60 protein-coding genes (1 of these 60 cut by a window edge) are annotated in these 52,507 nt (G+C 68.7%); 14 read left to right on the plus strand and 46 right to left on the minus strand.

The features are described from left to right. The 12 genes from I7X39_RS20985 to I7X39_RS21040 form a co-directional block, all read right to left on the minus strand. On the minus strand, positions 1-2,411 hold a 2,411-nt coding region (locus I7X39_RS20985; protein WP_198113243.1), incomplete at its 3' end, for a winged helix-turn-helix domain-containing protein. Positions 2,412-2,452: 41 nt separating this feature from the next. After that, positions 2,453-3,055, minus strand: coding sequence for a redoxin domain-containing protein (locus I7X39_RS20990; protein WP_198113244.1), 603 nt, complete (start codon positions 3,053-3,055; stop codon positions 2,453-2,455). Positions 3,056-3,188: 133 nt separating this feature from the next. After that, complete coding sequence (locus I7X39_RS20995; protein WP_232352105.1) at positions 3,189-5,306, minus strand: protein-disulfide reductase DsbD family protein; 2,118 nt, start codon at positions 5,304-5,306, stop codon at positions 3,189-3,191. Between the two features lie 62 nt (positions 5,307-5,368). Then, complete coding sequence (locus I7X39_RS21000; RefSeq protein WP_198113246.1) at positions 5,369-5,686, minus strand: MmcQ/YjbR family DNA-binding protein; 318 nt, start codon at positions 5,684-5,686, stop codon at positions 5,369-5,371. After that, a complete protein-coding gene (locus tag I7X39_RS21005) occupies positions 5,683-6,237 on the minus strand; it encodes a GNAT family N-acetyltransferase (RefSeq protein WP_198113248.1) in 555 nt (184 codons plus the stop codon). Before I7X39_RS21005 ends, I7X39_RS21000 begins: the two co-directional genes overlap by 4 nt. 513 nt (positions 6,238-6,750) lie before the next feature. Further along, the gene (locus tag I7X39_RS21010; protein WP_198113249.1) at positions 6,751-7,335 is read right to left on the minus strand and encodes a DUF7010 family protein; all 585 of its coding nucleotides are present in this window, start codon (positions 7,333-7,335) and stop codon (positions 6,751-6,753) included. Between the two features lie 546 nt (positions 7,336-7,881). After that, positions 7,882-8,442 (minus strand): hypothetical protein, encoded by a 561-nt coding sequence (locus I7X39_RS21015; protein ID WP_198113251.1) that lies wholly within the window; start codon positions 8,440-8,442, stop codon positions 7,882-7,884. A 285-nt stretch (positions 8,443-8,727) separates the two neighbouring features. After that, a complete protein-coding gene (locus I7X39_RS21020) occupies positions 8,728-9,114 on the minus strand; it encodes a VOC family protein (RefSeq protein WP_198113253.1) in 387 nt (128 codons plus the stop codon). 94 nt (positions 9,115-9,208) lie between these two features. Next, positions 9,209-10,462, minus strand: coding sequence for a DUF4382 domain-containing protein (locus I7X39_RS21025; protein WP_198113254.1), 1,254 nt, complete (start codon positions 10,460-10,462; stop codon positions 9,209-9,211). 207 nt (positions 10,463-10,669) lie between these two features. Continuing rightward, positions 10,670-11,650 carry a hypothetical protein gene (locus tag I7X39_RS21030; RefSeq protein ID WP_198113256.1) on the minus strand — a complete coding sequence of 327 codons (981 nt, stop codon included), beginning with the start codon at positions 11,648-11,650 and terminating at the stop codon, positions 10,670-10,672. Continuing rightward, positions 11,647-11,919, minus strand: coding sequence for a hypothetical protein (locus tag I7X39_RS21035; protein ID WP_198113258.1), 273 nt, complete (start codon positions 11,917-11,919; stop codon positions 11,647-11,649). Before I7X39_RS21035 ends, I7X39_RS21030 begins: the two co-directional genes overlap by 4 nt. A 136-nt stretch (positions 11,920-12,055) precedes the next feature. Further along, positions 12,056-12,286 carry an RNA-binding S4 domain-containing protein gene (locus I7X39_RS21040; RefSeq protein WP_198113260.1) on the minus strand — a complete coding sequence of 77 codons (231 nt, stop codon included), beginning with the start codon at positions 12,284-12,286 and terminating at the stop codon, positions 12,056-12,058. A gap of 48 nt (positions 12,287-12,334) precedes the next feature. Here I7X39_RS21040 and trhO point away from each other — a divergent pair, with 48 nt between their 5' ends. Genes trhO through I7X39_RS21060 form a run of 4 tightly spaced genes read left to right on the plus strand, consistent with a single transcriptional unit; the run spans position 12,335 to position 14,855 of the window. After that, positions 12,335-13,180, plus strand: a complete 846-nt coding sequence (gene trhO, locus I7X39_RS21045; protein ID WP_198113262.1) for an oxygen-dependent tRNA uridine(34) hydroxylase TrhO — start codon at positions 12,335-12,337, stop codon at positions 13,178-13,180. Further along, the gene (locus I7X39_RS21050; protein ID WP_198113264.1) at positions 13,170-14,120 is read left to right on the plus strand and encodes a pseudouridine synthase; all 951 of its coding nucleotides are present in this window, start codon (positions 13,170-13,172) and stop codon (positions 14,118-14,120) included. Before trhO ends, I7X39_RS21050 begins: the two co-directional genes overlap by 11 nt. 54 nt (positions 14,121-14,174) lie before the next feature. Continuing rightward, positions 14,175-14,429: a type II toxin-antitoxin system Phd/YefM family antitoxin gene (locus I7X39_RS21055; RefSeq protein WP_198113266.1), complete on the plus strand. Its 255-nt coding sequence runs from the start codon at positions 14,175-14,177 to the stop codon at positions 14,427-14,429. A 15-nt stretch (positions 14,430-14,444) separates the two neighbouring features. Further along, the gene (locus I7X39_RS21060) at positions 14,445-14,855 is read left to right on the plus strand and encodes a type II toxin-antitoxin system VapC family toxin (protein WP_198113268.1); all 411 of its coding nucleotides are present in this window, start codon (positions 14,445-14,447) and stop codon (positions 14,853-14,855) included. Between the two features lie 25 nt (positions 14,856-14,880). Here the strand turns inward: I7X39_RS21060 and I7X39_RS23755 are convergent, their stop codons facing one another. From I7X39_RS23755 to I7X39_RS21130, 14 genes are all read right to left on the minus strand, one after another. Continuing rightward, positions 14,881-15,606 (minus strand): DUF4214 domain-containing protein, encoded by a 726-nt coding sequence (locus I7X39_RS23755; protein WP_198113270.1) that lies wholly within the window; start codon positions 15,604-15,606, stop codon positions 14,881-14,883. A gap of 218 nt (positions 15,607-15,824) precedes the next feature. Next, the gene (locus tag I7X39_RS21070; protein ID WP_198113272.1) at positions 15,825-17,501 is read right to left on the minus strand and encodes a hypothetical protein; all 1,677 of its coding nucleotides are present in this window, start codon (positions 17,499-17,501) and stop codon (positions 15,825-15,827) included. A 5-nt stretch (positions 17,502-17,506) separates the two neighbouring features. Beyond that, a complete protein-coding gene (gene paaZ / locus I7X39_RS21075; protein WP_198113275.1) occupies positions 17,507-19,558 on the minus strand; it encodes a phenylacetic acid degradation bifunctional protein PaaZ in 2,052 nt (683 codons plus the stop codon). Positions 19,559-19,816: 258 nt separating this feature from the next. Further along, positions 19,817-20,341, minus strand: coding sequence for a GNAT family N-acetyltransferase (locus I7X39_RS21080; protein ID WP_198113277.1), 525 nt, complete (start codon positions 20,339-20,341; stop codon positions 19,817-19,819). Next, on the minus strand, positions 20,338-20,733 hold the full coding sequence (locus tag I7X39_RS21085) for a VOC family protein (protein WP_198113279.1): 396 nt from the start codon (positions 20,731-20,733) through the stop codon (positions 20,338-20,340). The genes I7X39_RS21080 and I7X39_RS21085 overlap by 4 nt, the downstream gene beginning before the upstream one ends. 32 nt (positions 20,734-20,765) lie before the next feature. Beyond that, positions 20,766-21,347, minus strand: a complete 582-nt coding sequence (locus tag I7X39_RS21090; RefSeq protein WP_198113281.1) for a TetR/AcrR family transcriptional regulator — start codon at positions 21,345-21,347, stop codon at positions 20,766-20,768. Continuing rightward, on the minus strand, positions 21,344-21,727 hold the full coding sequence (locus tag I7X39_RS21095; RefSeq protein WP_198113283.1) for an SH3 domain-containing protein: 384 nt from the start codon (positions 21,725-21,727) through the stop codon (positions 21,344-21,346). The genes I7X39_RS21090 and I7X39_RS21095 overlap by 4 nt, the downstream gene beginning before the upstream one ends. Before the next feature lie 3 nt (positions 21,728-21,730). Continuing rightward, entirely contained in the window at positions 21,731-22,813 is a 1,083-nt protein-coding gene (gene paaE / locus I7X39_RS21100; protein WP_198113285.1) for a 1,2-phenylacetyl-CoA epoxidase subunit PaaE, read from the minus strand. Between the two features lie 109 nt (positions 22,814-22,922). Further along, the gene (gene paaD / locus I7X39_RS21105) at positions 22,923-23,414 is read right to left on the minus strand and encodes a 1,2-phenylacetyl-CoA epoxidase subunit PaaD (RefSeq protein ID WP_198113287.1); all 492 of its coding nucleotides are present in this window, start codon (positions 23,412-23,414) and stop codon (positions 22,923-22,925) included. Next, complete coding sequence (paaC, locus tag I7X39_RS21110) at positions 23,414-24,199, minus strand: 1,2-phenylacetyl-CoA epoxidase subunit PaaC (RefSeq protein WP_198113289.1); 786 nt, start codon at positions 24,197-24,199, stop codon at positions 23,414-23,416. The genes paaD and paaC overlap by 1 nt, the downstream gene beginning before the upstream one ends. After that, entirely contained in the window at positions 24,199-24,492 is a 294-nt protein-coding gene (gene paaB, locus I7X39_RS21115) for a 1,2-phenylacetyl-CoA epoxidase subunit PaaB (RefSeq protein ID WP_198113291.1), read from the minus strand. Before paaB ends, paaC begins: the two co-directional genes overlap by 1 nt. Next, complete coding sequence (paaA, locus tag I7X39_RS21120; protein ID WP_198113293.1) at positions 24,489-25,487, minus strand: 1,2-phenylacetyl-CoA epoxidase subunit PaaA; 999 nt, start codon at positions 25,485-25,487, stop codon at positions 24,489-24,491. Before paaA ends, paaB begins: the two co-directional genes overlap by 4 nt. A 3-nt stretch (positions 25,488-25,490) precedes the next feature. Next, a complete protein-coding gene (gene paaI, locus I7X39_RS21125) occupies positions 25,491-25,937 on the minus strand; it encodes a hydroxyphenylacetyl-CoA thioesterase PaaI (RefSeq protein ID WP_198113295.1) in 447 nt (148 codons plus the stop codon). Beyond that, entirely contained in the window at positions 25,927-26,724 is a 798-nt protein-coding gene (locus tag I7X39_RS21130) for an enoyl-CoA hydratase-related protein (RefSeq protein ID WP_198113297.1), read from the minus strand. Before I7X39_RS21130 ends, paaI begins: the two co-directional genes overlap by 11 nt. A gap of 183 nt (positions 26,725-26,907) precedes the next feature. Here I7X39_RS21130 and I7X39_RS21135 point away from each other — a divergent pair, with 183 nt between their 5' ends. The 4 genes from I7X39_RS21135 (at position 26,908) to I7X39_RS21150 (ending at position 29,066) form a co-directional block, all read left to right on the plus strand. Next, on the plus strand, positions 26,908-27,528 hold the full coding sequence (locus I7X39_RS21135) for a phenylacetic acid degradation protein PaaY (RefSeq protein WP_198113299.1): 621 nt from the start codon (positions 26,908-26,910) through the stop codon (positions 27,526-27,528). A gap of 265 nt (positions 27,529-27,793) precedes the next feature. After that, complete coding sequence (locus I7X39_RS21140; RefSeq protein ID WP_198113300.1) at positions 27,794-28,108, plus strand: nucleotide pyrophosphohydrolase; 315 nt, start codon at positions 27,794-27,796, stop codon at positions 28,106-28,108. Beyond that, positions 28,105-28,773: a 3'-5' exonuclease gene (locus tag I7X39_RS21145; RefSeq protein ID WP_310739954.1), complete on the plus strand. Its 669-nt coding sequence runs from the start codon at positions 28,105-28,107 to the stop codon at positions 28,771-28,773. Before I7X39_RS21140 ends, I7X39_RS21145 begins: the two co-directional genes overlap by 4 nt. A gap of 107 nt (positions 28,774-28,880) precedes the next feature. Next, a complete protein-coding gene (locus I7X39_RS21150) occupies positions 28,881-29,066 on the plus strand; it encodes a hypothetical protein (protein WP_198113302.1) in 186 nt (61 codons plus the stop codon). Between the two features lie 55 nt (positions 29,067-29,121). Here I7X39_RS21150 and I7X39_RS21155 read toward each other — a convergent pair whose 3' ends face one another. After that, complete coding sequence (locus I7X39_RS21155) at positions 29,122-30,180, minus strand: hypothetical protein (protein ID WP_198113304.1); 1,059 nt, start codon at positions 30,178-30,180, stop codon at positions 29,122-29,124. 109 nt (positions 30,181-30,289) lie between these two features. Here I7X39_RS21155 and I7X39_RS21160 point away from each other — a divergent pair, with 109 nt between their 5' ends. Further along, the gene (locus I7X39_RS21160) at positions 30,290-31,273 is read left to right on the plus strand and encodes a helix-turn-helix transcriptional regulator (protein WP_198113306.1); all 984 of its coding nucleotides are present in this window, start codon (positions 30,290-30,292) and stop codon (positions 31,271-31,273) included. On the opposite strand, the gene I7X39_RS21165 is transcribed toward I7X39_RS21160, so the two are convergent. Further along, positions 31,270-32,496, minus strand: coding sequence for a DEAD/DEAH box helicase (locus I7X39_RS21165; protein WP_198113308.1), 1,227 nt, complete (start codon positions 32,494-32,496; stop codon positions 31,270-31,272). The genes I7X39_RS21160 and I7X39_RS21165 overlap by 4 nt on opposite strands. Continuing rightward, a complete protein-coding gene (locus tag I7X39_RS21170; RefSeq protein ID WP_198113309.1) occupies positions 32,493-33,080 on the minus strand; it encodes a cob(I)yrinic acid a,c-diamide adenosyltransferase in 588 nt (195 codons plus the stop codon). The genes I7X39_RS21165 and I7X39_RS21170 overlap by 4 nt, the downstream gene beginning before the upstream one ends. 74 nt (positions 33,081-33,154) lie before the next feature. Between I7X39_RS21170 and I7X39_RS21175 the strand changes: the two genes are divergently transcribed. Next, complete coding sequence (locus tag I7X39_RS21175) at positions 33,155-33,754, plus strand: lysophospholipid acyltransferase family protein (protein ID WP_310739955.1); 600 nt, start codon at positions 33,155-33,157, stop codon at positions 33,752-33,754. Here the strand turns inward: I7X39_RS21175 and I7X39_RS21180 are convergent, their stop codons facing one another. Next, entirely contained in the window at positions 33,755-34,030 is a 276-nt protein-coding gene (locus I7X39_RS21180) for a hypothetical protein (protein ID WP_198113311.1), read from the minus strand. Between the two features lie 102 nt (positions 34,031-34,132). Here I7X39_RS21180 and I7X39_RS21185 point away from each other — a divergent pair, with 102 nt between their 5' ends. Then, complete coding sequence (locus I7X39_RS21185; RefSeq protein ID WP_198113313.1) at positions 34,133-34,285, plus strand: hypothetical protein; 153 nt, start codon at positions 34,133-34,135, stop codon at positions 34,283-34,285. 46 nt (positions 34,286-34,331) lie between these two features. Here the strand turns inward: I7X39_RS21185 and I7X39_RS21190 are convergent, their stop codons facing one another. Beyond that, the gene (locus I7X39_RS21190; protein ID WP_198113315.1) at positions 34,332-34,736 is read right to left on the minus strand and encodes a nuclear transport factor 2 family protein; all 405 of its coding nucleotides are present in this window, start codon (positions 34,734-34,736) and stop codon (positions 34,332-34,334) included. A gap of 84 nt (positions 34,737-34,820) precedes the next feature. On the opposite strand from I7X39_RS21190, the gene I7X39_RS21195 reads away from it, so the two are divergent. After that, the gene (locus I7X39_RS21195; RefSeq protein WP_232352107.1) at positions 34,821-36,206 is read left to right on the plus strand and encodes an FAD-binding oxidoreductase; all 1,386 of its coding nucleotides are present in this window, start codon (positions 34,821-34,823) and stop codon (positions 36,204-36,206) included. Between the two features lie 27 nt (positions 36,207-36,233). On the opposite strand, the gene I7X39_RS21200 is transcribed toward I7X39_RS21195, so the two are convergent. The 6 genes from I7X39_RS21200 to I7X39_RS21225 all read right to left on the minus strand — a co-directional run bounded on the left by I7X39_RS21200 (position 36,234) and on the right by I7X39_RS21225 (position 43,323). Beyond that, positions 36,234-37,739 (minus strand): SpoVR family protein, encoded by a 1,506-nt coding sequence (locus tag I7X39_RS21200; RefSeq protein ID WP_232352110.1) that lies wholly within the window; start codon positions 37,737-37,739, stop codon positions 36,234-36,236. A 107-nt stretch (positions 37,740-37,846) separates the two neighbouring features. Continuing rightward, complete coding sequence (locus tag I7X39_RS21205; RefSeq protein ID WP_198113381.1) at positions 37,847-39,100, minus strand: YeaH/YhbH family protein; 1,254 nt, start codon at positions 39,098-39,100, stop codon at positions 37,847-37,849. Between the two features lie 13 nt (positions 39,101-39,113). After that, entirely contained in the window at positions 39,114-41,036 is a 1,923-nt protein-coding gene (locus I7X39_RS21210; RefSeq protein ID WP_198113319.1) for a PrkA family serine protein kinase, read from the minus strand. Between the two features lie 252 nt (positions 41,037-41,288). Beyond that, positions 41,289-42,176 carry a ParB/RepB/Spo0J family partition protein gene (locus I7X39_RS21215; RefSeq protein WP_198113321.1) on the minus strand — a complete coding sequence of 296 codons (888 nt, stop codon included), beginning with the start codon at positions 42,174-42,176 and terminating at the stop codon, positions 41,289-41,291. A 14-nt stretch (positions 42,177-42,190) separates the two neighbouring features. Next, positions 42,191-42,736: a hypothetical protein gene (locus tag I7X39_RS21220; protein ID WP_198113323.1), complete on the minus strand. Its 546-nt coding sequence runs from the start codon at positions 42,734-42,736 to the stop codon at positions 42,191-42,193. After that, positions 42,736-43,323, minus strand: coding sequence for an RBBP9/YdeN family alpha/beta hydrolase (locus tag I7X39_RS21225; RefSeq protein ID WP_198113325.1), 588 nt, complete (start codon positions 43,321-43,323; stop codon positions 42,736-42,738). Before I7X39_RS21225 ends, I7X39_RS21220 begins: the two co-directional genes overlap by 1 nt. Here I7X39_RS21225 and argC point away from each other — a divergent pair. Continuing rightward, positions 43,322-44,263, plus strand: coding sequence for an N-acetyl-gamma-glutamyl-phosphate reductase (gene argC, locus I7X39_RS21230; RefSeq protein WP_198113327.1), 942 nt, complete (start codon positions 43,322-43,324; stop codon positions 44,261-44,263). The two genes, I7X39_RS21225 and argC, sit on opposite strands and share 2 nt — an antisense overlap. A 37-nt stretch (positions 44,264-44,300) precedes the next feature. On the opposite strand, the gene I7X39_RS21235 is transcribed toward argC, so the two are convergent. Beyond that, entirely contained in the window at positions 44,301-45,143 is an 843-nt protein-coding gene (locus I7X39_RS21235) for an SDR family oxidoreductase (RefSeq protein ID WP_198113329.1), read from the minus strand. Positions 45,144-45,257: 114 nt separating this feature from the next. Between I7X39_RS21235 and I7X39_RS21240 the strand changes: the two genes are divergently transcribed. After that, on the plus strand, positions 45,258-46,196 hold the full coding sequence (locus I7X39_RS21240) for an AraC family transcriptional regulator (protein ID WP_198113331.1): 939 nt from the start codon (positions 45,258-45,260) through the stop codon (positions 46,194-46,196). Positions 46,197-46,237: 41 nt separating this feature from the next. On the opposite strand, the gene I7X39_RS21245 is transcribed toward I7X39_RS21240, so the two are convergent. From I7X39_RS21245 to I7X39_RS21280, 8 genes are all read right to left on the minus strand, one after another. Further along, positions 46,238-46,621: a hypothetical protein gene (locus I7X39_RS21245; RefSeq protein ID WP_198113333.1), complete on the minus strand. Its 384-nt coding sequence runs from the start codon at positions 46,619-46,621 to the stop codon at positions 46,238-46,240. A 61-nt stretch (positions 46,622-46,682) separates the two neighbouring features. After that, positions 46,683-47,525, minus strand: a complete 843-nt coding sequence (locus I7X39_RS21250; RefSeq protein WP_198113335.1) for a dienelactone hydrolase family protein — start codon at positions 47,523-47,525, stop codon at positions 46,683-46,685. After that, on the minus strand, positions 47,515-48,306 hold the full coding sequence (locus I7X39_RS21255) for a GNAT family N-acetyltransferase (RefSeq protein WP_198113337.1): 792 nt from the start codon (positions 48,304-48,306) through the stop codon (positions 47,515-47,517). Before I7X39_RS21255 ends, I7X39_RS21250 begins: the two co-directional genes overlap by 11 nt. Continuing rightward, positions 48,306-49,076 carry a ParA family protein gene (locus tag I7X39_RS21260; protein WP_198113340.1) on the minus strand — a complete coding sequence of 257 codons (771 nt, stop codon included), beginning with the start codon at positions 49,074-49,076 and terminating at the stop codon, positions 48,306-48,308. The genes I7X39_RS21255 and I7X39_RS21260 overlap by 1 nt, the downstream gene beginning before the upstream one ends. Positions 49,077-49,105: 29 nt before the next feature. Continuing rightward, a complete protein-coding gene (gene rsmG / locus I7X39_RS21265) occupies positions 49,106-49,750 on the minus strand; it encodes a 16S rRNA (guanine(527)-N(7))-methyltransferase RsmG (protein WP_198113342.1) in 645 nt (214 codons plus the stop codon). Next, complete coding sequence (locus tag I7X39_RS21270; protein ID WP_198113344.1) at positions 49,747-50,280, minus strand: cysteine hydrolase family protein; 534 nt, start codon at positions 50,278-50,280, stop codon at positions 49,747-49,749. The genes rsmG and I7X39_RS21270 overlap by 4 nt, the downstream gene beginning before the upstream one ends. Continuing rightward, on the minus strand, positions 50,277-52,253 hold the full coding sequence (mnmG, locus tag I7X39_RS21275; RefSeq protein ID WP_198113346.1) for a tRNA uridine-5-carboxymethylaminomethyl(34) synthesis enzyme MnmG: 1,977 nt from the start codon (positions 52,251-52,253) through the stop codon (positions 50,277-50,279). The genes I7X39_RS21270 and mnmG overlap by 4 nt, the downstream gene beginning before the upstream one ends. A 2-nt stretch (positions 52,254-52,255) precedes the next feature. Continuing rightward, positions 52,256-52,507, minus strand: the 3' portion of a protein-coding gene (locus tag I7X39_RS21280; protein ID WP_198113348.1) for a type II toxin-antitoxin system VapC family toxin. The gene runs 168 nt beyond the window's last position; only the last 252 of its 420 coding nucleotides appear in the window; its start codon lies beyond the right edge, outside the window — the gene reads right to left on this strand; its stop codon occupies positions 52,256-52,258.

The raw sequence follows: 52,507 nt of genomic DNA on the forward strand, positions 1-52,507 counted from the left end.
GTCAGCACCGCCTGCTGCCACGCGCGCAGGGCCGCGGCGTCGGCGTCGGCCAGTGCAGGGCCCCAGTCCAGCCCGGCCAGGCCGGCCAGGGCCGTGCCCGCCAGCAGGGCGCCGCCCGGCCCGTCGCGGCGCGCCGCCTCGAACAGCGGCTGCAGGGTGCGGGCCGCCGGCTCCTGCTGCCCCAGCGAGCACAGGGCCCAGGCCAGGCGCAGCCGGGTCTCGCCCGCCAGGCCGTAGAGGTCGATGGCCGGCCCCAGGGCCAGGGCGTCCTGCCAGGCCTGCACGGCCGCCTGCGCACGCCCCTCCAGCCATGCCAGCTGGGCCTGCAGCGGCAGCTCGCGCGCCGCCAGCGTGGCCGTGCCACCCGGCAGCTGCAGCGGCCGGCAGGCCGCCAGCTCGGCCAGCGCCTCGCGCAGGGCGGGCCCTTGCTCGGCACTGGCCGCCACGCGCGCGCGAAACAGCGGCAGCAGGTAGGCGTACCAGGGGTTGCCCAGGTGGTTGAACTCGCGCTGGCGCTCGGTGGCGGCTTGCAGCGCCGCCGCGGCGTCCCCGCGCACCAGGGCCAGCAGGGCGTCCAGGCAGAGCTGGTAGGAGCGCACGGCGCCGAGCTGGCTGCCCCAGTGCGCGTCTTCGCGGGCCTGCAGGGCGCGCTGCTCGGCCTCCAGCGTGCGGCCACGCCACAGCGCGCACCAGGCCTGGATCTGCAGCGCGATGGTGCGCAGCGGAATCGGCTGCTCGCCGGCCACGCGCAGCAGCTGGTCGGCATGGCGTTCCAGCGTGTCCGTCATGCCCGGCAGGCCCGGCATGCGCAGCGGCGGCGTGGTCTGGTACCAGAGCTCGGGGCGGTCCAGCTGCACTAGCAGCGCCAGCATGCGCTGGGCGTGCGGCGCCACCGCTTCGTAGCGGCAGGTGTCGATGGCGGCCCAGACCTCGGCCGTGAGCCGCATCAACTGCGCAGCCGGTGCCAGCTCGGCCTGCTGCAGCTGCTTCAACAGCGCTTCGCCCGCGCCATAGCGGCCCAGGGCCATCAGGGCGATGGCGTCGTAGGCGCAGGCCAGCAGGCGTTCGGCCTCGGCGCCGCGCCGCGCATAGCCCAGCGCCGCGCGCTCCATCTCGCGGTGCATGCGCTCGAAGTCCCAGGCAGGCGTCCAGGCCGCCAGCCCGCGCACGAAGGCCAGTTCGGGCAGGTGCTCGCGCTCTGCCGGCGGGAACTGCTGCATCAGGTGCAGGGCCGGCGTGGCGCCGGCGCTGACGATCAGGGCCGGCAGCTGCTCGGCCGCCAGCGTGGCGGCGGCGCCCAGCTCCCCCAGCTCCAGGTGCTGCTGCAGGCGGCGCAGCGGGTCGGGCTCGGTCTGCAGCATGCGCTGGCACAACAGGCGCCAGCGCTCCGGCTGGGCCTGGCGCAGCCGCTGCTGCAGGGCCTCGCGGAACAGATCGTGCAAGCGCAGGCTGAGCCCGCCACCGGCCGGGTCGTCCAGGGCATCGACGAACAGGCCCAGGCGCTCGATCTCGGCCAGGCGTTCCGCGGCCAGGGCGTCGCCGGTCAGCGCGGCACAGCGCGCGGGCTGCAGCTCGGGCAGCACGCTCACGGCCTGCAGGAAGTCGGCCAGGGGCGCGGGCAGCTGTTCAAGCACCTCGGTGAGCAGGAAGTCGAACCAGGAGCGCTCGCTGGCGCGCTGCAGGCGTTCGGCACCGCCCTGCTCACCCTGCAGCACGCCCAGGGCCATGCGCAGGCCGGCCGGCCAGCCCTGGGTGCGCTCGAACAGCCGCGCCACAGCGGCCTCGTCCAGGCCGGTGCCGGCCAGCAGCGCGCGCGCCTCGGGCTCGCTGAACTGCAGCTGGGGCTGGCGGAACTCGGCCAGCTCGCCGGCGGCGCGCCGGCGCGCCAGCGCCAGCGGCGGCTCGGTGCGCGTGGCAAGGGCCAGCGTCCATTTGGGGCTCAGGCGCTCCAGCAGCTCGTCCAGGAAGGCGAAGAAGGCGGGGTCGCTGACGCGGTGCAGGTCGTCGAACACGATCAGGCCCTGCGCGGTCTCGCACAGCTCCAGCGCATTGAGCAGCTCGGCCAGCTTGGCACGCCGCAGGGCGGGGTCGGGCTGCACGATGCCGCGCAGGATGGATTCGGGGGCGCTGCGCCAGGGCGGGTCGAAGGGTTCCAGCGCGGCCAGCAGGCATTCGAGCAGGTGGTGCAGGTCGTCGCCACTGTCGGCGGAGATCCAGGCCAGCGCTTGGCCCGGGCCCCGCGCCGCGGCGGCCTGCGCCAGCAGCGCCGTCTTGCCAAAGCCGGCGGGCGCGCACAGCAGCACCAGGCGCTGCTGCTGCAGGGCCTGAAGCAGGCGCGCCTGCAGCGGCCCCCGGTCCACGAGGGCCGCGCGCAGGCGCGGGGCTTGGATCTTGGTGCGGGCGAAGCTCACGGCGGGCGGCAGTATCCCGCCGCACACCCGCCTCAAGCCCCTCAGCTGTACTTCACCGAGCAGCCGTAAGGCGTGGTGGCGGGCTTGCTGATCGGTTGGCCGGCCTTCAGCTCGCCCAGCGCCTGGGTGACGAAGTTGGTGGCCTTGGGGATGTCGGCCGGGTTGGCGCTGGGAATGGAGTCGATGGCGCCGGCGTACACCAGCACACCGGCCGGGTTGACGATGTACATATGCGGCGTGGTCTTGGCGCCCCAGGCCTTGCCGGCCGTGCCCTCGTCGTCCATCAGCAAGGCACTGGGCGTGGCGCCTTGGCCCTGCAGCCAGGCGCTCAGCTCGGCGGGCTTTTTGTAGTCGCCGCTGCTCGGGGCGGTGGAGCTGATGCTCAGCCACACCGCGCCCTGCGCCAGCGCGGCCTTTTGGGTGCCCTGCATGTTCTGCGCGCCGTAGTGCTTGCGCACGAAGGGGCAGCCGGGGTTCACCCATTCCAGCACCACCGTCTTGCCCTTGAAGTCCGCCAGGCTGACGGTCTCGCCCTGCGCATCCTTGACCTGCAAGGCCGGCGCGGGCTTGCCCACCTGCACTTGGGCCTGGGCGCCCGCCACGGCGGCGAGCAGGGCGGTGAGCAGAAAACTTCGCTTCAACATCTCTGGGCTCCTGCGTGGAAGGGGAAGAACATGACGCATGCCGCTCCTTCCCCCAAGGGGCACCGCGGAAGCGGCTTTGCCGGGCCGCTGGTGGCGCCCCCTGGGGGGAGGCGCCGCAGGCGCTTCGGGGGGGTCACTTCTGTAGGGCTTGCAGGCGCGCGCGCAGCGCGTCCACCGAAAGAATCTCGGCCATCAGCTCGGGCTCGGTGCGGCCCGGCGTGTAGAGCGCATACACGGGCACGCCGCTGCGGCCCAGGCGGCGCAGCTCGGCAGTGATGGCGGCGTCGCGCAGCGTCCAGTCGGCGCGCAGGCGTTGCACGCCGGCGGCGGCGAAGTCCGCCTGCACGCCGGCATCGGCCAGCGCGTTGCGCTTGTTGTACTGGCAGGTGATGCACCAGGCGGCGGTGAAGTCCACGAACAGGGGCTTGCCGCTGGCGATGGCGGCCTGCTGGGCCTCGGGGCTCCAGGCGCTCCAGCCAGCGGCCGGCGCAGCCGCCGCGGCCGGCGCGCCGGCGGGCTGGTGCAGCGAGGGCGCCGCCCACAGCCAGCCCAGCGCCAGCACCACGGCGGCACTGAGGCGCCAGCCCCAGCCGCGCAGCGCCCAGGCCCACAGCGCATAGGCCAGCGCCAGCAGCAGCACCAGCAGGGCCACGGCGGCGTCCAGCCCGGCCTGCTGGCCCAGCACCCACACCAGCCACAGCACGGTGGCCAGCATCGGGAAGCCGAGCAGATGGCGCAGGCGCTCCATCCAGGCACCCGGGCGCGGCAGGCGTGCAGCCAGGCCAGGCACCAGCGCGAAGCTCACGTACGGCGCGGCCATGCCCAGGCCCAGTGCGGCAAACACCGCCAGCGCCTGCGCCGGCGGCAGGGTCAGCGCCGCACCCAGCGCGGCCCCCATGAAGGGCGCAGTGCAGGGTGAGGCCACCGCCACCGAGAGCACGCCGGTGGCGGCCTGGTCCAGCCAGGGGCGCTGCGCGCGCCAGCCCGCCACGCCCGAGGGCAGCCAGTTGCCGAACTCGAACAGGCCGAACAGATTCATCGCGATCAGCGTGAACAAGCCGGCCAGAGCCGCCACCACGGTGGGCGATTGCAGCTGGAAGCCCCAGCCGATCTGATCGCCCGCGGCGCGCAGGCCCAGCAGCAGGGCGGCCAGCAGCACGAAGCTCAGCACCACGCCGGCCGTGTAGGCAGCCGCGCCCACATGGCGCTCGTGCGGGGCCTCGCGCACCAGCGCCAGGGCCTTCAGCGAAAGCACCGGGAACACGCAGGGCATCAGGTTCAAGATCAGCCCGCCCACGAAGGCCAGGGCCAGCGCGGCCAGCAGGCCCACATCGCCCCCCGCGGGTTGCGCCGGGGGGCTGGCGGGTGCGCCGCCGCCCAAGTGCTGCACCGGCGCGGCCGCGGCCTCGGGCGCGTTCGCCTGCCAACCGCCCTGCAGCGCAAAGCGCAGGCTGCCGGTCTGCTCGCCCGCGCGCAGCACCACTTCCAGCTCGGCCGGCGATTCACCGCGCTGCGGCGAGAGCGGCAGCGCCAGGCTCAGGCGCTCGCCCTGCCAGTTCGCCTGCTCGGGGCGGGCGTGGTCGTACACGCCGGCATCGGCGCCAAAGGCCTCGATGCCCTGGCCGCGCCAGCCCGCGGGCAGGCCGTCGATCTCCAGCTGCAGGGCCTCGGCCGCCTGGCGCGCCTGCACCTTCACGCCCGGCAGGGGCTGCGGCTCGGCCGCCAGCGCGGCCTTGAAGGCGGCGGCGTGGTCGTTCAGTGGCTGGCCCTGCGGCAGCTCCACGCTGAACTCGCCGCGCTCGGGGATGCAGACTTCCTTGCACACCAGCCACTCGGCCAGCAGGCCCAGCTTCAGCGGGCCGGCAGGCAGTTCGGCCGGCAGCTTCAGCGCCACCGGCAGCAGCAGCTCGCCCTCGAAGCCGTAATTCATCAAGGGGCCCAGCGGCATCTTGTGCGGCGCCGGCCAGTGGATGGCGCCGGCCTGCGCGCCGGCCGGCAGCGTCCAGTTCAGGCGCGTGGGCAGGCCGGAATCACCGGGGTTGCGCCAGTAGGTGTGCCAGCCCGGCTCGTGCTGCATCTGCACGCCGGCCCAGATCGTCTTGCCCGCGCCCACGCCGTCGGGGGCATGCACCAGCAAGCGCGCAGTGGCCTGTTCGCTGCGCACGCTCGCACTGGCCTGCTGGGCCTGCACCGCGCCCATGCCCAGCACCCCGAACAGCAGCCCGATCCCGATTTCTCGCCAGCCCCGCATGCGCGCTCTCCGCCCTCGCCAAAACCCGCCACTGTAGAAGCCCGCGCAGGGCTTTCCGCTGGTCAGGGTCTTGCAACGCCGCTCTTTGCCGCCCAGGCTTCACGCAGCAGGGGCAGCAGCCAGCTGGCGCGCGCACCGGCCAGGCGCACCCGCAGCCCGACGATCTTGCGGCCCCAGGGCAGGGGCTCGATGTGCGCGGGCTGCAGCGCACACCAGCGCTCGCGCGCCTCGGCGCCCACGAACACGCGCAACTCGCTGCCATCGGGCGTCAACGTGGCGTAGATCTTTCCCTTCACCCGGAACGAGGCCAGCTCGAAATGCGGCTGCTCCGCCGTGGCGGGCAGGCCCAGAGCCAGCTCGCGCAGCGCGGCCGGCTTCATGCGGCCAGCCAGTCTCGGCGCGCCAGCCGGTACAGCACATGGCGGCGCAGCGGCGAGCCTTCGGGCACACGCGGGTGTTCGAAGTCCTGGCCCGTGTTCTGCATGCCGATGCGCTCCATCACCGCGCGCGAGCGCTGGTTGCCCACCGCGGTGAAGGAGACGATGGCCTCCAGGCCCAGCTCCGTAAAACCAAAACCCAGCGCGGCGCGCGCCGCCTCGCTGGCGTAACCCTGGCCCCAGGCCGAACGCGCCAGGCGCCAGCCGATCTCGGTGGCGGGCATGAAGGGCGCCTCAAAGCCCGGCACCGCCAGGCCCACGAAGCCGATGAAGGCGGGGCCGCCCTTGACCTCCACCGCCCACAGGCCCCAACCCTGTGCGTCCAGCTTCGCGCGGATGCGCGCGGCCTGGGCATCGCTTTCCTCGCGGCTCAGCAGGGCGGGGAAGTGGCGCATCACCTCGGGGTCGGCGTTCAGGGCGGCGTAGGGGGCGAGGTCGTCGTCGCGCCAGGGGCGCAGCAGCAGGCGGGGGGTTTGGAGGGAGTGGTTCAGCAAAGCTCAAACCTCCGGGTTATTGAATGGGGCTGCACAGCGCATGCGCTGAAGTCTGGCTCTGGTCGAAACGCAAATCCCTTGAACACAGCATTAAGAGCAGGCAACCAGAACCGCTTTGAATGAAATACCCAACTAGCGCTTGGCCAGATGGAAATTCCCTGCAGAAGGGTGGGATGACATCGCCGGCAATCTACTTAGCCTCGGGATTCCTGTAGTACTGACACTTCTTGCAGTAGTAGAGCCCAGGCCCGTGCAATTTTCGCTGATTGAACCGGTGGCCCGCCTTATAAACCAGTAGAGCACCAGCAACTGCAAGCCCTACCACCAAATAACTGTGCTCCGAAAAGCTCAAGACCGCGATAGCGGTCAATCCAACTACAGCCCAGTGCGTAAGCTCTCGGCTCAGCCATCCCAATAGTGGTGTGTGTTTAATAGGAGGCTGAAATTCCATATCGCCCGCGCACTTCGGGCAGATTGGCGAGGGCGAAACCACTATGCCGTGCAACACCTGAACTAAGCCGAGCCACGAAGCGGGTTCGGCTTGAATGAATTGTTAGGGCGCACACCGCGGCGGTTGGCAAGCAGGATAAAGATGGCGAACGCCACCTCAATGGACGCTCCAACAAAGGCGCCGACAGTTGGTGAAGCTAGCGACTTGCCCAGCAGGTAGCCTGCAGCGGCAAGTGAGAGTCCGAGAAGCCAATAGACCCGCATGCCGAAAAGCATGCTGAAAGTCAGATACCGGCCACCGATCACCAGCAGCATGGCCGGGAAAAACCACTCAATACGATAAAGCGACACGACATAGGCAAGAGGCAGGCTGAAAATTAGCCAAAGGGTACTGGCCCAGGCCAATGCCCCGAGGGGATTGCCCTTGTTGTGCTTGCCGGCGCTGCCGAGTAGCTTGCAGATCACGGTTGCAACAGGGTGGATGGCCATCCCGCCAATGAAAAGAACCCATACGGCCTGCTGTGGCGCAGCTTGAAGCGTTGATATTGCCGCAGATAGCCAAGCCAGCGCTGAAGCAAGAACGCCTGCGCCGCCGCTGCAATAGCTGGAGCGCATGTCCGATTGAGCCTGAGTCAAATCGCTGATCATCTTGTCTCCGTCGCGTAGAACTTGCCGTGCGCCCAACGCTGAAGCTAAGCCGCGAGCGGCGGCTTGCCGACGCGAGTCGGCTCGAGTGAATGGTTGGGCATCATGCTACTTGCAGCACAAATCTTCATCGACATGCGACCCCACTAAGTAAATAGAACCCGGCCAGTTTCGCCAACTCGGCAGTGCCCATTGAAGCAGCCTGCTACTCACCGGATAGCCTGCCATTTGCAATGCGTTCACCACGGCTAGGCGCTTTCTACGAATGCGGGGATGCAGCCTTTCATGCCACGGTGGATCGACTAAGAATCGGCCTTTCCTGGGTCTGCATTGGCACTCCCGCGTAAGCAGTCGCCTCAGATAAGCCGAGAGAGTGGCCCGCGAAAGCCCACGCAATTGCACTTGTAGCAGTTGCTCGGGTGACCGGGCACCGCCAGTATGAAACTTCCAAGGTAGTGGCGGACCTCTACGGTTCTTCATGAGGCCCAACGTTGGACATAAGGGGCGGACCAAAAGCGCAGCTTTTGGGACGTCCGCTTGATGGACGGGTTAGGCCGCACTTTCTTCTTCCGGTGGCAACTGCAACGCTGCTGCAAACTGGGCTTGCAGCTCTTTCAGTCGCTGATCGACGCGCGACCATGGTCGTATATTGAACTCGGAGGAGATCAAATTCAGCAGCGACCGTTCCCTTTGGCTCATCTCCTGATCGAAATTTGGGAGCTCAAGCTCCTGCATTGTGTTATGCCTGTCGTACACAAGTTGTTCCAGCCCGAAATAGCCGAAACGAATTCCCAGTGCTAAGAACTCCTTGAGGTTTGCACCAACGATGGTGTTGGACGTGTCGCTCATGGGTACGGTCATCACCACTGGTGAGAAGTCCGTAAATTGACCGTCTAGAGCCAATAAGCCGTAGTGAACTCCGTCGCCGCCAGTTGTGGCGAAGGTAAGTGAATTGAGAGGCGTGCACCAGTACCCGTAGTTGCGCGGGGGAGCCAGCAAGATGAGGCCGATCGGATCGAAGAAATCGTTCCAATCTGCACTGGCGCATTCCGGATCACTACCCGTGAGGCCCCAGAGTTTGCGCAGCGTCGAATTGCAGAGGTCGTTCATGTGAGGCCAAACTTGGTTTTAGAGCGCAACCGCTCCCGATAACACCCGCACCGCGGCGTAACACCCGCCGAGCGCCATACAAATTCTCTTGACCCATCAACAGCTTGGCTCCAATGGTCAGCTCGTACCAGGCAATTAAAAGTTTGCGAACTACCGTGGCACGTCGCTCTGCTCGCAAATCCTGCGCTTGAAACGGGGCCAAACCCGTATCCCGTCGACTCGTATCGCTGGAGTCCGCCCGGAAGAGGATGCGGCCAAGGCCCGGGGCCCCACGCCCTGCGCCGCTCACTGCCCCTCCGGCGGCTCCCACAGCTCCACCTTGTTGCCCTCCGGGTCGATCACCCAGCCGAACTTGCCGTACTCGGATTCATCGACCTTGTCCTGCACCTGCACCCCTTCGGCGCGCAGCGCCGCCAACAGGGCGTGCAGGTCCGCCACGCGGTAATTGACCATGAAGGGGGCGGTGCTGGGGGCGAAGTAGGCGGTGTCGGCCGCGAAGGGGCTCCACACGGTGCTGCCCGCGCCCTGCGGGTTGTCGGGGCCGTTCCAGCGGAAAGACGCGCCGCCCCAGGGCTGCACGTCGATGCCCAGATGCTTTTGGTACCAGGCGGCCAGGGCTTTGGGGTCCTGGGCCTTGAAGAAGATGCCGCCAATGCCGGTGACGCGTTTCATGGGTGGGCTCGCTTGCGGGCGGCTTGCGCCGGGGCAAGGAGCTTAGGGCAGCGACCCGACCGGCGGGGCCGGGCTCGCCCGGCCCCCGGGGCACTCAGAAGCTGAAGTTGACGACGGTGTGGCCGGTCAGCAGCAGGCCTTGCGTCTTGGCCGTGGCCACGCCGGTGGCGCTGGCCTCCAGGCGCAGCTTGCCGGCGTCCAGCGGCTGGCCGGCCCAGCTGAAGGAGGTGGCGGTGGGGCTGTAGGCCGTTTGCACCGGCGCGCCCAGGGGCAGGGCGCCGAGGAGGTACTGGCCGCTGACGGCATCGGCCGTGGCGTAGCCGATCTCCACCGTCGGACCGGCCGTGAGGCTTTGCAGCGCGCGCACGGCGCCGCCGGTGTTGGCGGTGCTGCCGGCCAGGCTGACGGTGCCGCTGATGTCGGCGCTGAGCAGTGAGACCGGCGTGTTGATGCGCACCGTCTCGCTGCCCACCAGGGTGTGGGCGGTCGTCACCACCGGCACGCCGGTCATGACCGCGGCCACGCGGCCCGGGGCGGTGATGACGAGCTCGTAGCTGCCGGCCGGCACGGGGTAGAGCACGAAGCGGCCGCTGGCATCCGGCGGCGTGGCGCGCACCGGCAGGCCACCCTGCTGCACCGAGACAGTGGCGCCCACCATCGCCGGGTTGACGTAGCCGACCACGCGCAGGCCGGCATCGCCCAGCATGGGCAGGGCGCTGAGCACGGGCTTGAGCAGCAGCTTGCCGGAGTTGCCGGCCTTGACGATGGATTTGCAGGCGTCGAAGTCGATCGCCAGATCGGCCACCTGATTGGCGGCAACGTCGAGGTTCAGGTTGATCTTCAGGCCGGACTGGGTACCGCTCGGGGTGTCGAGCGCGCGCTCGCCGCCGCCGCCCACGGGCTGGGCGGCATTGGCCAGGGGGTTGGCGCTGCTGTTGGGCTCCAGCACCAGGCGCAGCTGCTGGTAGCGCCCGGCCGGCAGGGCCACCTGGCCCAGCTCGGCCAGGGCGCCATTGGTGAGCGCCAGCAGGTCCAGCCGGCGCGGGGTGGGCAGGTTCAGGTCCACCCAGCCCGTGGCGCTTTCATCGGCCGTGCTGCTCGCGTGCACGCGCACCTTGCTGACGGTGACAAAGACCTTCTCGTAGCCGCAGGACGGCGCGTCGGTCAGGTACACGCGCAGGCTGCCCATGCTGGCCCCGGGCCCCGGTGGCGCGGGCGGGGTGGGCAGCGAGGCCGAGACCCCGCCGCCGCCACAGGCAACCAATGTGAGCACTGCGACCAGCGCGGCCGTGGTGGACGGCAGAGCCAGGCGGGCGGCTGCCGGAGCGGGTGCGGGCAGATGGGGCATGGCGGGTCGGTGGACAGTCGAACACGCAGGCAGGTTAGGCAGGGCCCGCGAGCGGGTCTGTCAGCGGCAGCCCTGAAGCCTTGTAGGACGAGCGCGCAAGGCCGGGCTACTGACGAAAGCGCAACAGCCGCCAGCGGCAGGGCACCCAGCGCTTCAGGCGCTGAAGGCGCACGCTCAAGCCAAGTTCACGCCAAGTTGGGGGGCGTATCAGGCCAGCTTCAAGCCCGGCTGCAGCGCACGGCTTTCGCGGTCGTGCAGTTCCACCACGGCGCACAAGCTGGGGTGCACTTCGCCGGAGCCCAAGGTCTCGATCCAGCGGCAAGCGGCGTAGCCGGCGGCAGCTTGTTCGTACCGGGCCACCCATTGCGCACGCAGGGGCAGGCGCGAAGGATGCACGGGCCAGACCCCGGGCCGCGGGCGCAAATGCTCGGTCATGCCGATGCGCCAGGGCTTGGCGCTCAGGCGGGCGCGGAAGCAGCGCTGGTTCTGGCACATGCGCACGTACAGCGGGTCCGCGCCCACGCTGTCGAAGAAGGCCTTCACCTCAGGTGCCAAGGGGTCAAAGCCCTGATGGGTGGCCAGCAGACGCCATCCATTCGGCGTGGCGTACACACGCACAGCCCAGGCCGGGTGCCGGGCCAGGAAGTCCAGCAGGCGCGCCCGTGTCCATTGGGCCGGGCCGCCCCTTGCGGCACTCAGCAAGCGGCGAAGCCAGCGGGTCAGTGGCGCTGCCAGGAGCAGGGCGAGGGCCGCGAGGCCCGCCGCCAGCACCTTGTGTTGCAGGTACCAGCCCATTGCCACAGCCAGGGTGGTCAGCACCAACCACACCACAAGCCCATCGCGAATGGGGTGTCGCGGCTCGAAGTCGATGTCGGCGAACAGGGCATGAGGTGAATTGAGGCAGCGCGCCCCGTAGGAGTTGCGGGTAACAACCTCCTCACCCTGCCGGCTCACCACCTCCTCGCGGATGGGGACGCCAACCGCCCCGTTGTAGGCCAGCTTGCGCTCGCGGCGCTCCAGCGTTTCACCGGCCAGGCTGCGCGCCAAGGCCGCGGCAACCCGCGCGTCGGCCATGGCCTGCGCGTCCTCCACGCTCTGCATGGACCAGCCGAAGCGACGCAGGGTCAACTGGCGCTTGCCTGTGCGGTGAATGACGCGGGCCTCGGCCCAGTGGTCAGGAACGATCATGTGGGTGGGGCTTGTGCGCCGCCCTTCGGTTCCTGGCCCACAGCGACCGCGAGCAGACCCAGGCCCGCCACAAAGAGCAGCGCGCTCCAGGCCAGATCCACAAGTCTGAGCGTGAGCTTGAACCAGACCGATCCGCCAAACATCAGCGCCAGCCCCAGGCAGGCCAAGACTTTGCGCAGGAGTGGCAAATCCTCGAACTGCCGCGAGAGATCTGCCCAGTTGGCCCGCGCAATCGCCGGCTCAGCCGGCCGAGGCACACGCTGCCGCACCAGCAGGTCTTGGACTTCCGCACCTCGCGGTCGGGCCGGAAAGCCGCAGGCCCCGCAAGCCATGGCCGCACCGGGGTTGGCTTCATCGCAGGACAGGCAGCGCCAGCGATAGGGCAGGCCCCGGCTGTTCACTCTCTCACTGCTCCGGATCCCCATCCACCACCCGCAGCGCCGCCGCGCCCAGCTGCACCACATCCCCGCTGCGCAGCTTGCGCCCGCGCCGGGTTTCCACTTCGCCATTGACCTGCACCAGGCCATCGGCAATGACGGCCCGCGCCAGTTCGCGCTGGCCGTTCAGGTCGGCGGCCTTGATCAGGGCTTCGAGGGTGATGTGGTCGCCGCGCAGGGGAAAGGTGTCGGGGTTCATGGGCGCAGTATCCGGGTGTGGCGGCGGCGGGCTCGGACAATCCCCGTCATGCCCAGCCCCGAAGCCCCCGCCCTGCTGCACAGCAGCTTCTACCGCTTCCACCCGCTGGCCGACCCGGCCGCCGCGGCCGAGCAGGTGCGCGCGCTGGCGCAGGGCCTGCGCGGCCCCATCGTGCTGGCGGCTGAGGGCATCAGTGGCGCGGTGGCCGGCACGCCCGCGGCCGTGGCCGCCTTCGAGGCGGCGCTGCAGGCCTGCGGCCTGTTCGGGCCGCGGCCCCTGGTGTTCAAGCACAGCCCCTGCCGCACGCCACCCTTTGGCCGGCTCAAGGTCAGCGTGAAGCCGGAGATCGTGGCCCTGGGCCTGCCGCAGGCGCAGGCGCTGCCGGTGCCCGATGAGCACGATGACTCGCATCTATCGCCCCAGGCCTGGCGCGAGCTGCTGGCACGCGGCGACGCGGTGCTGCTGGACAACCGCAACAACTTCGAATGGCGCCTGGGCCGCTTCCGGGGTGCCACCGACCCCAGCGTGCACCACTTCCGCGACTTCGTGGCCTACGTGGAAGCGCACGCGCCGCAATGGCGCGCCGAGAACCGCCCGGTGGCCATGTACTGCACCGGCGGCGTGCGCTGCGACAAGACCGCGCCCTGGATGCGCAGCCTGGGCCTGCAGGTGTTCCAGCTGGACGGCGGCATCATGAATTTCTTCCAGGCCTTGCAGGACGAGGAAGGGGCGGCCCAGCGCGACTGGGAGGGCGAGTGCTTCGTGTTCGACAAGCGCATTGCCCTCGACCCCCGGCTGCAGGAAACCGGCACCCCGCCCGAGGCGGTGTTCGACCCCACGCACCCCGACGAAGCCTGGCGCCTGGCGCGCGCCCGCCGCCTGGATGACGCCTGAAGCCTTCCGCCCCGCCCCACGCGCCGGCCTGAACGCCAGCCAGGTGCGCGCCGGCGGCGGGCCTTACCGGGATGTGCTGGCCTTCTTGCAGGCGCGCTTTCCGCAGGCCCTCGATTGGCCGCAGCGCCTGCTGGCCGGCGAGGTGCTGGACGCCGCCGGCCGGCCGGTGCACGCCCAGAGCCCCTGCCCGCCCGGCACCCTGCTCTGGTACTGGCGCCAGCCGCCGCAGCCGGAAGCACGCGTCCCCTTCGAGCTGACGCTGCTGCACCAGTGTGAGCGCCTGCTGGTGGTGGACAAGCCGCCCTTCCTCGCCGTCAGCCCCGCCGGCCGGCATGTGCAGGAAACGGTGCTGGTGCGCCTGCAGCAGCAGCTGGGCCTGCACGACCTGACGCCGCTACACCGCCTGGACCGCGACACCGCCGGCGTGCTCGCCTTCTGCGTCCAGCCCGCGCACCGCGATGCCTACCAGGCGCTGTGGCGTGAGCGCCGGGTGCACAAAGTCTACGAGGCCATCGCGCCCTGGCGCGAAGACCTGACCCAGCCCTTCACCGCCCGCCACCGCCTGGTGGAACCGAAGGACGCGCGCTTCCACCAGATGCAGGTGGCGGCAGGCGAGCCCAACTCGGAAACCGAGGTGGCGCGGCTGCAGGAGATCGACCCGGCCCTGGTGCCCGGCGCTCCAGCGGGCGCGCGCCTGGGCCTGTACCGGCTGACCCCGCAGACCGGCCGCAAGCACCAGCTGCGCGCACAGATGGCGGCGCTGGGCCTGCCGATCGTCAACGACCGCGTCTACCCCGTGCTGCAGCCCGAGGGGCCGGATGACTTCGGGCGGCCGCTGATGCTGCTGGCGCGGGCGCTGCGGTTTGTGGATCCGCTGGATGGGCGGGAGCAGGGCTTTGAGAGCGGACATGCGCTGCCCCTGGGCCGCAACGGGGATTGACTGGCAGGTCCTCAACCATCAAACTAGTCAGCAAACTAGTTTGAAAGGACCACCATGGATGCATGGCCCGTACAAGACGCCAAGGCACGCTTCAGCGAATTTCTGGAGGCCTGCCTGTCCGAAGGCCCGCAGATGGTGACCAAGCGCGGCGCCGAAGCCGCCGTGCTGGTGCCGGTGCAGGAATGGCGACGCCTGCAGATGGCCGCCCGCCCCTCACTCAAGGCCTTGCTGCTGGCCGACAGCGCGCGCAGTGAAGCCCTGGTGCCGCCACGCGGGCGTGCCAAGCGACGCCCGCCGCAACTGCCTTGAGACCGCAGAGGCGCCATGTACCTGCTGGACACCCACATCGTTTCCGAACTGCGCAAACCCAAGCCCCATGGGGGTGTGCTGGCCTGGCTGCAGGCCACGGACGACGCGCAGCTGTTCCTCTCCGCCGTGACCCTGGGGGAGATCCAGGCCGGCATCGAAATCACCCGCGAGCAGGACGCCGCCAAGGCCCTGGACATCGAAGCCTGGCTGGCGCAGCTGGCCCAGGCCTACAACGTCCTGCCTATGGACGCTGCGGCTTTCCGGCAATGGGCGCGCCTGATGCACCGCCGTTCGGACACCCTGTACGAAGACGCCATGATTGCCGCCACCGCCATCACCCGAGGGCTGACGGTGGTGACGCGCAACGTGGCCGACTTCAAGGCCTTGGGCCTGGAGGTTTTGAATCCGTTTGATGTGCGTTCTTGAGGGCGCTCGAGCGGGCTGAGCGCCCTCACGGCGGCGGCGCGCTCACACCCTCGAACAGCACGCCGGTGTCGAGCAGCCCGACCAGATTGATGTTTGTCTCGTTGAGCGACACGCTCGCCGCCAGCTCCAGCAACTGTCCCTGCGTCATGCCGCCCTGCAGCTGGGCCACATAGCCCGCCAGGGTCGCCGCATCGGGCTCAGCACCGACAACGTTGCGGTAGAGGGTGCTGACGAAGTCGCTGGCGTTCAGGTTCAGCAGCTGCGCCACCATCATGCAGACCTGCGCCAGGCTCTGCCCGCTGTCGAACAGCCCCAGGCCGATGCCGACCCAGTCCGGGTGCGCGCGGATGGCGGCGGCATCGAAGGCCGCGCCGATCACGCGCACGGTGTTGCCGGCCGCCTCGTCCAGCGCGAGATCGAAGGCGAGCTTCTTGTCCGGAAACTGGAAGCGCTCGATGCCCGTGTAGTCGGCCGAGCTGTCGGAATCCAGCACCATGAAACCCGTGGCGGTGCGGCTGATGCTGTGCATCGTCGACAGCCGGTAGAAGGCCGCCGTGTCCAGGCCCGGCCCGCCGTCGATGGTGTCGATGTTGTGCAGGGTCCAGAGCGTGTCATTGCCCTCGCCGCCATACAGGCTGTCGATTCCCAGCCCGCCATCGATCACATCATTGCCGGCCAGCCCGTAAATGATGTCGCCCTGTGAGCCGCCCTTGATGACATCGTTGCCGGCGGTGCCGTTGATGAGTGCCATGGCGCGCCCTCCAGTAGCTGCTTGTGGGGCAATCTAATGCGCGGGGCGGGGCGGTTCAAGGCATGCTCAGCACGGAGTGACAAGCCATTCTGAACAGCGCGGGGCTGGACAGGCGCTTTTCTTCTGGAAGGCCTCGGGCGCGAAAACCGGCAAGGGGCGCCCTTGAAGTCGCGGCCATGGGACCGGGTGAATTCCTACCCACCCGGGATCAACCTCCGTCAGATATCGCCGCGCGGGCTCCAACCAATGCCGCTGCGCGCCACGGCGGCATCCGTCGTCGAGATCCGCTCCAGCGTGGGAATCAGCTTGTCAAAGGTCTGCTGGCAGAGTTCGCGCCGGTACATCTCGTCATCGACTTGGCTATAGCCGCAGTAGCGGATCACCCGACGCAGCGCCATGCCCGCGTCGACCGGAGCCCGCAGCGCGCAGCCTTCAAAGACCTCGTGCAACTGCTGGTGGTGCTCCCGAATCAGAGCCTCGTGCGAGAGCCCCAACAGCAGGTCCACCCGGGTGTACAGCTCGTGCTCGGGCAGCGCCAGGATCAAGCGCTGCTGCAGTGCCTGAAAGCGCGCGCGCAGCCAAGGCAACAAGGCGTGCTCGGTGGGCGCCGCCACGCGAACATTGCGCCCCGACATCTGCTTGGGTTCCAGCAGATCCAGGCACGCGCCGCTGACCTCGCCAACGGCCATACCAACATCTGAGAATTCGAACCAGGAGTCCCTCGGCGGTTGCGCCTGAAGCGCGTCCAGACGCCGATCCACCAAGATCTTCAGCAAGTGCAGGGCCTCTGTAACCCCAGGTGAGGCAGGCTCGCCATAAACGCAAAGGGCTGCCAGGCAACGCAGCCGCCGCACCTGCGCCTCAGCAGGCATGGCGCGCAGCAGCGCCATGCAGTGCGGCACCAGCCGAGCCCAGTAGGGCTGCGCGGGGTCGCCAAAGCGGAATAGATGGTCCAGGGCCTCCAACGCGGCTTCGGGCGCAAGGTCAGTGCCGTCCAGGGTCCAGTCAGCCAGGCACTGACAGCTGGCGTCCATGATCTGCTGCAGGGCAGCTGACCCCTCGGGCGCCAGTCGGCACGCCAGATAGAACGAGTCCCAGACCGACCTGCAGAGCATGGAGACCGCAAAGCCAGGGCGTCTTGACTGGAAGGCCATAGCGAGCCGGTATGCCAGCTGCGGGTCTGCGTTCAAGACATGGATGTTCAGCAAGGTCGGTGCGCCCTGAACCTGCCAGTGGGCATCAACCACGGTCGACGCCGCGTCCCCGTCCTCTTCGGCAAACTGGCACAGAAGGCGCCAGGTCTGCATATCCAACTCGTTTCCCGCTTCCCATCTGGCACCGCCCGGCCACAGCTTGCAGCGCTGCAGGGCGGCGAAGCGGCGTGCCAGCGGTACCCGCGCGTCATCCAGACACTCTGCGGCCAGGGCAGCGAGGCTTTTGTCGAACTCAGAGGGGTGCGAAGCCAGGGCCGGAAGGGGCAACGCACGCAGCAGCCACAAGCTCACGAAGGCCTCATCGGCTGGGTCGGCGCGCACCGTTGCACGCAGCAGGTCATGCAACCTGGCCTCCAGGCCGCGCGCGCGCCAAGCCTCCATCCGGTGCAGCGCCTCCCCCAGCCGCGCCAGCAGCCGGACAGCGAGCCGTGGGCGCTTGGGATGCATCCAGGGAAGGATGCGGTGGTGGTTGACCAGCGCCGCGCACGCGGAAAAGAGGTTGGGCCGCGCCAGCAGGCGCGGGTCCAGCCCGGCGTAGGCCTGAGCCAGCGGCGCCAACCGCAAGCGTTCGGCCTCAGTGCAGTGCGCAAACAGCCCTTCGCGACGCCGGATCAGTTCAACGCGCTGCTCGTTGCCCAGCTCCTGATGCGGCAGAAATGCCCTGGGCGTGAGAGGAATCAAGTCACTCAGAGCGCAGCTCCTCGCCGCGCCACCAAAGTCAGGATCTCGTAACTCGCCACCAACTCCCCGCGCTGATTGGTCACCGCCACGTCCCAGGCGACCACACCAGCGTCGGGCTGGCCTTCACGAGGCGGGCGGTCGATCTTGCGCTTGGCCGTCAGGCGCGCCTGGATGGTGTCGCCGATGGCGACCGGCGTGACGAAGCGCAGCGTCTCCAGGCCGTAGTTGGCCAGCACCGGGCCGGGCGCGGGGCTGACGAACAGGCCGGCGGCGGCGCTGAGCACGAAGTAGCCGTGCGCGATGCGCTGGCCGAACTGGCTTTGCTTCGCCGCCACGTCGTCGAAGTGCATGTAGAAGTAGTCGCCGCTCAGGCCGCCGAAGGCCACGATGTCGGCCTCGCCGACGGTGCGGCGGTGGGTCAGCAGGCTCTGGCCCACCTCGACATCCTCAAAGTAGCGGCGGAAGGGGTGGATCTCCGACTCCTGCACGGCGCCGCCGCGCTGGTACTCGCCGGTGACGGCCGTGAGCATGGTGGGCGAGCCCTGCACCGCGCAGCGCTGCAGGTAATGCTTGACGGCGCGCAGGCCGCCCAGTTCCTCGCCGCCACCCGCACGGCCGGGGCCGCCGTGCTTGAGCTTGGGCAGCGGGCTGCCATGGCCGGTGCTTTCCAGCGCGGCCTCGCGGTCCAGCACCAGCAATCGGCCATGCCAGGCGGCGAAGGTGGGCACGGCCTGCGCGGCCAGGGCCGGGGTCTTGGTGACCAGGCTGCCCACCAGGCTGCCGCGGCCCAGCGTGGCCAGGTGCAGGCCTTCCTCGTAGTCGTCGTAGGCCATCAGGGTGCTGACGGGGCCGAAGGCCTCGACGCTGTGCACCTGGGTCTGCTGCAGCGGGCGGTCGCAGCGCAGCAGGGTGGGGGCGAAGAAGGCGCCATGCTCGGTGCCCGCGCCCTTGGGCGTGAAGCCGTCGCGGCCGCTGAGCAGGATCTCGTTGCCCTCGGCCAGCAGCGCGAGTTTGTCCATCACATCGGCCTGCTGCGCATGGCTGGCCAGCGCGCCCATGCGCACGCCCTCGATGGCGGGGTCGCCAACGACGATCTTCTTCAGACGCGCGCTGAGCGCGTCGCCCACGGCGTCGATCAGGTGGCGCGGCACGATGGCGCGACGGATGGCGGTGCACTTCTGGCCGGCCTTGGCGCTCATCTCGCGCGCCACTTCCTTGACGAAGAGCTCGAACTCGGGGTCGTCGGGCGTCACGTCCGGGGCCAGCAGCGCGCAGTTCAGGCTGTCGGCCTCGGCGTTGAAGGGGATGGAGCGGCGCAGCAGATTGGGGTGGGCGCGCAGCTGCAGGGCGGTGTCGGCACTGCCGGTGAAGGTGACGACATCGGGCTCTTCAAGGCGCTCGAACAGATCACCCGTGCCGCCGACGATGAGCTGCAGGCAGCCGGGCGGCAGCAGGCCCGAATCCATCATCACGCGCACGGCCTTTTCGGCCACATAGCTGGTGGCGCTGGCGGGCTTGACGAGGCAGGGCATGCCGGCCAGGTACGAGGGCGCGAACTTCTCCAACATGCCCCAGATCGGGAAGTTGAAGGCGTTGATGTGCAGCGCGATGCCGCGGCGCGGCACCAGCACATGGCTGCCGATGAAATGGTTGTTGGCGCCCAGGCGCATGGGCGGGCCTTCGTGCAGCACATTGCTGCTGGGCAGGTCCTTGCCGCCGATGGACGAGTAGGCGAACAGCGTGCCGATGCCACCCTCGACGTCGATCCAGGAATCGCTGCGCGTGGCACCGGTGTGGGCGCTGATGGCGTACAGCTCTTCCTTGCGCTCCATCAGGTACTCGGCCAAGGCCTTCAGCGTGCGGGCGCGGTCCTGGAAGTGGGTCTTCAGCAGGGTGCTGAGGCCGGTGTGGCGGGCATAGGCCACCATCTCCTCGAAGTTCAGCGTCTCCTCGTGCGTGTGCGCAACGACCTGGCCATTGATGGCGGAACGCAGGGCCTGCTTGGGGCTGTGGCCGACCCAGCGGCCGGCGGTGAAGCTTTGGAGGGTGGTGCTCATGGTGTTGCCCTTGTCTTGAATGCTGAACTCAATTCGTGGATGGGGTTTCATGGCTGATCGTGAGAGCCCTCGGGGGCTTCACCCCCGAACCCCGACCCGCATTTCTTTGCTGCGCCAAAGAAATGCGGGTCGGGTGCAGCGGGCTGAGGCAGAAGCGAGAAGGGCCCACTGCGGGCCCTTCGACCCCTGCCGAAGGACAGCGCGCATGCAGGCGCGCTGGCGAAGCCCCTGCGGGCTCCCACGAAAGCGAACCAAGCCTCATAACTCGCAAGCCATGTGCACCTTGCCAAAGAACTGCCCGGTCTCGACATCCCGCATCGCCATCGGCTCCACACCAAAGCGCTTGAAGCCACAGCGTGCGTAGAGGTTCTCCGCAGCCGCATTCCCCTCGGTCACCGTCAACCGCACCACGCGCACCCATTCACGCGAGCGCGCCGCCGCCAACACGGCCTGCACCAGGTCCACACCCAGGCCGAGACCACGCGCTTCGGGTGCGACGTACATGCCGAACAGCAGGGCCTTGTGGCAAGTCTTGGGCCGGGTCTCGAACTCCAGGCCGGCGCTGCCCACCAGCACGCCATCGGCAAAGGCGCCGAACACGCACTCCGGGGCATCGGGCGCTTCGCTGGCGCGGGCCAGCCAGAAGCTCATGGGTTGGGCGGCGCGTTCGCTCACCGTGGCCGTGAAGGCGTCCGGGTGCTCGGCGTAGGCGCGCAGGCTCAGGGCCCGGTAGGCGGGGGCGTCGTCGGCGCCGAGGCGGCGCACCAAGGTAGTCGCGGTCATACGGGCTCGTGGCAGACGGCTTCGATGTTGTTGCCATCGGGGTCGATGACAAAGGCACCGTAATAGTTCGGGTGGTAATGCGGGCGCAGGCCCGGCGCGCCGTTGCAGCGCCCACCGGCCGCCAGCGCGGCGGCGTAGAAGGCGTCGACCTGCGCCCGGGTGGCTGCGCGCCAGGCCAAATGGCAGGCGGTGGTGAAGGGCGCGCCGCCGAAGGGCGAGGGGCCCTGGATCAGCCAGGTGTCGAGCTTGCCGTCGTGGATGAAGCCCTGCATGGACTGGCCGTCGAACTCGAAGCTCGGGCCCTGCGTGTAGCCCAGCGGCGTGAGTGCGGCGGCGTAGAAGGCGGTACTGCGCGCCAGGTCGGCGACGCGAAAGGTCATGTGGTCGAGCATGGTCTTCTCCCTGTGATTGAGTTGGGGTGGCTTCAGGCGGCGACGGCCGGCAGGCCGCCGAGCAGCAGCTGGGCCACCACCTCGGCCAGCTGCGCGTCGCTCACCGGGCCCTCGGGGCGGTGCCAGGTGTAGGTCCAGTTGATCATGCCGAACAGCAGCATGGTTACGGGCTTGGCCAGGCCTGCAGACTCCAGGCCCGGGCGCAGCGCGGCCAGGGCGGCGGCAAAGCCGTTCACCACCTCGCGCTCCAGCTCGCGCACACGCTGCTGGCGCGGCTCGGGCAGGAACTTCAGGTCCTCGGTCAGCACGCGGTGCTCATGCCGCGCGGCGGTGTAGACGGCCAGGAAGCGCGCCACCAACGCACGCAGCTGGGCCTCGGGCTCCAGGCCCTGCGCGCGCACCTCGCGCACCAGGGCGGCGAGCTTCTCGATATGCGCTTCACAGATGCGCGCCAGCAGCTCGGCCTTGTCAGGCACGTAGTGGTAGAGCGCCGGCTTGCTCAGGCCGCAGGCCAGTGCCACCTGGCTCATCGCCGTGCCGGGGTAGCCGTTCTGGGCGAACAGGCGGGCGGAGACGGCGAGGATGTCTTGCTCGCGGGGATTGGGAGTGCTCATGGAGAGGCGCTGGCCGCTTGTGCCGGTTGGCGCGAAGGATGGTCCGCTCCGTAGGGAGCAATCAATTCAAGACCGGCTTCGGCGACCCAGGCTGATCCCCAGTCACCGTTCACCAGCAGCCCCACCTGTACCCAGCCCTTCCGAACTGCATAGGCCGTCACGAACTCGCCCCGCGCAAGCGTTTTCAGCGTCGGACAGCTTCGATCGGGTCCTAGATGGACCGGCAAACCCTGAGGTGCAACGACCTTGGCTTCGAGCGAAGGGTTGAAGCCCGGTTCGGCCTTTGCCCAGGCTTGGCTCAACTGCTCGCAGCGCTTGTCCTGCGCCCAGGCGCAGCCATGGCACCCGACAGCCAAGGCAAGCAAGAGCGCAATTCGCATGGCTCAGCGCTCATCAAAACTGAGCGTCACCTTCGGCGTCAACGCATGCGCCTGACACGCCAGCACGAAGCCCGCCGCCAGCTCATGCTTCTCCAGCGCGAAGTTGCGGTCCATGCGCACCTCGCCCTCCAGCACCTTGCAGCGGCAGGTGGAGCACACGCCGCTCTTGCAGGAGTAGGGCACGTCCATGCCGACACGGGCGGCAGCATCGAGCAGGCTGGGGTCGGAGGCCAGCACCTCGATGACGCGGGTGAAGCCGTCGCGGATCACGGTGACCTGGGCCTGGGCGGCGTCGCCGGGCTTGAGTTCGTGCGGTGCGGGTTTGCCCTGCTGCATCTCGGGCGTGCCGAAGCGCTCGATATGGATGCGTTCCTCGGCCACGCCGGCGGCGCGCAGCGCGGCCTCGGCCTCGTCGTTCATCTGGAAGGGGCCACAGATGAAGGCGTGCGAGATGCTGGCCGGCGGCACCAGGGTGTTGAGGAAGGCGGCGACCTTGTCGCGGTTCAGCACGCCTGCGAAGAGGTCGGACTCGACTGCCTCGTCGCTGAACACGGCGTGGAGGGCCAGGCGGCCGGTGTAGCGGTCCTTGAGGTCGGCAATCTCGTCCTTGAACATGGTCGAGTTGACGCGGCGGTTGCCGTACAGCAGCGTGAAGCGGCTCTTGGGTTCACGCGCCAGCACGGTCTTCATGATGGACAGGATGGGCGTGATGCCCGAGCCGCCGGCCACGCCCAGGTAGTGGCGCGCTTCAGCGGGTGCCAGCGGCACGAAGAAGCGACCCTGGGGCGGGAAGACCTGGATCACGTCACCCGCCTTGAGCTGGCTGTTGACCCAGTGGGAGAACTTGCCGCCCGCCACCTTGCGCACGCCCACGCGCAGCAGGCCGTCGTCGAGGCCGGCGCAGATCGAGTAGCTGCGACGCAGGTCCTCGCCGTTCACCGATGCGCGCAGGGTCAGGTATTGGCCCTGGGTGAATTGGAAGACCTCACGCAACTCGGCCGGCACGTCGAAGCGGACGATGACCGCCTCGTCGGTATCGGGCTCGACGGCTGCCACGCGCAGCTCATGAAAGTGCAGGCTAGTCATTGCAACCCCCCGGTCGCCGTGGACGACGACCGACCCCCCGAGGGGGTGCGGACCGGCTTGGGAGCGGCCCGGCGCTCGGTCCGCCAAAGAATGCGCTTCGCGTGATCAGTCATATCGGTTTGAAGTACTCGAAGGGTTCGCGGCAGGCGGTGCAGCGGTAGAGCGCCTTGCAGGCGGTGGAGCCGAAGGCGGAGAGGCGTTCGCTTTTCGCTGAGCCGCAGCGCGGGCAAGGGATGGACTCGTGAAGGCGCAGCGGCTGGGTGACGGCAGCCGTGCCACTGGGCGGAGCGATGCCGTACTGGCGCAGCTTCTCGCGTGCCTCGGGGCCGATCCAGTCGGTCGTCCAGGCCGGGCTGCGGCGCTGTTCGATGCGCAGGGGCTGGAAGTCCTGCAGCGCGGTGCGCACCTCGGTCTCGATCAGCTCGGTGGCCGGGCAGCCGCTGTAGGTGGGTGTCAGCACCACGGTGAAGCCACCGTCGGCGTCCTCGCGCAGCTCGCGCACGATGCCGAGCTCGACCAGCGAGAGCGCCGGCACCTCGGGGTCCAGCACGGTCTGCAGGACGGCCCAGGCTTCGTCGCGACGGCTGCGCACCAGATTCATCACCAGGTGCCGCCCGGGTAGGCGCGCTGCAGGTATTGCAGATCGCTCAGCAGATGGCCGAGGTGCTCGCTGTGCGCGCCGTGGCGGCCGCGGTGGGCGTTCGGGCGGTCCTTGGGGAGTTTCAGCGTGGCCTGGGCCAGCACGGGTTCCACCAGGGCGCGCCACTCGGCTTGCAGGCTGGCCCAGCTCGGGCCCAGCTTCTCGGCCTCGGCGGCGGCGTCCACCTCGTCGCCTTCAAACAGCTCGCCCAAGTAAGGCCAGGCGCGCTCCAGCGCGGCCTGCATGCGGACCTGGGAATCGGCCGTGCCGTCGCCCAAGCGCACGCACCAGTCGGCGCTGTGCTGGAGGTGGTAGCGGGCTTCCTTGAGCGACTTCTCGGCGATGGCGGCCAGCTCGGTATCGCAGCTGTCCAGCAGCTTGGTCCACAGCAGGTTGAACCAGGCGGCAGTGAGGAAGTTGCGCACCACGGTGAAGGCGAAGTCGCCTGGGCGGCGGCCGTCCACCGCGTGCGGCAGTTCGAACAGCACCGGGTTCAGGAACTGGTGCTCCAGACGCAGCATGGCGAGCTGGTCTTCGTCCAGGCCATCGGCGGCGCCGGCATGCGTGAGCAGCGCGCGCGCCTGGCCCAGCAGGTCCAGCGCCATATTGGCCTGGGCCAGGTCCTCTTCCAGGATGGGGCCATGGCCGCACCACTCGCTGTTGCGCTGGCTGAGGATCAGCGCGGCATCGGCGATGCGCAGCAGGTAGCGCTGGGTGTGGGTGTTGGAGAGCTTCATCGCACCCATCACATGTGATCGACCGAGGCCGGCAGCTTGTAGAAGGTCGGATGGCGGTAGACCTTGTCGTCGGCGGGGTCGAAGAGCTGACCCTTCTCACCGGGGTCGCTGGCCACGATGTGCTCGCTCTTCACCACCCAGATCGACACGCCTTCCTGGCGGCGGGTGTAGACCTCACGGGCCATCTGCACGGCCATCGCGCTATCGGGGGCGTGCAGGCTGCCGCAGTGCTTGTGGTCCAGGCCGCTCTTGGCGCGCACAAAGACTTCCCACAGCGGCCATTCGTTGGTGTTCATGCTCATGCGGCTTCCTTTGCGGTGTGTTGCTTGCGGGCATGGGCCAGCGCGGCCTCGCGCACCCATTCGCCTTCGTCCCAGGCGCGCACGCGCGTGGCCAGGCGTTCGCGGTTGCAGGGGCCATCGCCGCCCACCACGCGCCAGAACTCGTCCCAGTTGATGGGGCCGAAATCCCAATGGCCGCGTTCTTCGTTCCACTTCAGCTCGGGGTCGGGCAGGCTGATGCCGAGCACCTTGGCCTGGTCGACGGTGGCGTCCACGAACTTCTGGCGCAGCTCGTCGTTGCTGTTGCGCTTGATGCCCCAGCGCATGCTCTGTTCGCTGTGCAGGCTGTCCGAATCGGGCGGGCCGAACATCATCAGAGAGGGCCACCACCAGCGGTTCACGGCGTCCTGCACCATGGCCTTCTGGGCTTCGGTGCCGTTTTGCATCATCACCAGCAGGCTCTCGTAGCCCTGGCGCTGGTGGAAGCTTTCTTCGCGGCAGACGCGGATCATGGCGCGGGCGTACGGCCCGTAGCTGCAGCGGCACAACGGCACCTGGTTCATGATGGCCGCGCCATCCACCAGCCAGCCGATCACGCCCACATCCGCCCAGGTGACGGTGGGGTAGTTGAAGATGGAGCTGTACTTGGCCTTGCCGGTGTGCAGGGCGTCGAGCATCTGGTCTCGAGAGGTGCCCAGCGTTTCGGCAGCGGCGTAGAGGTAGAGGCCGTGGCCACCCTCGTCCTGCACCTTGGCCAGCAGGATGGCCTTGCGCTTGAGCGTGGGCGCGCGGCTGATCCAGTTGCCCTCGGGCAGCATGCCGACGATCTCGGAATGCGCGTGCTGGCTGATCTGGCGCACCAGGGTCTTGCGGTAAGAGCTAGGCATCCAGTCCTTGGGCTCGATGTAGTCGCCGGCGTCGATGCGCGCCTGAAAGGCCGCCTCTTTGGCCTGCTCCTCGGCGGTGGCCACGGCCAGCTGCTTTTCCTGCTCCAGGCTCAGCGATTGGGTGTACATGGATCAGTCTCCTGACACGGGTAATTCGGGAACAACACGGCGGTCCTTCAGGCGATAGGCGCGGCCGCGGAATTCGGCGATCAGTTCGTCGCGCTGGTTGCGCACCTGCACGTCGTACAGGCCGGTGCGGCCGGTGGCGGCCTTGCGCTGGGCATGGGCGGTGAGCACATCGCCCTCGCGCGCGCCGGCCACGATGTCGATGGCATAGCCCGAGGCCACGGTGAGCGCATTGCCGCTGTTGCAGGCAAAGGCGAAGGCGGAATCGGCCAGGGTGCCGATGAGCCCGCCATGGCAGAGCGCAAAGCCGTTCAGCATGTCGGCGCGGATGGGCATGGACAGCCGCGCCGTGCCGGGGCCGACGGCTTCGAGCTGCATGCCCAGGGCCTGCGAGGCGCGGTCCTGCGCCCACATGGCCTCGGCCACGGCTTGGGCCAGTTGTTCAGCGGTCATCGAACTGGGGCGGGCGCTTTTGCATGAAGGCGGCCACGCCTTCGGAGTAGTCGTGCGCAAAGCCGAGCTGGCTTTGGGCGCGGCTTTCGGCACGCAGCGCGGGCTCGAATTCGCTGCGCTGGGCGGCGTCGAACAGGCGGCGCGTTTCCACCAGGGCGCGGGTGGGCAGACTGGCCAGGCGCAGGGCGGCGGCCTTGGCGGCGCCAAAGAGCTGCTCGGCCTGCACGGTGCGGGCCACCAGGCCCAGCAGTTCGGCGTCGGTGGCGCTGAGCTTGTCGCCGAGCAGCGCCATTTCCATCGCCTTGGCGCGACCCACCAGGCGCGGCAGCAGCCAGGTGGCGCCGCAGTCGGGGATCAGGCCGATCTTGTTGAAGCCCAGCACGAAGACCGCGGCATCGCTGGCATAGACCAGATCACAACCCATGGCCAGGCTCATGCCGGCACCGGCGGCCACGCCATTGACGGCGCAGACGGTGGGCACGCGGCAGTCGCGCAGCGCCAAGGCCATGGGGATGTAGTAGTGGTCGATCAGGTGGCCGATGTCCTTGGGCTTGCCGCCCGGGTTCGGTGCCACGAAGGGGTCGCTCAGGTCTTGCCCGGCGCAAAAGCCCCGGCCCTCGCCGGTGATCAGGATGGCGCGCACGCCCACATCCGCACCCAGCCGGTCCAGCGCCTCGCGGATCTGCACCAGCATGTCCGCGGTGAAGGCGTTCAGCGCCTGCGGGCGGTTCAAACGCAGGATGGCGATGTTCTCTTCGCGCTCGATCAGGATCTGCGGCTCGGCCATGAGGGGGGCTCCGGAAGCCTGTGGACAAGGCTGTGCAAAGCCTTTGCGCACGGGCGGGACAACAGGTGGATGGGCTGTGGACGGTGCGATGCTTGCTGCTGCGCCAAACCGCTGCAAAAAGCACCTGACCGACCGGTCGGTCGATCATACGGTCTGCTTGTTTGACCGCCATCAGGAAACCCCATGCCCTGCTATGCCATTGACGGCGTGATTCCCGTCGTCCACCCCAGCGCCCATGTGCACCCCACGGCGGTGCTGATCGGCGACGTGCACATCGGCCCCGGCGCCTACATCGGCCCGAACGCCAGCCTGCGTGGCGACTTCGGCCGCATCGAGATCCACGAGGGCGCGAATGTGCAGGACTGCTGCGTGCTGCACGGCTTCCCGCGCAAGCTCTGCGTGGTGGAGCGCGACGGCCATGTGGGCCATGGCGCCATCCTGCACGGCTGCCGCGTGGGCGAGGGCGCGCTGGTGGGCATGAACGCGGTGCTGATGGACGAGGTGGTGCTGGGCGCGCGCGCCATCGTGGCCGCGCATGCCTTTGTGGCCGCCGGGCAGCAACTGCCGGCCGAACATCTGATCGTCGGCAGCCCGGCCAAGGTGCTGCGGCCGCTGCGGGCCGAGGAAATCGCCTGGAAGGCGGCCGGCACCGCCACTTATCAACAGCTGACGAAACGCTGCCTGGAATCGCTGCGCGAGGTGCAGCCCTTGGCCGAAGCCGAGCCGAACCGGCCGCAACTGCCGGTTTTCGAGGTCGCCCCCAAGCTGGAAACGGCCGGCCGGGACAAGCCTGTGGATGGCTGAAGAACAAGAGGGGGCTTATCCACAGGCCGGGGCCGTTTGGCCAAGTTGTTGTCGTTTCGGGTGCAGCGGCGCAGGCCCTCCGCCCACAGCCTCAAAACCGCCTCAAACGCTTGTCACCATTCGGTTTTTTGACTTGTCCACAGTTTCGGCGCGCCTCTACTACCACCACCAATTTAAAAATCTAAAACTGCATGTGAATACCAAAGGCAGAACTTCTCCTCCTCCCGCCGCCCGTCCCCTGTTTTTCTGATCACTTCCCGAGCCCATGGACCTTTCAGCCTGGCAGCAACGCCTGCTTGCCTTTGCCGCCGATCGCGAGTGGCCGCCCTATCTGAACCCCAAGAACATCGCGATGGCGCTGAGCGTGGAGGTGGCCGAGCTGGTGGAGTGCTACCAGTGGCTGGACCCTGAACAGGCACGCCAGCTGACGGACGCGGAGCCCGGCCGCACCCAGGTGGCCGAGGAAATGGCCGATGTGCTGATGTATCTGCTGCATCTGGCCCGCGAAACCGGCATCGACCTGGAAGCCGCCTGCGAGGCCAAGCTCAAGCGCAACGCCCAGAAGTACCCGGCACCGTGAGTTGGAGCGACAAGGAGCTGCTGGCGGTGGTGGACTTCGAAACCACCGGCATGTCCCCCAAGCAAGGCGCGCGGGCCACCGAGGTGGCGGTGGTGTGGGTGCGCGGGGACGAGCTGGTGGACCAGTACAGCAGCCTGATGCACACGGGCGTGCCGATCCCGCCCTTCATCGAGCGCCTCACCGGCATCAGCAACCGCATGCTGGAAACGGCCAACCCGGCCGCCACGGTGATGCGCGAACTGGCCGAGCGCCAGCCACCCTGCCCGCTGATTGCCCACAACGTCGGCTTTGACGCGCAGTTCTGGCGCGACGAGATGCTGCGCGCTGATTGCCCGGACCATGCGGAACCGGCACGGCTGTGCACCGTGAAGCTGGCGCGCCGGCTCTACCCCCAGGCGGCCAACTGCAAGCTCGGCACCCTGGCCGCCTTTCACGCACTGCAGCCCCAGGGCCGCGCCCACCGGGCCCTGGCCGATGCCATGACCACCGCCCTGCTGTGGCTGCAGATGCGCCAGGACATCGTGCACCACCTGGGTGGTGAGCTCGGCGGAGCGCCCGTTACCTTCGCGCTGGCGGACCGTTTGCAGGCCCTGCCCTTCGCCCAATGGCCACGGGCGGCGCGCGCCCATGCCAAGTCTTTGGCACTGGGCGAAATCTTGTTATGAGCGACATGACCCAGCGGGCGGCTGGGCTCGTTACCTTTTGATAGATTCCCGGCCCTGATAACGAAACGGCTATGGGAAACCGTCTTGGCACCGCACGTCCCGATGGGATGTGGAAACTGGTCTTCTATGAGCGCAAGGGCATGCGCATGGTGGTGGATAAATCCGCCCCCTGGCTGCCCAACCGTGCCGCGGCGGAAAGCTGGGCCCAGTTCTATATGCGCCAGGGCTATCACATTGGTTTGCAGGCCCAAGACGGGCGCATTGAGCGCCTGAGTGAGGGGCTGCCCGGCTGAGCCGCCACCGAGCAGGGGCCCGTCTCGCGGGACCCGGCTGGGGAGCGCTCTCCTCTCAGTGCAGCTCGACCCAACCCTCGGTGGCACCCGCCTCGGCGTGGTGCTCCACATGGCAGCCGGCCGGCGCCGGCAGCTTCAAGAGCAGGGCCTCCAGATCCACCCCTTGCAGCAGCTGCAGCAGCTGCACCCAGCGGCGCTGCACGCGCTCATCGCACCACACATCCTCCAGGCGCCACAGCAACTCCATGCCCTGGAGCTGTGGCAGGCGCAGCGCGTGGGGCGCCAGCGCGGCCCAAAGGCCATGGGCGGCCTGGCGGGCGGCCACGCCGGGCAGGGCGTCGTGCAGGGCGGTGCCGCGCGCGGCCCAGCCCTCCAGGGCCAGCTGACGGCCCACCCAGGCCTGCAGGGCCTGCTGGGGGTTCAGCAGGCGCAGGCGGTTCGGGGGCAGCACCGGCAGGGGGCTGGGCGCGGCATCGTGCGGCGTCACCAGGCGCACCAGTGCGGCCAGGCGGGCCCAGGCGGCGCCGTCCAGGCCGGCCTCGCTGCCGCCCTGGGTAGCCAGGCGTTCGGCCGTGGCCTGCAGCTGGCGTGCCGAGCGGCCGGCCAGGGCCTGCGCTGCCGTGCGGCCCAGTTGCACCAGATGGCCGGCGGCATATCCGAGATCCTGGCGCAGGCGCGCCCAGACGCGTTGCTGCGGGTGGTTCAGTTCATCTTGCAGGGCCGCGCGGCTGACCGGGCAATGGCTGCGGCGCAGCTGGCGCAGGTAATGCGGGGTCAGCAGCTGGTCTTCGAAGGGCAGGCCCTCCTGCCAGGCCTGCAGGCGCAGGCCCAGCCAGGCGCGGGTGCCGGCGGCCACTTCGCGCTGGCGCGGCAAGCTGTGGGTTTGCAGGGCGGCATGAAAGCCCTGGAACAGTGGCGAGGCCGGGTGCAGGTGCGCGGCCGGCAGGGCCACATGGTGGAGCGCATGGTCGAAACCCAGCTGCCAGCCGGCCGGGTCGGAGACCGCCTCGGCGCTGCGCGGCAGCGGCAGCACCGGCAGGGCGCTGTCTTCGAACAGCAGATCGGTCTGCGGCTCGGCGGCCAGAACGCGGCGCAGGGCATTGGGCTTGTGCATGACGGTCTCCAACAAGGGTCGATGTCGAACAGTCTGGCAACCAAGTAGCTCAATACGTGAGCCACCTGCGATACTGGACAAATTTCCAGATCAGCACTTACCCTGAACAATGGACCGAACCGAGCGCTTTTACAAGATCGAGATGCTGATCCGTTCGCGCGGCTGCGTGCACATTGACACGCTGCTGGCCGAACTGGAGGTCTCGCGCGCCACGCTGAAGCGCGATCTGCAATACCTGCGCGAGCGCCTGAACGCGCCGATCGAGTACGACGCGCAGTCGAACGGCTACCGCTTTGGGGCCGAAAGCTGGCGCGGTACCAAGCACGAGCTGCCCGGGGTCTGGCTCAGCGAACACGAGCTGCACGCGCTGCTCACGCTGCACCAGATGCTGGAAGGCCTGGACGAGGGCGAGCTGCTGGGCCGCCACCTGGCGCCGGTGTTCGAGCGCATCCACGCCATGCTGGGCTTGGATGAAGCGGCGGCACGCGAGCTGCAGCGCCGCATCAAGCTCATCAGCACCGCACGCCGGCGCAGCAACACTGCGCATTTCGAGCTGGTGTGCAGCGCCGTGCTCAAGGGCCTGCGGCTGGAGATCGGCTACCGCAAGCGCAGTGGCGGCGCGCAGGGCAGCCGGCTCGACGTTCGCGAACTTTCACCCCAGCGCTTGGTGCATTACCGCCACGCCTGGTACCTGGATGCCTGGTGCCACCGCAGCGCCGGCCTGCGCCGCTTTGCGCTGGACGCAATGGCCTCGGCCAAGCTGCTGGAAGCCAAGGCGCAGCGCCTGCCGCTCAAAACCCTGGAAGCCGAGCTGGACCGGGGCTACGGCATCTTTGCCGGTGGCACCGAGCAATGGGCTGAGTTGCGCTTCAGCCCCGAGGCTGCGGCCTGGGTGGCGCACGAGGAATGGCACCCCAAGCAGCAGGCCGAGCGCGCCGCCGACGGCAGCCTGACGCTGCGCCTGCCCTATGTGGACAAGACCGAGCTGCTGATGGACCTGCTGCGCCATGCCGGCCAGGTGCAGGTGCTGGCGCCGGCTGAACTGGCGCAGGCCTTTGCCGAGCGCCTGCGCTCGGCCGTTGCTCAGCTTTAGCGCAGCCCCGCTGCGCGCAGCTTGTCCTTCTTGCTCGGCCGCTTGCCCTTGATGCCGCCGCTGGCGGTGGCCTCACTGGCCACGGCCTGAGGTTCGAAGCCGGGAATCTGTTCGCGCGCCACGCGCTGGCCCTGGCGCTTCTCGATCAGGCGGAAGTGCGATTCGGCGTTGGTGGGGCTGTCGGCGCAGATGAAGCTGATGGCTACCCCTGCCTGACCCATGCGACCGGCACGGCCGATGCGGTGGGTGTAATCGGCCGCGGCACGGGGCAGGTCGAAGTTGATGACGGCGGAAAGGCCCGGCACATGCAGGCCGCGGGCGGCCAGATCGGTGCAGACCAGCACGTGCAGCTTGTTGCTCTTCAGAGCGGCCAGCAGGTCGCGGCGCGCACCTTGGCTGAGTTCGCCATGCAGGGCGGCTGCCTGGAAGCCGTTTTGCAGCAGCTTGTCGGCCACATGTTCGGCGCCATGGCGGCTGGCGACGAAGACCATGGCGCGTGGCCAGTCCTCGTTCTTCAGCAGATGGCGCAGCAGCGGGCCGCGCTGGGCGGCGTCCACCTGGATGGCGCGCTGGGTTAGCAGTGTGGGCAGGGCGGCCAGGTCCACGCGCAGCGGGTTCTGCAGCAGGGCGTCGGCAATGGATTGCAGGGTGCTGGGCAGCGTGGCGCTGACGAGCAGGTTCTGGCGCGGGCGCGGCAGCAGGGCCTCGGTGGCCTGCCATTCATCGGCAAAGCCGCTGGCCATCAGGCGGTCGGCCTCGTCCAGCACCAAGGTCTGCACCGCCTCCAGGCTCAGGCCGTTGTGGTCGATGACGTCGAGCAAACGCCCGGGCGTGGCGACCACGCAATCGCATCCGCCGCGCAGGCCCATCAGCTGCGGGTTGATGGACACGCCGCCGAACAGCAGGGCCACACGGATGCGCTGCGGCAATGCGGCGGCCAGTTCGCGCAGGGTGTCGGCGATCTGCACCGCCAGCTCGCGCGTGGGCGCCAGCACGAGGGCGCGCGGGTGGCGGCCGGCTGGCGTCTGCAGCAGGCGCTGCAGCAGGGGTAGGGCATAGGCGGCGGTCTTGCCCGAGCCGGTCTCGGCCAGGGCCAGCAGGTCGCGCCCGGCCAGCACGGCCGGGATGGCGGCGGCCTGCACCGGCGTGGGTTCGTCCAACTCGGCCTGGCGGGCGGCGTGCACCAGCGCGGGCTGCAGGCCCAGTTCGGCAAAGGGGCTCAAGAGTCTTCCGCCTCGTTGCGCGCCAGGCGCTCGCTCTTCCAGTAGACGTCGTCGCCGCCCAGGCCGTCGAGATTGGCGCGGTTCAGCACCCGGGCCAGCACGAACATCAGGTCGGAGAGCCGGTTCAGGTACTGACGCGGTGCGGCGTTCACACCCTCTTCGCCTTCGGCCAGGGCCACCACGGCGCGTTCGGCGCGGCGGGCGATGGTGCGGGCCACATGGGCCAGCGCGGCACTGCGGGTGCCGGCGGGCAGGATGAATTCCTTCAGGCGCGGCAGGGCGGCGTTGTGTACCTCCAGCGCCTGGTCCAGCGCGCTGACGGCTTCAATCTTCAGCAGGCTGTAGCCCGGCATGGAAAGCTCGCCGCCCAGATTGAAGAGCTCGTGCTGGATGACGACCAGCAGTTCGCGCACCGCCTCGGGCAGGGGCTCGCACAGCAGCAGGCCGAGCTGGGAATTGAGTTCGTCCACATCGCCCATGGCGGCAATGCGCAGATGGGTCTTGGGAACGCGGCGGCCATCGCCCAGGCCGGTGGTGCCATCGTCACCGGTGCGGGTGGCGATCTGTGTGAGTCGGTTGCCCATGGGAGCTCTCTGCAGGGGAAGCCGGCATCTTGCCAGCCCTGGTCAAGCCCCGCGCGGCCACCGACACTGGCGCCATGAAACTGCCGTCCACCATCTTCAACACCGCCTGGCTGCAGCCGCCGATGCGGACGTTTGCGCGCTGGTTCTTTCGCGTCAAGGGCTGGCGCATCGAGGGCGAACTGCCACCCGAGGCGCAACGCTGCGTGCTGATTGCCGCCCCGCACACCAGCAACTGGGACCTGCCCTATATGCTGCTGGCGGCCTTTGCGCTGCGCATGGACGTGCACTGGATGGGCAAGGCCAGCATCTTCAAGTTCCCCTGGGGCCCGCTGATGCGTTGGCTGGGTGGCATTGCGGTACAGCGCGGCGAGCAGCGCGGCAATCAGGTGGAGGCCGCCGTGCAGGCGGTGCGCGCAGCCGAGGGCCCCTTGCAGCTGGTGATCGCCCCCGAGGGCACGCGCAGCCGCGTGCGGGAGTGGAAGACGGGCTTCTACCGCATCGCCCAGGGGGCGCAGCTGCCCATCCTGCCGTCCTACCTGGACTTCGGCAGCCGCCGTGTCGGCCTGGGGCCGCTGTTCTGGCCCACCGGGGATGCCGAGGCCGACATCGCGCAGTTGCGCGCCTTCTACGCGCCCTTCAAGGGCCTGCGCGAAGACCTGTTCGACGGCAGCTGATCAGCCGTGGCGCTGGCCGCTGCGGTGCGGCGGCGGCTTGGCGGCATGGCCCTGCGGGTGCTTCGGGCCGGCTGCGTCGGCGGGGTGGGCGCGCTGCTCGCGTGGTGGCTCCACCTCGGGCCGTGGCTGCACGAACTGCTGGCTCGCCTGCTTGCCCCAGTCTCCCAGCCAGCGCTTCAGCCAACCGCCGGACCAGGCGGTCCACAGCGCCCACAAGAGCGCCAGCCCGATGGCCAGACCCAGCAGCCACACGCCCGAAGGCAGATCCGATGTCATGCGCCCTGCTCCATTGACCGACGCCGCGATGCTGGCACTGCACGCCCGGGCTGGCAAGCCGGCCGCAGAATGCCGGCTTTCAACCCGAGCTGGAGAGTGGCCATGAAGATCTGTCCGATTGCCGTGGTGGCGGGCTGCCGCAAGTGCCCGGCCTTCTCGATCTGCCCGCTCAAGACGGTGCTCGGTGACCAGCCGCCGGCCAAGCCCGAGCCGGAAGCCAAGGCAGAGGCGCCGCGCAAGAAGGGCAAGTCGTAAGCCGCCTGCCCGCGCGTGGCGCGGGCCGCCGCAGACTGAAGTCGCTTCAGCGCGCCGCCTCGATGTGCTTGGCGCTGTCCAGGTAATGGCGGAAGGCGTCGATCTGGCCGGCCTGGTTGAAGCGGAACCAATGGATCTCGTCGTCCTGCACGCGGCGGCCGTTGGGCAGGGTGACGTCGATGGCGACGCGGCCGATGACCTCATTGCCACCGGCCAGTATCTGCTGCACGTCGAAGCGGTGGAAGGTGAAGCCGGCGATCAGCTCGAAGAACTGTTGGGCGCCGGCGGGGCCCTGACGTTCCTTCATCCAAGGCACGCCCGCGGCGTGGGCACTGTGGTTGGGCCAGTGCTCCCAAGCGATGTCGGGCGCCAGCTGGGCCAGGATGAAGGCAATGTCGCCGCGGCCGAAGGCGGCGTAGACGGTCTGGATGGTTTCGATGGGGTGGCTCATTCGGGCGCTCCGTGGGTTTGAGGTCTGCTCCTTACGCAGGGTGCCTGGCGCTGGATGCGCGTCGGATGCACAAGAATCCCCGTCATGAACCGCCTCAGCCCCGCGCAGCAGGCCGCACTGCAATCGACATTCGGTGAGCGCCTGAGCCTGCGCGCGGCGGACCGCGCCAGCCACGGGCGTGACGAATCCTTCTACGCCCCCGCCGAGCCCGATGCGGTGCTGTTTGCCGAATCGGTGGAGGACGTGCAGGCCCTGGTGGCCTGGTGCCATGCCGAGCGCGTGCCGCTGATCCCCTTCGGTGCCGGCACCTCGCTGGAAGGCCATGTGCTGGCGGTGCAGGGCGGCATCAGCCTGGACCTGATGCGCCTGAACCGCATCCTGCGCATCGATGCCGAGGACCTCAGCTGCTCGGTCGAACCCGGCGTCACGCGCGAGCAGCTGAATGCCGCGCTGCGTGACCAGGGTCTGTTCTTCCCCATCGACCCTGGCGCCAACGCGAGCCTGGGCGGCATGGCGGCCACGCGCGCCAGCGGCACGAATGCAGTGCGCTACGGCACCCTGCGTGAGAACGTGCTGGGCCTGCACGCGGTGCTGCCGGCCCTGGGCCTGATCCGTGCTGGCAGCCGCGCCAAGAAGAGCAGCGCCGGCTACGACCTGGCGCGATTGCTGGTGGGCAGCGAGGGCACGCTGGGCGTCATCACTGAGCTCACCCTGAAGCTGCATCCGCTGCCCGAGCAGGTGGCGGCGGCCGCGGTGCAGTTCCCCTCGGTGGCTGCGGCGGTGCGCACCACCATCGCCCTGGTGCAAAGCGGCGTGCCGATCGCGCGCTGCGAGCTGCTGGACGTGCACGCGGTGCGCGCCGTGAATGCCCACGATGGCCTGGGCCTGGCGGAAGCACCGCTGCTGCTGCTGGAGTTCCACGGCAGTGCCAGCAGCGTGCGCGAGCAGATCGAGACTGTGCAGGCCTGTGCCGCGGAGCAGGGCGGTCTGCAGTTCGCCTGGGCCGAGACACCCGAGGCGCGCAGCAAGCTCTGGCGCGCCCGCCACCACGCCTACTGGAGCGCGCTGCAAAGCCGCCCGGGCTGCCGCTGCCTGACCACCGACGTGTGCGTGCCGATCTCGCGCCTGGCCGAGGCGGTGGAGACGGCGGTGGCGGCGGCCGAGGCCGCGCAACAGCCGCACTTCATCGTCGGCCATGTGGGCGACGGCAACTTCCATATCGGCTACCTGATCGATCCCGCACGGCCCGAAGAGCTGGCGCGTGCCGAAGCGCTGGCCGCGCAGCTGGTGCAGCTGGCCCTGGCGCTGGAAGGCACCTGCAGCGGCGAACATGGCGTGGGCCTGCACAAGCAGGGCTTTCTGCTGCAGGAAGCCGGGGCGCCTGCGGTGGCGGCAATGCGTGCCATCAAGGCGGCGCTGGACCCGCATGGGGTGATGAACCCCGGCAAGATCTTCAGCCGCCAGGGCTGAAGGGTCGACAAGGCCTGATCGGGCGCTTCAGGCCGCCGGTCCTGGCACGCTGAAGTGCTGCACCACCTCGTCCTTGCCGTTCACCGATTCCAACTGCACGCCAAAGCCCCAGAGCCGCGCCACATGCTTGAGCACTTCGAGCGCGCTCTTGTCGAGCGGGCGGTTCTGGTGCTGGGTGTGGCGCAGGGTCAGTGAGCGGTCGCCGCGCAGGTTGACGTTCCACACCTGGATATTGGGTTCGCGCGTGCCGAGGTCGTAGTTGGAGGCCAGGACCTGGCGCACATGGCGGTAGCCCTCGGGGTCGTGGATGGCGCTGATCAGGTAGTCCTTCTCGGTCTCGTCGTCCAGCACCGAGAAGAGGCGGAAGTCGCGCATCAGCTTCGGGCTCAGGTACTGGGCCACGAAGCTTTCGTCCTTGAAATTGCGCATGGCGTGCTGCAGCGTGGGCAGCCAGGGCGCACCGGCCATGTCGGGGAACCATTCGCGGTCCTCGGCCGTCGGGGCCTCGCAGATGCGCTTGATGTCGGTGTACATCGCAAAGCCCAGCGCGTAGGGGTTGAGCGGCTGCATGCGGCGCTGCATCACCACATTGGTGTGCGAGCTCAGCCACTCGATCATCATGCCGTCGGCCAGGTAGCCGTCGTCGTACATCTGGTTGAGCAGGCGGTGGTGCCAGAAGGTGGCCCAGCCTTCGTTCATCACCTGCGTCTGGCGCTGCGGGTAGAAGTACTGCGCCACCTTGCGCACGATGCGCACGATCTCGCGCTGCCAGGGTTCCAGCAGCGGGGCGTTCTTTTCGATGAAGTAGAGGATGTTCTCCTGCGGCTCGGCCGGGAAGCGGCGCACTTCCTTTTCTTCTTCTTCCTCGGCCCGGCGGGGCAGCGTGCGCCAGAGGTCGTTGATCTGGCGCTGCATGTAGTTCTCACGCTCTTCCAGCTTGGCGCGCTCTTGCGCCAGCGAGAGCTTGGCCGGGCGGCGGTAGCGGTCCACGCCATGGCTCATCAGCGCGTGGCAGCTGTCCAGCACCTGCTCCACGGCATCCACGCCATGACGCTCCTCGCACTGCGCCACGTACTTCTTCGCGTAGACGAGGTAGTCGATGATGCTGGAGGCATCCGTCCACATGCGGAACAGATAGTTGCCCTTGAAGAAGCTGTTGTGGCCGTAGGCCGCGTGGGCAATCACCAGGGCCTGCATGGCCAGGGTGTTCTCCTCCATCAGGTAGCTGATGCAGGGGTCGGAGTTGATGACGATCTCGTAGGCCAGGCCCATCTGCCCGCGCTTGTAGTTGCGCTCGGTGGCGATGAACTCCTTGCCATAGCTCCAGTGCCGGTAGTTCACCGGCATGCCCACGCTGGCATAGGCGTCCATCATCTGCTCGGCGCTGATGATCTCCAGCTGGTTGGCGTAAGTGTCCAGGCCGTAGCGCTCGGCGGTGGCGCGGATGACCTCGTGGTACTGCTCGATCAGCTCGAAGCTCCAGTCGCTCGGGCTGGGCAGGGGCTGGCTGGGGCGCTGGCTCAGGGGCTTCATCTCCTGCAGGGGGGGCGGCGCGCGCCGGCCGCCCCATTCGTGGCGGTCTGCTCCGGTGCTCAGGTGGCGGCGGTTTTCCAGCGAACCCATGGCGTTGAGCTCCGTCGTCATGCCGCGGCACGCCCTTCCTTGCGGAACAGGTCGCGGAACACGGGGTAGATCTGGTTCACCGCGGTGGCCTTGCGCATCGCGAAGTGCGGCACCTCGTCGGCCAGCTGGCTGTACTCATCCCACAGGTTCTGCTCGGGCTCGGCCACCTGCACGTAGGCGAAGTAGCGGCACATGGGCAGGATCTGGGTCTGCAGGATCTCCTTGCAACGGCTGCTGTCGTGGTGCCAGTTGTCGCCATCGCTGGCCTGCGCGCCGTAGATGTTCCATTGGCTGGCGGGGTAGCGCGCCTTCTGGATTTCATCCATCAGCACCAGCGCGCTGCTGACCACGGTGCCGCCGGTCTCGGTGGCGTGGAAGAAGTTCTGTTCGTCCACTTCCGCCGCCTGCGTGTGGTGGCGGATGAAGACCAGCTCGACCTTCTCGTAATGCTTGGTCAGGAACAGGTAGAGCAGGATGAAGAAGCGCTTGGCCAGGTCCTTGCGCCCTTCGTCCATGCTGCCGCTGACGTCCATCAGGCAGAACATCACCGCATTGGTGCTGGGCACGGGCACGCGCACGCGGTTGCGAAAACGCAGGTCGATCGGGTCGAGGTAGGGGATGGCTTCGAGGCGGCGCTTGAGCTCGGCGATCTCGGCCAGCACCTCGGTGCGGCGCGGCTCCATCGCGCGCTCCAGCTCTTCTTCCAGCTCCTGCAGGCGGCGGCGCTTGTCCATGCCCAGGGCGATGCGGCGGCTCAGGGCCCCGCGCATGCTGCGCACCACATGCAGATTGGTGGGCGAGCCATCGCTCACAAAGCCGGCGCGGTGGGTCTTCCACTCGGGCTGTTCGGTCAGCTCGGTGCGCACCAGGTGGGGCAGGGCCAGGTCCTCGAAGAAGACCTCCATGAATTCCTCGCGGCTGAGGTGGAAGACGAAATCGTCTTCGCCCTCGCCGCTGTCGCTGGCCTGCGAGCCGCCGCCCTGCCCTTGCCCGCCCTGCGGCTTGGGGCTGCGGTCCCCTTTCACGAACTCCTTGTTGCCCGGCCGCACCATTTCGCGCGTGCCGCCCTCGCCATGGTGAAAGGTCGGCTCGCTCAGGTCCTTCTTCGGGATGCGGATGTCCTCGCCCTTCTCGATGTCCTTGATCGAACGGCCATCGATGGCGCGGCGCACGGCGTCCTTCACCTGCTCCTTCACGCGGCGCAGAAAGCGCTCGCGGTTGCCGATGGACTTGTTCTTGCCCGACAGGCGCCGATCGATGATCGATTGCAGCAAGGCCTTCTCCTCAGCTGGACTTCCTCACGCGCAAGTACCACTCGCACAGCAAGCGCACCTGCTTGGCCGTGTAGCCCTTGTCCACCATGCGCTGCACGAAGTTCTCGTGCTTCTTCGCGTCTTCGGCGCTGGCCTTGGCGTTGAAGCTGATGACGGGCAGCAGGTCCTCGGTGTTGCTGAACATCTTCTTTTCGATGACGGCGCGCAGCTTCTCGTAGCTGGTCCAGCTCGGGTTCTTGCCCTGGTTGTTGGCGCGCGCGCGCAGCACGAAGTTGACGATCTCGTTGCGGAAGTCCTTGGGGTTGGCGATGCCGGCGGGCTTCTCCATCTTTTCCAGTTCGGCATTCAGCGCGGCGCGGTCGAACACCTCGCCGGTGTCGGTGTCGCGGTATTCGCTGTCCTGGATCCAGTAGTCCGCGTAGGTCACGTAGCGGTCGAACAGGTTCTGGCCGTACTCGCTGTAGCTCTCCAGGTAGGCGGTCTGGATCTCCTTGCCGATGAACTCGGCATAGCGTGGCGCCAGGGTCTCCTTGATGAAGCCGACGAACTTTTCTTCGACCTCTTTCGGGAACTGCTCGCGCTCGATTTGCTGCTCCAGCACGTACATCAGGTGCACCGGGTTGGCAGCGACCTCCTGGCTGTCGAAGTTGAAGACCTTGGAGAGGATCTTGTAAGCAAAGCGCGTGCTGATGCCGGCCATGCCTTCATCCACACCGGCGTAGTCGCGGTACTCCTGGATGGACTTGGCCTTGGGGTCGGTGTCCTTGAGGTTCTCGCCGTCGTAGATCAGCGCCTTGCTGTAGAGCGAGCTGTTCTCGGGCTCCTTCAGGCGCGTCAGCACGGCGAACTGCGCCATCATCTTCAGCGTTCCCGGCGCGCAGGGTGCCTGGCTAAGCGATGAGTTGCGGATCAGCTTCTCGTAGATCTTGATCTCTTCGGTGATGCGCAGGCAGTAGGGCACCTTGACGATGTAGATGCGGTCCAGGAAGGCTTCGTTGTTCTTGTTGTTGCGGAAGCTCTTCCACTCGCTCTCGTTCGAGTGCGCCAGGATGATGCCGTCGAAGGGAATCGCGCCGAAGCCCTCGGTGCCTTTGAAGTTGCCTTCCTGCGTGGCCGTCAGCAGCGGGTGCAGCACCTTGATCGGCGCCTTGAACATCTCGACGAATTCGAGCAGGCCCTGGTTGGCCAGGCACAGGCCACCGCTGAAGCTGTAGGCGTCGGGGTCGTCCTGCGCAAAGGTCTCTAGCTTGCGGATGTCGACCTTGCCAACCAGGCTGGAGATGTCCTGGTTGTTCTCGTCGCCCGGTTCGGTCTTGGCCACGCCGATCTGCTTGAGCACCGAGGGGTAGCGCTTGACGACGCGGAACTGGCGGATGTCGCCGCCGAACTCTTCCAGGCGCTTGACGGCCCAGGGGCTCATGATGCGGTTGAGGTAGCGGCGCGGAATGCCGTATTCCTTTTCCAGCACCGGGCCGTCCTCGGTGGCATCGAAGAGCCCCAGCGGGCTCTCGTTCACCGGCGAGCCCTTGATGGCATAGAAGGGCACCTGCTCCATCAGCTGCTTGAGCCGCTCGGCAATCGAGCTCTTGCCACCGCCCACCGGGCCCAGCAGGTAGAGGATCTGCTTCTTCTCTTCCAGGCCTTGGGCGGCGTGGCGGAAGTAAGCGACCACTTGCTCGATCGCGTCTTCAAGACCGTAGAACTCGGCGAAGGCCGGATAGATCTTGATGAGCTTGTTCTGAAAGATCCGTGACAGGCGCGGGTCGTTGCGCGTGTCGATCATCTGCGGCTCGCCGATTGCCTTGAGCATGCGCTCGGGCGCCGTGGCGTAGGCCAGCGGGTTGCGTTTGCATTCGGCCAGGTACTCCTCGATCGTGAGTTCCTCGACCTTGGTGCGCTCGTAGCGCGCCGCGAAGTGGCTGATCACATCCATCGCATCCTCCTGTGTCCAGGCGGCATGGGGTGTGACCTGAAACCGGGCACACAGCCCATGTCGGCATCAATCAAAACCGTTGAGCCCATCATGCATCAAATGGGCGCGGCGCGCTTGTGCCGGCAATGACACCCGACCAGGGTGTGCGGAGGAGCGACGGATGGGGCGCGTGTCTCCCGACACGCACCCCGCCGCGTTGACTGCGATATGGCGAAGCGCGACTTCGGACCGAGGGTGCGCGTGACTAGCGCTTCAAGCGGAGCCAGCCCGCAGCCGCTCAATCACCCCTTGCAGCGCATCCAGCGAACCAAACGCGATCGCCAGCTCGCCTGACTGCCCGCGCCGGCCGCTCTTGAGCACGCGGATTTCCACTTGGCTGGCGAGCAGATCGGACAGCTCTTCCTCCAGTCGCAGCAGGTCGCGCGGCTTCTCGTGCTTGACGCGCAGCAGCGGCTTTTGCCGTCCGGCAGCTTGGCGGGCGACGAGCTTTTCGGTGTCGCGCACGCTGAGCTTCTTGGCCACCACTTCGTGCGCGGTGGTGATCTGGTGGGCGCCGTCCAGCGCCAGCAGGGCGCGGGCGTGGCCCATGTCGAGGTCGCCGGCCATCAACAGGTTCTGCACGGGCTCGGCCAGCTGCAGCAGGCGCAGCAGGTTGGTGGCCGCGGTGCGCGAGCGCCCCACCGCCTGGGCGGCTTGCTCGTGCGTGAGCTGAAACTCATCCACCAGGCGCTTCAGGCCCTGGGCTTCTTCCAGCGGGTTCAGGTCTTCGCGCTGGATGTTTTCGATCAGCGCCATCACGGCGGCCGATTCGTCCGGCACTTCCTTGACCAGCACCGGTACCTCGGTCAGCCCGGCCAGCTGGCTGGCGCGGAAGCGTCGTTCGCCGGCAATGATCTCGTAGCGGTTCGGGCCTACTGGCCGCACCAGGATGGGTTGCATCACGCCCTGGCTCTTGATGCTCTCGGCCAGCTCGTAGAGCGAGCCCTCGTCCATGCGCGTGCGCGGCTGGTACTTGCCGGCTTGCAGCTGGTTGACGCGCAGGGTGCTGGGTTGGCCAGCGGGGGCCGGGCTGTCGCTCACCTTGGGGCCGAGCAATGCATCCAGGCCGAGGCCGAGGCCTTTGGGTCGTTTGGTCGCCATGGGCGCGGATTGTCTTAGCTAGCGCGCTCGCGTTTGCGCGCCGCCGGTTGCAGGATCTCCCGATCCAGGTAAGCGCGCAGCTTCAGGCGCCGCGGATCCATGCGCTCGGCGGCCTCGCCCAGGTGCTGGTGCAGGGCGCTGACCTTGATCCACAGCAGCTTGCCCTTGAGCCCGAGTTCGTGCGCCTCGCGCCATTGGTTGGGGAAGCGCGCCTTGAAGGCGGGGTCCTTCTGCAGGCCGAGCAGGCGGCGCACTGAGGTCTCGTCGATCCAGCAGTCGCGGCCGTCGTCATGCACGTCCAGCGCCTGCCCGCCGAAGGCGTAGTGCTTGCCCTGGCGTGGTGCGGCCTGCCATTGCACCCAGCGCCGCCAGGCCTCGCCCAGGCTGCGGTCCGCCCAATGCTGGGCGGCGATCAGGATGGCCAGAAAGCCGACGGCGCCGGCCCAGCCGGAGATCAGATAACCCAGCGCGACGAACAGTGCGTAGCAGAAGGCGCGGAAGGCCAGGCGCTTGAGCGGGCTGTGCAGCCATAGCGGGTCGTCGTCGGGTTCGCGCTGCATCAGTCGGGCTCCAGCAGGCTGCGCAGGTAGGAGCGGCCTTGCGGCCACAGGCCCAGGCCGCTGTCGGCGTTCACATGGCCGCAGGCTCCCAGGCTGATGCAGCGTGCGCCCCAGGCCTGCGCCAGTGCGGGGGCGCGGCCGGCGCGGTCGAAGGGGTCATCGCTGCTGTGCAGCAGCAGGGCCGGGAAGGGCAGGGGCTGCAGCACCGGTTCGTTCCAGCTCGGGCGCAGGGCGGCGGGCCAGTCGCTCTGGGCCGGGTCGGGCGGGGCCACCAGCAGGGCGCCGGCCACCTGGGCGGTGTGCCGGCTGTGCGCGGCCCAGGCGGCTACCAGATGGCAGCCCAGGCTGTGGGCGGCCAGCAGCACGGGGCGGGGCTGGTCGAGCAGCACCTCGTCCAGGTGCGCCATCCAGTCGCCGCGCCGCGGCGTCTCCCAGTCGTGTTGCTGCACGCGCAGGTCCCCGAAGTAGGACTCCCAGAGCGTCTGCCAATGCCCTTCGCCCGAATTCAACCAACCGGGCAGCAGCAGCACGGAAGGGGCGTTGGGGGACGGAGAATCCGCGACCCCCGGATGAGGAAGCACAGCCATGGCAACGCGCGTTTTTGTGGACGGTCATGAAGGCACCACTGGCCTTCGCATTCATGAGTATCTGGCCGCCCGTGCCGACATCGAACTCCTGGTGATCGACAGCGACAAGCGCAAGGACGTGCAAGAGCGCGCCCGCCTGCTGAACGCCGCAGACGTGGCCTTCCTTTGCCTGCCCGACGCCGCCGCCAAGGAGGCTGTGGCGCTGATCGAGAACCCGAACACCTGCGTCATCGACGCCAGCACCGCACACCGCACGCAGCCCGGCTGGGCCTTCGGCCTGCCCGAACTGGCGGCCGACCAGCGCGCCAAGCTGCGCCAGTCCAAGCGCATTGCCAACCCGGGCTGCCATGCCTCGGCCTTCATCCTGGCGGTGCGCCCTTTGGTAGATGCCGGCCTGTTGCCGGCCGATGCACGCGTGACGGCCAACTCCATCACCGGCTACTCGGGTGGCGGCAAATCCATGATTGCCCAGTACGAGGCGGGTGGCGATGCCAAGCTGCAAAGCCCACGCCCCTACGCGCTGACGCTGACGCACAAGCACCAGCCCGAGATGGCCGCGCACACGGGACTGGCCCACCCACCGCTGTTCCAGCCCATCGTCGGCCCCTTCTACAAGGGCCTGACGGTGAGCCTGCCCCTGCACCTGGCCGATCTGAAGCCCGGCAGCACCCCGGAGCAGATCCATGCGGTGCTGGCCGCGCGCTACAGCGGCGAGCCTTTTGTGCGCGTGCTGCCGCTGCGCGATGCCGACACCCTGAAGGACGGCTTCTTCGACGTGCAGGGCTGCAATGACACCAACCGCGTCGATCTCTTTGTCTTCGCCAGCGATCGCCACGCGATGGTGATGGCCCGCCTGGACAACCTGGGCAAGGGCGCCAGCGGCGCGGCGGTGCAGAGCATGAACGTGCACCTCGGCGTCGAGGAAGGCCTGGGGCTTTGACCCGGGCCCTGGGGCGTGGGCCAGCGCCCGTAAGCGCTCAGACCCAAGCTGCGCGGTAGTCAGCCGCGTACTGCGCCAGCGTGCGCGGCGCACGGCCGGTGATGGCGCGCACCGCGTCCGTGATGCGCGCCGAGTAGCCGGCCTTGAAGAAGCCCAGGATGACCAACATGAACTCGGCGTAGTCGGCCGGCAGGCCGGCGGCGAGCAGGCCTTCGCGCATCGCCTCAGGGGGTATGTCGGTGTAGCCGATGGCCTTGCCGGTGGCCTGGCTTAGCACCGCGGCCACCTGGTGGTGGTCGAGCGCCTCGGGCCCCGTGAGGTCGAAGTCCTGGCCGTTGAAGCGCTCGTCCACCAGCAGTGTGGCGGCCACGGCGGCGATATCGCGGGCGTCGATAAAGCTGCCCTTGGCCTCCCCAGTGGGCAGGAGGATTTGGCCTTGCGTCTGGATGCCGTGCAGCCAAAAGGAGTTGAAGTTCTGCATGAACCAGTTCGGGCGGATTACGTTGAAGGCCAGGCCCGAGGCCTCCAGATGCAGCTCGGCAAGGCGCAGCGGCGTGGGCTCGTCGGCCGCACCGGCATTTGCGCCCATGGCCGTCATCAGCACCACCTTCTGCACGCCCTGCGCGCGGGCGGCGTCCACCAACGGGTTGAGCAGCAGGTCCTGGCGGGTGTGGCCGGGGGGCGCCAGGAAGAAGGCGCGGTCCACGCCGGCGAAGGCGGTGTCGCGTCCTGCGCCGGTCTGCAGGTTCAGGTGCACTTGGTCGGCCGCGGAGGGGCTGCGGCTGGTGGCCTTGCGCACCTTATGGCCGGCGGCTGCCAGCAGGCGGGAGAGTTCGGAACCGACGGTGCCGCTGGCGCCGACGACAAGGATGGTGGCCATGGGAAGGCTCCTGGGTGGGTTGCAATGGCGCCATTGTTTGATTCCTGGTGTGTACTTGAAATGGTCCACAGTTCACAATACATGTCATAGCGTTCCATATTGCGGACGATGACCATGAACTCTGTGGACCTGTTGACCGACCTGCTGCACCAGGCCGGCATGCGGCGTCGCCTGCTGGGGCAGCGCACAGTGCGCCCGGGGGTAGCGCTGCGATTCCCTTGCGAGAAGAGCATCGGCCTGCACGTGGTGACGCAGGGCGAGGTGCACGTGCACGCACCAGGCCTGGAGGCGCCGCTGACCCTGCGCGCCGGCGACCTGGCGTTGATGGCGCGCGGCTGCGAGCACCGGCTGAGCCTGGGCCCGTCGGTGGAGGGCCTGACCGTCGAGACCATCGGCACGGACGACGCGGCCACGCCGCCCGAGCCCGGCGCCGCCACGGTGGTGGGCGGCGCCTACCAGCTGTGGAACGACCCGCTGCACCCCTTCTTCCGCGAGATGCCGGCCTGGTTCGTGCTGCGCGCCGACGAGCTGCCCAAGCTCGGCCCCTTGGCGCTCACGGTGGGCCTGCTGATCGACGAGCTGCGCCAGCGCCAGCTGGGCGCCGAGACCGCGCTGAATGGGCTGATGGACGTGGTCTTCACCTACCTGCTGCGCGAGATGCTGGCCCGCCACGCCCCGGCCGCGCACGGCTGGGCGCTGGCGGTGCGCGACCCGCAGGTGCGCCGCGCGCTGGCCTTGATGCAGGGCGAGCCGGCGCGCGCTTGGACGCTGGAGTCGCTGGCGTTGGAGGCCGGCTTGTCGCGCACCGCGCTGGCCGAGCGCTTCCGCGCGGCGATGGGCGACACCCCGCTGTCGCACCTTCGCACGCTGCGTCTGCAGGCCGCCATGCGACTGCTGGGTAACACCGATCAGACGCTGGAGCAGGTGGCTCGGGCTGTGGGGTACCAGGATGCCTTCAGCTTCAGCAAGGCGTTCAAGCGCGAGGTGGGCCTGTCGCCGCGCGAGTTCCGGAGGCAGGACGCGGACGAGCGGGCGCTGGCCTATCGCTTCTAGCGCAGCGTTCGGGGCACAGCACGGGCCCTGGCGGCCGGGTGTCAGCGGGGCTGAGCTGGCCGCGAGGGGCAGGCCAGCGCCCCCTGCTGCTCGGCTTGCTTCTGCAGGGTGTCGGCACGTTCGCGCTCGGCGCTTTCCAGCAGCGCGTGGCCGCGCCCATAGGGCCAGCCATAGGCCCAGCGGTAGGACGTGGGCCACCATGGCCCGCCGCCGGCGCGCACCCCGCTGAACATCTGGGCCGCCTGTTGGGCGTTGCCCGTCGTGCGCAGCACGCAGGCGCGCAGGGCTTCGTCGGCCTGCAGGCGCGTAGCCGCATCGCCGCCGCGCCAGTAGGCCAGGTCATGGGCCACGCAGCAGTCGCCCCAGTCGGACTGGGCGTCGCGGTCCGGGTAGAGGCTGCCGCCGTCGGTGCGGAAGGGCTTCAATTCCTGTGGCTGTAGCGTGGCGCAGGCGGTGAGCAGCAGGGACGCAAGCGCGAGCCGCGCCCTACACGCCATGGCGCTTGAACCAGGCCAGGCACCGGGCCCAGGCGTCTTGGGCATCGGCGGCGCGGTAGCTGGGGCGGTAGTCGGCGTGGAAGGCGTGCGGGGCGTCGCGGTAGAGCACGAACTCGCTGGCCTGGGCGGCGCGGCTGCCGGTCCCCAGGGCCTCCTGCATGCGCGCCACGCTGGCCACGGGGATGCCGGTGTCTAGGCCACCGTAAAGGCCCAGCACCGGCGCCTTCAGCTCGGCCACGCGGTCGATGGGGTGGGCCGGCTGCAGCGGCGTGGCGGTGCCCACCAGGCGCCCATACCAGGCCACGCCGGCCTTCAGGCGCGCCTGGTGCGCGGCGTACAGCCAGGTGGTGCGGCCGCCGTAGCAAAAACCCGTCACGGCCACGCGCTTGGCGTCGCCGCCGTGGGCGAGGGCCCAGTCCAGGCAGGCGTCCAGGTCGCCCAGCACCTGGCCATCGGGCACCTTGGCGATGACCTCGCTCAGCAGGGTCTGCGTGTCGGGCTGCTGGTGGGCGTCGCCCTGGCGTTCGAACAACTCGGGCGCCAGGCAGAGGTAGCCGGCCTGGGCGAAGCGGCGCGCCACGTCGGCAATGTGCTGGTGCACGCCAAAGATCTCGCTGACCAGCAGCACCACCGGCAGCTTGCCCCGGGCGCCGGCGGGCTGGGCGCGGTAGACCGGCAGCGCGTGCCCGTCCGGGCGGGCGATCATGAACTCGGCCGTGCTCAGGCCCGTGGCCGGAGTGTTGATGGCGCTGGCGGTGATGGGCAGTCCGGCCAGCGCATAGCTGCTGGTGCGGGCCACGAAGTCGCGCCGGGTGCTGTTGTCAGTGGGCATCGGCCTCTTCGGAGCGGTAGTGGTAGCGGTAGGCGGGCACGAAGCCCAAGCCCTGGTAGAGCTTGAGCGCCGGGGCGTTCGCCTCGTCCACCTGCAGATAGGCGTGGCGGCTGCCCTGTTCCAGTGCGCGCTGCAGCAGGGCCTGGCAGAGCGCGCGGGCGTGGCCGCGGCCGCGCTGGACTTCGGGGGTGAAGATGTCGTACAGGCCGGCCAGGCTGTCCTCCAGTGCGATCTGCCCGCAGGCCAGCAGTTCGTCCCGGGGGCCCAGCAGCAGATGGCCCTGGTAGGGCACGCGGCTGGCGGCCAGGCGTTCGAAGTGGGCCGCAATCTGGTCCGGCGGGCTGCCGCGCAGCTGGCCCACCACCTCGGCGTACTGCGCCGGGCCCACCGGCTGCAGGCGGCTGCGCGGCGGCAGTTGGGGGGTCTGAGGCTGCAGGTCCAGCTTGGCCAGCACCAGGGTTTCGTCAAAGCGCCGCCAGCCGCGTGCAGCCAGTTCGGCGTCCAGGTCTGGCGGCTGGGTGAAGGGGGTGATGCGCACGATCAGCGGCAGGCCGGCCGAGCTGAACGCGGCGCGGCAGCGCGCCAGCATGATGTCCAGCGGCAGGTGGCCGCGCTGCAGGGCATTGATGCAGCGCGAGCGCTTGGCCTTGCCGGGCGAGAGCCGCAGCAGCCAGCCGTCGACGAAGGCCTGCTGCGGCGGCGCGCTGGCGTTCAGGCCGGCGTCTTCGATGCGGCGCGCCAGGGTCGCGGTGGGAGGGGCGTCGCGCGGGCGCAGGGGCATCAGAGTTGCTGGACGCGCGCCACCATCTCGCGCGCGCAGTCCACGTAGGCCTGCGCGCCCTTGGAACTGGGGTCGAACACCACACCCGGCTGGCCGTAGCTGGGGGCCTCGGCCAGGCGCACATTGCGCGGAATGATGGTGTCGAACACCTTGTCGCCAAAGTGGCCCTTGAGCTGTTCGGCCACCTGGTTCTGCAGGGTGATGCGGGGGTCGAACATGACGCGCAGCAGGCCAATGACCTTGAGGTCGGCGTTCAGATTGCCGTGCACCTGCTTGATGGTGTTGACCAGATCGGTCAGCCCTTCGAGCGCGTAGTACTCGCACTGCATGGGCACCAGCACGCCGTGGGCGCTGCACAGGCCGTTGAGCGTCAGCATGCTCAAGCTGGGCGGGCAGTCGATCAGCACGACGTCGTAGTCGCCGTCCACCAGGGCCAGCGCGTCCTTGAGCCGGCGCTCGCGGGCCTCCATGCCCACCAGTTCGACCTCGGCGCCGGCCAGTTCACGGTTGGCGCCCAGCACGTCGTAGCCGCCGAGTTCGCTGCGTTTGCGGGTCTCGGCCACGCTGGCGTTGCCCAGCAGCACGTCATACACGGAAGGGTCCAGGCTGCGCTTGTCCACGCCCGAACCCATGGTGGCATTGCCCTGCGGGTCCAGGTCCACCAGCAGCGCGCGCTGGCCGATCTTGGCCAGGCCGGCGGCCAGGTTGACGCAGGTGGTGGTCTTGCCGACGCCGCCTTTCTGGTTGGCGATGCAGAAGATCTTGGCCATGTTGTGTGTGCTGCGGAGAGGGCGCGAGATTAACCGCGGGGGCGCATCCAGACGATGCAGCGCTGGGCGTCCAGGCCGGGAACCTGCAGTTGTTCCACGTGAAACACCTCGACGTCGGCGGGCAGGGCGGCGATCTCGTCGGCCGGGTGCTGGCCCTTCAAGGCCATCCACACCCCGCCCGGCGCGAGCAGGCTGCGGGTCAGCAGGACGAAGTCCGCCAGCGAGGCAAAGGCGCGGCTGGTGATGACGGGGAAGGGCGGGCGGTCCAGCGCTTCCACGCGGGCATGCTCGGCAATGAGGTTCTTCAGGCCCAGCTCGGCGCCCACCTGGGCGATGAAGCGGGCCTTCTTGGCCACCGTGTCGACGCAGCTGATGCGCAGGCTGTCGGGGGCCGCGATGGCCCAGGCCACGCCGGGCAGGCCGCCCCCACTCCCGACATCGAGGATGCGCGTGGGCTGGCCCTGGGTGTGGCGCAGCAGCGGTCTCAGTGCGGCCAGGCTGTCCAGCAGGTGCAGGCGCAGCATGCTTTCCGGCTCGCGCACGGCGGTCAGGTTGTAGACCTTGTTCCACTTGGCCAGCAGGGCCAGGTAGTCGAGCAGCTGCTGCCGGCCGGTGGCAGCGAGGGGCAGGTTCAAGGCCTGCAGGCCTTGATCCAGGGTGTCGGACAGATTCATGCGGTGCAGTATTGGGCGGCGCTCAGCAGGGTGACGCCGGCGTCTTCCAGCTCTTCATTGACCTGCTTGCGTACCTCGGTGGCGCTGTGGCCGGCGCGGGGCCAGGTGTGGTGGGCGTCGCGGATCAGGCTGGTGGGTAAGCCGCGCTGCAAGGCGGCTGCCGCGGTGGCCTGCACGCAGAGCTCGCTCTGCAGCCCGGCGAGCACCAGCTGCGTCACGCCCAGGCGCTCCAGGGTTTCGCTCAGCAGCGGGTTGCTGAAGGCGCTGGGGGCGGACTTGACGATGCGGGGTTCATGCGGTGCGGGGTCCAGGCGCGGGTCGATTTCGAAGCCCGGGCACTGCGGGTGCAGCGGGGCTTCGGGCTCTTCCTCAGCGTGCTGAATCCAGATCACCGGCTCGCCACGGCGGCGTGCGGCTTCGAGCAGGCGCAGGCAGGCGGCCACCAGCGGGTCGCCGTCCGGCATGGGGTCGCAGCGTTCGCCGTCAAAGGCACCGCGCTGCAGATCGATGAGCAGGAGGGCACGGGTCATGCGGCGTCCGGTTGTGCGAGGGAGCTTGCAGTGTCGTTGTCCGCGAAGCCCTTGAAACGGCCCTTGCGCAAATGGATCAGCAGCAGCGAGATGGCGGCTGGCGTGATGCCCGAGATGCGCGAGGCCTGGCCCAGGGTTTCGGGGCGGTGCGTGGCGAGCTTCTGACGCGCCTCGATGGAGAGGGCGGTGACCTGGGCGTAGTCCAGCTCGGCCGGCAGCCTCAGGTGTTCGAAGGCGGCGGCACGGGCCACATCGTCCTGCTGCTTGTCGATGTAGCCGGCGTACTTGGTGGCGATCTCCAGCTGTTCGATGACGGCGTCGGCCAGCTCCGCACCCAGCTCGGTCTGCAATGTTTCACGTGAAACATCGAAGCCCGGTTTGCCAATCCTGCCGGCCTCGGCCACCGCGTCGAAGCTCACGCCCGGGCGGCGCAGCAGGTCCGTCAGCCGGTATTCGCGCTCCAGTGACTTGCCCACCAAACGCTCGGCCTCGGCAGCCGGCAGGCTGTTCGGATTGACCCAGCTGCTCTTGAAGCGCTCGGCCTCGCGCGCCAGCGCGTCGCGCTTGCGGCAGAAGGCGTCCCAGCGCGCGTCGTCCACCAGGCCGAGCTGGCGGCCGGTCTCGGTCAGGCGCAGGTCGGCGTTGTCCTCGCGCAGTTGCAGCCGGAACTCGGCGCGGCTGGTGAACATGCGGTAGGGCTCGGTCACGCCCTTGGTGATCAGGTCGTCCACCAGCACGCCCAGGTAGGCCTGGTGGCGCTCCGGCACCCAGGCGTCCTTGCCCTGCACCTGAAGCGCCGCGTTGGCGCCGGCGAACAAGCCTTGCGCCGCCGCTTCCTCGTAGCCGGTGGTGCCATTGATCTGACCGGCGAAAAACAGACCCTGGATGGCCTTGGTCTCGAAGCTGCTTTTGAGCGCCCGCGGGTCGAAGTAGTCGTACTCGATGGCGTAGCCGGGCCGCAGGATGTGGGCGTGCTCCAGGCCGACCATCGAGCGCACGGCGGCGAGCTGGATGTCGAAGGGCAGAGAGGTCGAGATGCCGTTCGGATAGAACTCGTGCGTGGTCAGGCCCTCGGGCTCCAGGAAGATCTGGTGGCTGTCCTTGCCGGCAAAGCGGTTGATCTTGTCCTCGATGCTGGGGCAGTAGCGCGGGCCCACGCCTTCGATGACGCCGGTGAACATCGGGCTGCGGTCGAAGCCGCTGCGGATGATCTCGTGGGTGCGCCCGTTGGTGTGGGTGATCCAGCAGGGCAGTTGCTTCGGGTGCATCGCCGCCGAGCCCATGAAGCTGAACACCGGCACCGGATCCAGGTCGCCCGGCTGCTCCTCGCACTTGCTGAAGTCGATCGTCTTGCCGTCGATGCGCGGCGGCGTGCCGGTCTTCAGCCGCCCTTGCGGCAGCTTGAGTTCCTTGAGCCGGCTGGAGAGCGACACCGCGGGCGGATCGCCCGCGCGCCCGGCCGGGTAGTTCTGCAGGCCGATGTGGATGCGCCCGTCCAGGAAGGTGCCGGCCGTCAGCACCACGGCGCGGCTGCGAAAGCGGATGCCGCTCTGCGTGACGGCGCCGACCACGCGGTCGCCCTCCACCATCAGGTCGTCCACCGCCTGCTGGAACAGCGTCAGGTTCGGCTGGTTCTCCAGCATGCGGCGGATGGCGGCCTTGTAGAGGATGCGATCCGCCTGCGCGCGGGTGGCACGCACGGCCGGGCCCTTGCTGCCATTGAGGATGCGGAACTGGATGCCGCCCTCGTCGGTGGCCAGCGCCATCGCGCCGCCCAGGGCGTCGACCTCCTTCACCAGATGGCCTTTGCCGATGCCGCCGATGCTGGGGTTGCAGCTCATCTGGCCCAGGGTCTCGATGTTGTGCGTCAGCAGCAGGGTGTTCACGCCCATGCGCGCCGCGGCCAGCGCGGCCTCGGTGCCGGCGTGTCCGCCGCCAACCACGATGACGTCGAATTCGGTGGGGTAGAGCATGGTCAGGCTTCGATGAGTTGGGTCTTCAGGCCGGAGGCGGCGGCGGCCTCGGCCTGGCGGCGGTCGGCGGTGATGAACAGGTCGGCCGCGGCCTGCTGGGCGGCGGCCACATGCAGGGCGTCCATGGCGCGCAGGCGGTGGCGCAGCAGCAGGGCCAGGGTCAGGGTCTCGACGCGGCGGTCCAGCTCCACGCGCTCGAAGTCCTCGAAATCGATGTGCACCAGGCCCACCAAGCGCTGCACCTCGTTGGGCGC

This window comes from Inhella proteolytica (assembly GCF_016093275.1).
GTDB classification, from domain to species: Bacteria; Pseudomonadota; Gammaproteobacteria; order Burkholderiales; family Burkholderiaceae_C; genus Inhella; species Inhella proteolytica.

Bases quoted from the DNA above. Each gene is read 5' to 3' on its own strand.
- I7X39_RS20990 (WP_198113244.1), bottom strand. From the start codon at position 3,055: ATGTTGAAGCGAAGTTTTCTGCTCACCGCCCTGCTCGCCGCCGTGGCG.
- I7X39_RS20995 (WP_232352105.1), bottom strand. From the start codon at position 5,306: ATGCGGGGCTGGCGAGAAATCGGGATCGGGCTGCTGTTCGGGGTGCTG.
- I7X39_RS21000 (WP_198113246.1), bottom strand. From the start codon at position 5,686: ATGAAGCCGGCCGCGCTGCGCGAGCTGGCTCTGGGCCTGCCCGCCACG.
- I7X39_RS21010 (WP_198113249.1), bottom strand. From the start codon at position 7,335: ATGATCAGCGATTTGACTCAGGCTCAATCGGACATGCGCTCCAGCTAT.
- I7X39_RS21015 (WP_198113251.1), bottom strand. From the start codon at position 8,442: ATGAACGACCTCTGCAATTCGACGCTGCGCAAACTCTGGGGCCTCACG.
- I7X39_RS21020 (WP_198113253.1), bottom strand. From the start codon at position 9,114: ATGAAACGCGTCACCGGCATTGGCGGCATCTTCTTCAAGGCCCAGGAC.
- I7X39_RS21025 (WP_198113254.1), bottom strand. From the start codon at position 10,462: ATGCCCCATCTGCCCGCACCCGCTCCGGCAGCCGCCCGCCTGGCTCTG.
- I7X39_RS21030 (WP_198113256.1), bottom strand. From the start codon at position 11,650: ATGATCGTTCCTGACCACTGGGCCGAGGCCCGCGTCATTCACCGCACA.
- I7X39_RS21040 (WP_198113260.1), bottom strand. From the start codon at position 12,286: ATGAACCCCGACACCTTTCCCCTGCGCGGCGACCACATCACCCTCGAA.
- trhO (WP_198113262.1), top strand. From the start codon at position 12,335: ATGCCCAGCCCCGAAGCCCCCGCCCTGCTGCACAGCAGCTTCTACCGC.
- I7X39_RS21050 (WP_198113264.1), top strand. From the start codon at position 13,170: ATGACGCCTGAAGCCTTCCGCCCCGCCCCACGCGCCGGCCTGAACGCC.
- I7X39_RS21055 (WP_198113266.1), top strand. From the start codon at position 14,175: ATGGATGCATGGCCCGTACAAGACGCCAAGGCACGCTTCAGCGAATTT.
- I7X39_RS21060 (WP_198113268.1), top strand. From the start codon at position 14,445: ATGTACCTGCTGGACACCCACATCGTTTCCGAACTGCGCAAACCCAAG.
- I7X39_RS23755 (WP_198113270.1), bottom strand. From the start codon at position 15,606: ATGGCACTCATCAACGGCACCGCCGGCAACGATGTCATCAAGGGCGGC.
- paaZ (WP_198113275.1), bottom strand. From the start codon at position 19,558: ATGAGCACCACCCTCCAAAGCTTCACCGCCGGCCGCTGGGTCGGCCAC.
- I7X39_RS21080 (WP_198113277.1), bottom strand. From the start codon at position 20,341: ATGACCGCGACTACCTTGGTGCGCCGCCTCGGCGCCGACGACGCCCCC.
- I7X39_RS21085 (WP_198113279.1), bottom strand. From the start codon at position 20,733: ATGCTCGACCACATGACCTTTCGCGTCGCCGACCTGGCGCGCAGTACC.
- I7X39_RS21090 (WP_198113281.1), bottom strand. From the start codon at position 21,347: ATGAGCACTCCCAATCCCCGCGAGCAAGACATCCTCGCCGTCTCCGCC.
- I7X39_RS21095 (WP_198113283.1), bottom strand. From the start codon at position 21,727: ATGCGAATTGCGCTCTTGCTTGCCTTGGCTGTCGGGTGCCATGGCTGC.
- paaE (WP_198113285.1), bottom strand. From the start codon at position 22,813: ATGACTAGCCTGCACTTTCATGAGCTGCGCGTGGCAGCCGTCGAGCCC.
- paaD (WP_198113287.1), bottom strand. From the start codon at position 23,414: ATGAATCTGGTGCGCAGCCGTCGCGACGAAGCCTGGGCCGTCCTGCAG.
- paaC (WP_198113289.1), bottom strand. From the start codon at position 24,199: ATGGGTGCGATGAAGCTCTCCAACACCCACACCCAGCGCTACCTGCTG.
- paaB (WP_198113291.1), bottom strand. From the start codon at position 24,492: ATGAGCATGAACACCAACGAATGGCCGCTGTGGGAAGTCTTTGTGCGC.
- paaA (WP_198113293.1), bottom strand. From the start codon at position 25,487: ATGTACACCCAATCGCTGAGCCTGGAGCAGGAAAAGCAGCTGGCCGTG.
- paaI (WP_198113295.1), bottom strand. From the start codon at position 25,937: ATGACCGCTGAACAACTGGCCCAAGCCGTGGCCGAGGCCATGTGGGCG.
- I7X39_RS21130 (WP_198113297.1), bottom strand. From the start codon at position 26,724: ATGGCCGAGCCGCAGATCCTGATCGAGCGCGAAGAGAACATCGCCATC.
- I7X39_RS21135 (WP_198113299.1), top strand. From the start codon at position 26,908: ATGCCCTGCTATGCCATTGACGGCGTGATTCCCGTCGTCCACCCCAGC.
- I7X39_RS21140 (WP_198113300.1), top strand. From the start codon at position 27,794: ATGGACCTTTCAGCCTGGCAGCAACGCCTGCTTGCCTTTGCCGCCGAT.
- I7X39_RS21150 (WP_198113302.1), top strand. From the start codon at position 28,881: ATGTGGAAACTGGTCTTCTATGAGCGCAAGGGCATGCGCATGGTGGTG.
- I7X39_RS21155 (WP_198113304.1), bottom strand. From the start codon at position 30,180: ATGCACAAGCCCAATGCCCTGCGCCGCGTTCTGGCCGCCGAGCCGCAG.
- I7X39_RS21160 (WP_198113306.1), top strand. From the start codon at position 30,290: ATGGACCGAACCGAGCGCTTTTACAAGATCGAGATGCTGATCCGTTCG.
- I7X39_RS21170 (WP_198113309.1), bottom strand. From the start codon at position 33,080: ATGGGCAACCGACTCACACAGATCGCCACCCGCACCGGTGACGATGGC.
- I7X39_RS21175 (WP_310739955.1), top strand. From the start codon at position 33,155: ATGAAACTGCCGTCCACCATCTTCAACACCGCCTGGCTGCAGCCGCCG.
- I7X39_RS21180 (WP_198113311.1), bottom strand. From the start codon at position 34,030: ATGACATCGGATCTGCCTTCGGGCGTGTGGCTGCTGGGTCTGGCCATC.
- I7X39_RS21185 (WP_198113313.1), top strand. From the start codon at position 34,133: ATGAAGATCTGTCCGATTGCCGTGGTGGCGGGCTGCCGCAAGTGCCCG.
- I7X39_RS21190 (WP_198113315.1), bottom strand. From the start codon at position 34,736: ATGAGCCACCCCATCGAAACCATCCAGACCGTCTACGCCGCCTTCGGC.
- I7X39_RS21195 (WP_232352107.1), top strand. From the start codon at position 34,821: ATGAACCGCCTCAGCCCCGCGCAGCAGGCCGCACTGCAATCGACATTC.
- I7X39_RS21200 (WP_232352110.1), bottom strand. From the start codon at position 37,739: ATGAAGCCCCTGAGCCAGCGCCCCAGCCAGCCCCTGCCCAGCCCGAGC.
- I7X39_RS21210 (WP_198113319.1), bottom strand. From the start codon at position 41,036: ATGGATGTGATCAGCCACTTCGCGGCGCGCTACGAGCGCACCAAGGTC.
- I7X39_RS21215 (WP_198113321.1), bottom strand. From the start codon at position 42,176: ATGGCGACCAAACGACCCAAAGGCCTCGGCCTCGGCCTGGATGCATTG.
- I7X39_RS21220 (WP_198113323.1), bottom strand. From the start codon at position 42,736: ATGCAGCGCGAACCCGACGACGACCCGCTATGGCTGCACAGCCCGCTC.
- argC (WP_198113327.1), top strand. From the start codon at position 43,322: ATGGCAACGCGCGTTTTTGTGGACGGTCATGAAGGCACCACTGGCCTT.
- I7X39_RS21225 (WP_198113325.1), bottom strand. From the start codon at position 43,323: ATGGCTGTGCTTCCTCATCCGGGGGTCGCGGATTCTCCGTCCCCCAAC.
- I7X39_RS21235 (WP_198113329.1), bottom strand. From the start codon at position 45,143: ATGGCCACCATCCTTGTCGTCGGCGCCAGCGGCACCGTCGGTTCCGAA.
- I7X39_RS21240 (WP_198113331.1), top strand. From the start codon at position 45,258: ATGAACTCTGTGGACCTGTTGACCGACCTGCTGCACCAGGCCGGCATG.
- I7X39_RS21250 (WP_198113335.1), bottom strand. From the start codon at position 47,525: ATGCCCACTGACAACAGCACCCGGCGCGACTTCGTGGCCCGCACCAGC.
- I7X39_RS21255 (WP_198113337.1), bottom strand. From the start codon at position 48,306: ATGCCCCTGCGCCCGCGCGACGCCCCTCCCACCGCGACCCTGGCGCGC.
- I7X39_RS21260 (WP_198113340.1), bottom strand. From the start codon at position 49,076: ATGGCCAAGATCTTCTGCATCGCCAACCAGAAAGGCGGCGTCGGCAAG.
- rsmG (WP_198113342.1), bottom strand. From the start codon at position 49,750: ATGAATCTGTCCGACACCCTGGATCAAGGCCTGCAGGCCTTGAACCTG.
- I7X39_RS21270 (WP_198113344.1), bottom strand. From the start codon at position 50,280: ATGACCCGTGCCCTCCTGCTCATCGATCTGCAGCGCGGTGCCTTTGAC.
- mnmG (WP_198113346.1), bottom strand. From the start codon at position 52,253: ATGCTCTACCCCACCGAATTCGACGTCATCGTGGTTGGCGGCGGACAC.